Source organism: Stenotrophomonas sp. (genome assembly GCF_032061965.1).
Taxonomy (GTDB): Bacteria; Pseudomonadota; Gammaproteobacteria; order Xanthomonadales; family Xanthomonadaceae; genus Stenotrophomonas.
This window is the reverse complement of the sequence record NZ_DAMBEF010000005.1, coordinates 45796-98380: the sequence shown is the minus strand read 5'-3', so window position 1 is coordinate 98380 and position 52585 is coordinate 45796. Positions and strand designations below refer to the sequence as shown.

52 protein-coding genes and 1 pseudogene are annotated in these 52585 nt (G+C 62.5%); 34 read left to right on the top strand and 19 right to left on the bottom strand.

Annotated elements, in window-relative coordinates; all coding sequences use genetic code 11:
• Window positions 1-238 precede the first annotated feature (238 nt).
• Together RT460_RS04170 and RT460_RS04165 are read right to left on the bottom strand one after the other, a co-directional pair.
• Window positions 239-1426, bottom strand: a complete 1188-nt coding sequence (locus tag RT460_RS04170) for a glutathionylspermidine synthase family protein (protein ID WP_313317340.1) — start codon at window positions 1424-1426, stop codon at window positions 239-241.
• A 4-nt stretch (window positions 1427-1430) separates the two neighbouring features.
• On the bottom strand, window positions 1431-1994 hold the full coding sequence (locus RT460_RS04165) for a DUF1190 domain-containing protein (RefSeq protein WP_313317339.1): 564 nt from the start codon (window positions 1992-1994) through the stop codon (window positions 1431-1433).
• A gap of 553 nt (window positions 1995-2547) precedes the next feature.
• Here RT460_RS04165 and ilvD point away from each other — a divergent pair.
• Window positions 2548-4386, top strand: coding sequence for a dihydroxy-acid dehydratase (gene ilvD / locus RT460_RS04160; protein ID WP_313317337.1), 1839 nt, complete (start codon window positions 2548-2550; stop codon window positions 4384-4386).
• A gap of 30 nt (window positions 4387-4416) precedes the next feature.
• Window positions 4417-5016, top strand: coding sequence for a hypothetical protein (locus RT460_RS04155; RefSeq protein ID WP_313317335.1), 600 nt, complete (start codon window positions 4417-4419; stop codon window positions 5014-5016).
• Here RT460_RS04155 and RT460_RS04150 read toward each other — a convergent pair.
• Entirely contained in the window at window positions 5013-6056 is a 1044-nt protein-coding gene (locus tag RT460_RS04150; RefSeq protein ID WP_313317333.1) for an integron integrase, read from the bottom strand. The genes RT460_RS04155 and RT460_RS04150 overlap by 4 nt on opposite strands.
• 472 nt (window positions 6057-6528) lie before the next feature.
• On the opposite strand from RT460_RS04150, the gene RT460_RS04145 reads away from it, so the two are divergent.
• From RT460_RS04145 to RT460_RS04125, 5 genes are all read left to right on the top strand, one after another.
• A complete protein-coding gene (locus tag RT460_RS04145; protein ID WP_313317332.1) occupies window positions 6529-6945 on the top strand; it encodes a hypothetical protein in 417 nt (138 codons plus the stop codon).
• 1811 nt (window positions 6946-8756) lie between these two features.
• Entirely contained in the window at window positions 8757-9209 is a 453-nt protein-coding gene (locus tag RT460_RS04140; protein WP_313317331.1) for a hypothetical protein, read from the top strand.
• 1449 nt (window positions 9210-10658) lie between these two features.
• Window positions 10659-10934, top strand: coding sequence for a hypothetical protein (locus RT460_RS04135; RefSeq protein WP_313317330.1), 276 nt, complete (start codon window positions 10659-10661; stop codon window positions 10932-10934).
• 871 nt (window positions 10935-11805) lie between these two features.
• Window positions 11806-12246 carry a hypothetical protein gene (locus tag RT460_RS04130; RefSeq protein WP_313317328.1) on the top strand — a complete coding sequence of 147 codons (441 nt, stop codon included), beginning with the start codon at window positions 11806-11808 and terminating at the stop codon, window positions 12244-12246.
• 474 nt (window positions 12247-12720) lie between these two features.
• Window positions 12721-13149 (top strand): SMI1/KNR4 family protein, encoded by a 429-nt coding sequence (locus RT460_RS04125; RefSeq protein ID WP_313317327.1) that lies wholly within the window; start codon window positions 12721-12723, stop codon window positions 13147-13149.
• Between the two features lie 384 nt (window positions 13150-13533).
• Here RT460_RS04125 and RT460_RS04120 read toward each other — a convergent pair.
• Window positions 13534-13722: pseudogene (locus tag RT460_RS04120) on the bottom strand (hypothetical protein); the annotation flags it as partial.
• Window positions 13723-14282: 560 nt separating this feature from the next.
• On the opposite strand from RT460_RS04120, the gene RT460_RS04115 reads away from it, so the two are divergent.
• From RT460_RS04115 to RT460_RS04075, 9 genes are all read left to right on the top strand, one after another.
• Window positions 14283-14603, top strand: a complete 321-nt coding sequence (locus RT460_RS04115) for a hypothetical protein (RefSeq protein WP_313317326.1) — start codon at window positions 14283-14285, stop codon at window positions 14601-14603.
• 174 nt (window positions 14604-14777) lie between these two features.
• Window positions 14778-15215 carry a hypothetical protein gene (locus RT460_RS04110; RefSeq protein ID WP_313317325.1) on the top strand — a complete coding sequence of 146 codons (438 nt, stop codon included), beginning with the start codon at window positions 14778-14780 and terminating at the stop codon, window positions 15213-15215.
• Between the two features lie 85 nt (window positions 15216-15300).
• A complete protein-coding gene (locus RT460_RS04105; protein WP_313317324.1) occupies window positions 15301-15675 on the top strand; it encodes a VOC family protein in 375 nt (124 codons plus the stop codon).
• Between the two features lie 84 nt (window positions 15676-15759).
• Entirely contained in the window at window positions 15760-16044 is a 285-nt protein-coding gene (locus tag RT460_RS04100) for a hypothetical protein (protein ID WP_313317323.1), read from the top strand.
• Window positions 16045-16078: 34 nt separating this feature from the next.
• On the top strand, window positions 16079-16252 hold the full coding sequence (locus RT460_RS04095) for a hypothetical protein (protein ID WP_313317322.1): 174 nt from the start codon (window positions 16079-16081) through the stop codon (window positions 16250-16252).
• 74 nt (window positions 16253-16326) lie between these two features.
• A complete protein-coding gene (locus RT460_RS04090) occupies window positions 16327-16659 on the top strand; it encodes a hypothetical protein (RefSeq protein WP_313317321.1) in 333 nt (110 codons plus the stop codon).
• A gap of 234 nt (window positions 16660-16893) precedes the next feature.
• Window positions 16894-17244: a hypothetical protein gene (locus RT460_RS04085; RefSeq protein ID WP_313317320.1), complete on the top strand. Its 351-nt coding sequence runs from the start codon at window positions 16894-16896 to the stop codon at window positions 17242-17244.
• Between the two features lie 144 nt (window positions 17245-17388).
• Window positions 17389-17733: a GFA family protein gene (locus RT460_RS04080; RefSeq protein ID WP_313317318.1), complete on the top strand. Its 345-nt coding sequence runs from the start codon at window positions 17389-17391 to the stop codon at window positions 17731-17733.
• A gap of 2 nt (window positions 17734-17735) precedes the next feature.
• Window positions 17736-18242 carry an N-acetyltransferase gene (locus RT460_RS04075; RefSeq protein ID WP_313317316.1) on the top strand — a complete coding sequence of 169 codons (507 nt, stop codon included), beginning with the start codon at window positions 17736-17738 and terminating at the stop codon, window positions 18240-18242.
• Between the two features lie 97 nt (window positions 18243-18339).
• On the opposite strand, the gene RT460_RS04070 is transcribed toward RT460_RS04075, so the two are convergent.
• From RT460_RS04070 to RT460_RS04035, 8 genes are all read right to left on the bottom strand, one after another.
• Complete coding sequence (locus RT460_RS04070; RefSeq protein WP_313317315.1) at window positions 18340-19464, bottom strand: CoA transferase; 1125 nt, start codon at window positions 19462-19464, stop codon at window positions 18340-18342.
• A gap of 16 nt (window positions 19465-19480) precedes the next feature.
• Complete coding sequence (locus RT460_RS04065) at window positions 19481-20659, bottom strand: CoA transferase (RefSeq protein ID WP_313317314.1); 1179 nt, start codon at window positions 20657-20659, stop codon at window positions 19481-19483.
• Window positions 20660-21101: 442 nt separating this feature from the next.
• Window positions 21102-22271 carry an acyl-CoA dehydrogenase family protein gene (locus tag RT460_RS04060; RefSeq protein ID WP_313317313.1) on the bottom strand — a complete coding sequence of 390 codons (1170 nt, stop codon included), beginning with the start codon at window positions 22269-22271 and terminating at the stop codon, window positions 21102-21104.
• A 10-nt stretch (window positions 22272-22281) separates the two neighbouring features.
• On the bottom strand, window positions 22282-22800 hold the full coding sequence (locus tag RT460_RS04055) for a MaoC family dehydratase (protein ID WP_313317312.1): 519 nt from the start codon (window positions 22798-22800) through the stop codon (window positions 22282-22284).
• Between the two features lie 90 nt (window positions 22801-22890).
• The gene (locus RT460_RS04050; RefSeq protein ID WP_313317310.1) at window positions 22891-23745 is read right to left on the bottom strand and encodes a CoA ester lyase; all 855 of its coding nucleotides are present in this window, start codon (window positions 23743-23745) and stop codon (window positions 22891-22893) included.
• A complete protein-coding gene (locus RT460_RS04045; protein ID WP_313317309.1) occupies window positions 23742-24608 on the bottom strand; it encodes a polysaccharide deacetylase family protein in 867 nt (288 codons plus the stop codon). Before RT460_RS04045 ends, RT460_RS04050 begins: the two co-directional genes overlap by 4 nt.
• 239 nt (window positions 24609-24847) lie before the next feature.
• On the bottom strand, window positions 24848-25690 hold the full coding sequence (locus tag RT460_RS04040) for an SDR family NAD(P)-dependent oxidoreductase (RefSeq protein WP_313317307.1): 843 nt from the start codon (window positions 25688-25690) through the stop codon (window positions 24848-24850).
• A 20-nt stretch (window positions 25691-25710) separates the two neighbouring features.
• The gene (locus RT460_RS04035; protein ID WP_313317306.1) at window positions 25711-26019 is read right to left on the bottom strand and encodes a hypothetical protein; all 309 of its coding nucleotides are present in this window, start codon (window positions 26017-26019) and stop codon (window positions 25711-25713) included.
• A 138-nt stretch (window positions 26020-26157) separates the two neighbouring features.
• On the opposite strand from RT460_RS04035, the gene RT460_RS04030 reads away from it, so the two are divergent.
• The 7 genes from RT460_RS04030 to RT460_RS04000 all read left to right on the top strand — a co-directional run bounded on the left by RT460_RS04030 (window position 26158) and on the right by RT460_RS04000 (window position 33678).
• Window positions 26158-27396: an MFS transporter gene (locus tag RT460_RS04030; protein ID WP_313317305.1), complete on the top strand. Its 1239-nt coding sequence runs from the start codon at window positions 26158-26160 to the stop codon at window positions 27394-27396.
• A gap of 27 nt (window positions 27397-27423) precedes the next feature.
• Window positions 27424-28098 (top strand): isochorismatase family protein, encoded by a 675-nt coding sequence (locus RT460_RS04025; RefSeq protein ID WP_313317304.1) that lies wholly within the window; start codon window positions 27424-27426, stop codon window positions 28096-28098.
• Window positions 28095-29030 carry a polysaccharide deacetylase family protein gene (locus RT460_RS04020; protein WP_313317303.1) on the top strand — a complete coding sequence of 312 codons (936 nt, stop codon included), beginning with the start codon at window positions 28095-28097 and terminating at the stop codon, window positions 29028-29030. The genes RT460_RS04025 and RT460_RS04020 overlap by 4 nt, the downstream gene beginning before the upstream one ends.
• The gene (locus RT460_RS04015) at window positions 29027-29947 is read left to right on the top strand and encodes a polysaccharide deacetylase family protein (RefSeq protein WP_313317302.1); all 921 of its coding nucleotides are present in this window, start codon (window positions 29027-29029) and stop codon (window positions 29945-29947) included. The genes RT460_RS04020 and RT460_RS04015 overlap by 4 nt, the downstream gene beginning before the upstream one ends.
• Before the next feature lie 63 nt (window positions 29948-30010).
• Window positions 30011-31690, top strand: a complete 1680-nt coding sequence (locus RT460_RS04010; RefSeq protein ID WP_313317301.1) for an electron transfer flavoprotein-ubiquinone oxidoreductase — start codon at window positions 30011-30013, stop codon at window positions 31688-31690.
• 28 nt (window positions 31691-31718) lie between these two features.
• Complete coding sequence (prpB, locus tag RT460_RS04005; protein ID WP_312367970.1) at window positions 31719-32603, top strand: methylisocitrate lyase; 885 nt, start codon at window positions 31719-31721, stop codon at window positions 32601-32603.
• A 679-nt stretch (window positions 32604-33282) separates the two neighbouring features.
• Window positions 33283-33678, top strand: a complete 396-nt coding sequence (locus RT460_RS04000; RefSeq protein WP_313317300.1) for a c-type cytochrome — start codon at window positions 33283-33285, stop codon at window positions 33676-33678.
• 8 nt (window positions 33679-33686) lie between these two features.
• Here the strand turns inward: RT460_RS04000 and RT460_RS03995 are convergent, their stop codons facing one another.
• Both RT460_RS03995 and RT460_RS03990 read right to left on the bottom strand, forming a co-directional pair.
• Complete coding sequence (locus tag RT460_RS03995; RefSeq protein ID WP_313317298.1) at window positions 33687-34463, bottom strand: glucose 1-dehydrogenase; 777 nt, start codon at window positions 34461-34463, stop codon at window positions 33687-33689.
• A gap of 124 nt (window positions 34464-34587) precedes the next feature.
• A complete protein-coding gene (locus RT460_RS03990; RefSeq protein WP_313317297.1) occupies window positions 34588-36480 on the bottom strand; it encodes an alpha/beta fold hydrolase in 1893 nt (630 codons plus the stop codon).
• A gap of 241 nt (window positions 36481-36721) precedes the next feature.
• On the opposite strand from RT460_RS03990, the gene RT460_RS03985 reads away from it, so the two are divergent.
• The 7 genes from RT460_RS03985 to RT460_RS03955 all read left to right on the top strand — a co-directional run bounded on the left by RT460_RS03985 (window position 36722) and on the right by RT460_RS03955 (window position 41775).
• Entirely contained in the window at window positions 36722-37396 is a 675-nt protein-coding gene (locus tag RT460_RS03985; RefSeq protein ID WP_313317296.1) for a hypothetical protein, read from the top strand.
• Between the two features lie 19 nt (window positions 37397-37415).
• Window positions 37416-37883: a c-type cytochrome gene (locus RT460_RS03980; RefSeq protein ID WP_313317295.1), complete on the top strand. Its 468-nt coding sequence runs from the start codon at window positions 37416-37418 to the stop codon at window positions 37881-37883.
• A 70-nt stretch (window positions 37884-37953) separates the two neighbouring features.
• Window positions 37954-38445: a VOC family protein gene (locus RT460_RS03975; protein ID WP_313317294.1), complete on the top strand. Its 492-nt coding sequence runs from the start codon at window positions 37954-37956 to the stop codon at window positions 38443-38445.
• Window positions 38442-39161 (top strand): hypothetical protein, encoded by a 720-nt coding sequence (locus RT460_RS03970; RefSeq protein WP_313317293.1) that lies wholly within the window; start codon window positions 38442-38444, stop codon window positions 39159-39161. The genes RT460_RS03975 and RT460_RS03970 overlap by 4 nt, the downstream gene beginning before the upstream one ends.
• Window position 39162: 1 nt before the next feature.
• Window positions 39163-39825, top strand: coding sequence for a hypothetical protein (locus RT460_RS03965; RefSeq protein WP_313317292.1), 663 nt, complete (start codon window positions 39163-39165; stop codon window positions 39823-39825).
• Entirely contained in the window at window positions 39822-41405 is a 1584-nt protein-coding gene (locus RT460_RS03960) for an FAD-binding oxidoreductase (RefSeq protein ID WP_313317291.1), read from the top strand. The genes RT460_RS03965 and RT460_RS03960 overlap by 4 nt, the downstream gene beginning before the upstream one ends.
• Window positions 41406-41457: 52 nt before the next feature.
• Window positions 41458-41775 (top strand): hypothetical protein, encoded by a 318-nt coding sequence (locus tag RT460_RS03955; RefSeq protein ID WP_313317290.1) that lies wholly within the window; start codon window positions 41458-41460, stop codon window positions 41773-41775.
• A 3-nt stretch (window positions 41776-41778) separates the two neighbouring features.
• On the opposite strand, the gene RT460_RS03950 is transcribed toward RT460_RS03955, so the two are convergent.
• The 4 genes from RT460_RS03950 to RT460_RS03935 are packed head-to-tail and all read right to left on the bottom strand — an operon-like array spanning window position 41779 to window position 45349.
• A complete protein-coding gene (locus RT460_RS03950) occupies window positions 41779-43197 on the bottom strand; it encodes an aldehyde dehydrogenase family protein (RefSeq protein WP_313317288.1) in 1419 nt (472 codons plus the stop codon).
• Window positions 43190-44233 carry a nitrilase-related carbon-nitrogen hydrolase gene (locus RT460_RS03945; RefSeq protein WP_313317286.1) on the bottom strand — a complete coding sequence of 348 codons (1044 nt, stop codon included), beginning with the start codon at window positions 44231-44233 and terminating at the stop codon, window positions 43190-43192. The genes RT460_RS03950 and RT460_RS03945 overlap by 8 nt, the downstream gene beginning before the upstream one ends.
• Complete coding sequence (locus tag RT460_RS03940; protein ID WP_313317285.1) at window positions 44230-44562, bottom strand: DUF1330 domain-containing protein; 333 nt, start codon at window positions 44560-44562, stop codon at window positions 44230-44232. Before RT460_RS03940 ends, RT460_RS03945 begins: the two co-directional genes overlap by 4 nt.
• Before the next feature lie 7 nt (window positions 44563-44569).
• A complete protein-coding gene (locus tag RT460_RS03935; protein WP_313317284.1) occupies window positions 44570-45349 on the bottom strand; it encodes an enoyl-CoA hydratase/isomerase family protein in 780 nt (259 codons plus the stop codon).
• Between the two features lie 57 nt (window positions 45350-45406).
• Here RT460_RS03935 and RT460_RS03930 point away from each other — a divergent pair, with 57 nt between their 5' ends.
• The gene (locus RT460_RS03930; protein WP_313317283.1) at window positions 45407-46195 is read left to right on the top strand and encodes a GntR family transcriptional regulator; all 789 of its coding nucleotides are present in this window, start codon (window positions 45407-45409) and stop codon (window positions 46193-46195) included.
• 181 nt (window positions 46196-46376) lie between these two features.
• Complete coding sequence (locus tag RT460_RS03925) at window positions 46377-47315, top strand: VOC family protein (protein WP_313317282.1); 939 nt, start codon at window positions 46377-46379, stop codon at window positions 47313-47315.
• Between the two features lie 45 nt (window positions 47316-47360).
• Here the strand turns inward: RT460_RS03925 and RT460_RS03920 are convergent, their stop codons facing one another.
• The gene (locus RT460_RS03920; protein WP_313317280.1) at window positions 47361-48962 is read right to left on the bottom strand and encodes an alpha/beta fold hydrolase; all 1602 of its coding nucleotides are present in this window, start codon (window positions 48960-48962) and stop codon (window positions 47361-47363) included.
• A 365-nt stretch (window positions 48963-49327) separates the two neighbouring features.
• Here RT460_RS03920 and RT460_RS03915 point away from each other — a divergent pair, with 365 nt between their 5' ends.
• A complete protein-coding gene (locus RT460_RS03915; RefSeq protein WP_313317279.1) occupies window positions 49328-51442 on the top strand; it encodes a TonB-dependent receptor in 2115 nt (704 codons plus the stop codon).
• Window positions 51443-51503: 61 nt separating this feature from the next.
• The gene (locus tag RT460_RS03910) at window positions 51504-52166 is read left to right on the top strand and encodes a hypothetical protein (RefSeq protein WP_313317278.1); all 663 of its coding nucleotides are present in this window, start codon (window positions 51504-51506) and stop codon (window positions 52164-52166) included.
• The last annotated feature ends 419 nt before the right edge of the window (window positions 52167-52585 follow it).

The window sequence follows — 52585 nt, the reverse complement described above, 5'->3', positions numbered from 1 at the left end:
AAAAAGCCGTGCCATGACATGCTCGGCAGGGGCGTCACCGGTAATGCCAACCTGTAGTGCCGAGCCATGCTCGGCAAAAGCTTCACCGGCAATGCCCGAAAAGCTGCCCTCATCCCACCCCCTCTCCCGCACGCGGGAGAGGGGCACAAACACACGTGCCGAGCATGGCTCGGCTCTACAGGGGCATTTCCGGCATTGCCTGCTTGGCGGCTTGGCGGCTTGGCGGCTTGCGCCGTGCTTACAGATAGATCCGCGTCGTGCCTTGGGGCGCATCATCAATGATGGCGTGCGGCACAAAACGCGCACTGTCGCGGGTGATGCGGCTGTTGTCCTCGCGGATGCCAACACCACAGGCGCGGTCGCCCACCACCCAGCTGCCCACCAGCGGATAGTTGCCTTCGAACACCGGCAAGGCATGGAAGGCCTGGCGGATGCTGGGGCCGGTGTAGGGGCCTTCGCTCTCCTGCCAGCTGCCATCATTCATGTGCATGGCCACGTTGGCGCCTTCGCGCGAATGCAGCGGCTTGCGCACCCAACCGGCTGGCAGCGTGCTGCCGTCGTCAAAGTGCGATTCCAGCAGATTGGGATGGCCACGATGACGCTGCCACAACAACGGCAGGATGCCCTTGTTGCTGAGCACCGCTTTCCAGGCTGGTTCCAGCAACTGCACACCCGAACGCGGCAAGGCCGCGCCGAACTCCTCGCGCATCAGGTCTTCCAGCGGGTACAGCTTGAACAGGCTGCCGATCACCACGTCATCCAGATCGGTGAAACGCCCGTCCGCCGACAAGCCGATATCCTCGATGGCGATGGCGGCCGCACGCAGCCCGGCCTGCGCCGCGCAATCGCGCAGGTAGGCCACCGTGCCCTGGTCTTCCTCGGACTCCCCCACCGCGCTGAAATACAGCGGCGGCGGCAGACGCGACGTCAGCTCTGCAAACCGCTCCACCAGGGTTTCGTGGATGGAGTTGAACTGATCCGCCTGCTGCGGCAAAGCGCCACGGTTGCGCTGGTCTTCCAACCATTGCCACTGGAAAAAGGACGCTTCGTAGAGCGAGGTTGGCGTGTCGTAGTTCAGCTCGTACAGCTTGGCCGGGCCATTGCCGTCATAGGCAAAATCCAGCCGACCGTAGAGGTGCGGTTCGCGGCGACGCCAGCTTTCGGCGATCCAATCGCGGAATGCCTCCGGGATGGCCAACTGCGCCATCAGCGCCTCGCTGGCTACCACCTCGTCAACCAGATCCAGCGCCATGGCATGCAGCTCGGCGCTGGGGTCTTCGATATCGTTCTCGATCTGGCGCAGGGTGAAAGCGTAGTACGCGCTTTCATCCCAGTACGGCGCACCGTCGATGGTGTGGAAACGGAACCCTGCCTCAGCGGCACGGTCCCGCCAGTTGCCACGCTCGGCAATTGCTACACGCTTCACTGCATCAACCGCCGACGCTGCTGCGGCCACCGCTACGCGCACCAAAGCCACCACGGCTGGCGGTGACGGCACGATTGGGCTCGGCGCTGACCGGGGCCAGGCCGGCCTTGCCTGCACCAATGCCGCTGGCCGTGTTCAGGCCACCACTGCCGCCAGGTGCGGGCTTGGCCCAACCATTGGCCTTGTCCTTGAATGCCGGCTGCGCGGCCGGCGGAGCGGCCACGGCACCACGGCTGCCGTTGAGCATCTGCGACATGAAGAAGCCCATCATCATCGGGCCGATGAACGAGGTACCCGCGCTGGTGTGCTGCTGTACGCACTGCTCGGCCGGGTACTCCTTGGCGCACTCTTCCTTGCTGGCGTACTTGGGCGCGGCATCAGCGGCCTGCTGCTGGGCGTTGGCGAAGGCCTCGCGGCAGCTGGACGGGTTGCCAGTGGCCTCGGAGCAGGCTTCCACCGAGGTGTACAGCCCTTCCTGCACCTGCACGGATTCTTCCTTCTGGCAGGCGGTCAGCAGCAGCGGCACGGCGCTCATCAGCACCAGTGCGGTGGCCTTGGATCGCTTCATGGTCGGTTCCCCGTCAATTTGATTGCCCAATGATGCCCGATGAAGGCTGCAAGGCGGAAACCTGATAGCTCCCGAAGCTGAATCGGATTTTCAGCTGATGCGTGGGAACACTTGGTACGGCTGGGTTTTCTGCGTTCCGTTGTTTTCTTCGGGGGTTTCCGTTTGGGTGTTTTGGTGGGAGGTTAGAGCAACATCCAAAGCACCCCTCCCCAACCCTCCCCTGCGCTGCGCGCAAGGGAGGGGTAGAAGCGGCTGCCCCGCAATCCGAACGATCGCAGCAAACAGCCCCCTCCCTTGCGCGCAGCGCAGGGGAGGGTTGGGGAGGGGTGCCTTCGCTTTTTGCTTTTTCTTTTGCTCCCGCCTTTGGCTCCGTCGCTGACTTCAACTCCGCCCTTGCACCCGACGCAACCACACCCCCAAAAGCCAGCCTCCAACACCCAGCCAACCGCCGCACTCCCCCTCCCTTTCCCCACCGGGATGGTTGCAGCTGCAACCGGGAACTTGATGCAGAATCGAAAGCTCTGCACTTCCGCCAGCACGCTCCGCTCGCCCCATGCCTGAATACCGCTCGAAAACCTCCACCGCCGGCCGCAACATGGCCGGCGCCCGCGCCCTGTGGCGTGCCACCGGCATGACCGATGGCGACTTCCACAAGCCCATCGTCGCCGTGGTGAATTCCTTCACCCAGTTCGTGCCCGGCCACGTGCACCTGAAGGACCTCGGCCAGCTCGTGGCGCGCGAGATCGAAGCCGCCGGCGGCGTGGCCAAGGAATTCAATACCATCGCCGTGGATGACGGCATCGCCATGGGCCATGACGGCATGCTGTATTCGCTGCCCAGTCGCGAAATCATCGCCGACTCGGTCGAATACATGGCCAATGCCCACTGCGCCGATGCGCTGGTGTGCATTTCCAACTGCGACAAGATCACCCCGGGCATGTTGATGGCTGCGTTGCGCCTGAACATCCCCGCCGTATTCGTGTCCGGTGGCCCGATGGAAGCCGGCAAGACCAAGCTGGCCGGTCACAAACTCGACCTGATCGATGCGATGGTCGCTGCCGGCGATGACAACATCAGCGACGAGCAGGTAGCGGCGATCGAGCGCAGCGCCTGCCCCACCTGTGGCTCGTGCTCGGGCATGTTCACCGCCAACTCGATGAACTGCCTGACCGAAGCATTGGGCCTGTCGCTGCCCGGCAACGGCACCGTCGTGGCCACCCACAGCGATCGTGAAGCGCTGTTCAAGCGCGCCGGCCGCCTCATCGTCGAACTGTGCCATCGCTGGTACGGCGGCGAAGAAGCCAATGTGCTGCCGCGTGGCATCGCCACTTTCGAAGCCTTCGAAAACGCGATGACGCTGGATATCGCCATGGGCGGATCCACCAACACCATCCTGCACCTGCTCGCGGCCGCACAGGAAGCCGAAGTCGCCTTCGACCAGCGCGACATCGATCGCCTGTCACGGCGCGTGCCGCAGCTGTGCAAAGTGGCGCCGAACACGCAGAAATACCACATCGAAGACGTGCACCGCGCTGGCGGCATCATGGCCATTCTCGGCGAGCTGGCACGCGGCGGCCTGCTGCACACCGATGCATCTACCGTACACAGCCGCACGCTGGGCGCAGCCATCGCGCAATGGGACGTCACCCAGACCCGGGACGAAGCCGTGCACACCTTCTACAAGGCCGGCCCGGCAGGCATCCCGACCCAGGTGGCTTTCAGCCAGTCCACGCGCTGGCCGTCGTTGGATGTGGACCGCGCCGAGGGCTGCATCCGCGATGTTGCCCACGCGTTCTCCAGCGAAGGGGGCCTGGCCGTGCTGTACGGCAACCTTGCCGCTGATGGTTGCGTGGTGAAGACCGCAGGCGTGGACGAATCCATCCATGTATTCGAAGGCAATGCACGCGTCTACGAAAGCCAGGACGCGGCTGTCAAAGGCATCCTCGGCAACGAAGTACAGGCCGGCGACGTGGTGGTGATCCGCTACGAAGGCCCCAAGGGTGGCCCGGGCATGCAGGAAATGCTGTACCCGACCAGCTACCTGAAATCCAAGGGCATGGGCAAAGCCTGCGCCCTGCTCACCGACGGCCGCTTCTCCGGTGGCACCTCCGGCCTGAGCATCGGCCATTGCTCACCGGAAGCCGCCGCCGGCGGCGCCATTGGCCTGGTCCGCGACGGCGACCGCATCCTGATCGACATTCCGCAGCGCGGCATCAACCTGCTGGTGGACGATGCAGAACTCGCCCGTCGCCGCAGCGAGCAGGATGCCAAGGGCTGGAAGCCGGCCGAAGCGCGCCCGCGCAAGGTGACCACGGCACTGAAGGCATACGCCCTGCTCGCCACCAGCGCCGACAAGGGCGCCGTGCGCGACAAGGCGCTGCTCGACGGTTGACCGACAAGCGGGGCGCGGCAAAATGAGGCGATGAACTCGCCCATAGCCTGCCCGCCCCCGCTGCCTGCTGTCGCTACCTGCAGTTGGAACGGCCACCCCTATCGCGTGATCGCTGCCGAACTCGGCGCCTATGTGGATGCGCACCTTCCCGCGTTGCTCTGGGATTTCGACATCCACGCCGAGCGCATCGATCCTGAGGACAGGCTGCTCGACGAAGACGACCTGCCGCCCGACGAACTGCAGCTTCGCATCCACGACTGCCCTGCGTTCAGCAGCGGCCCGGGCGAAGTGCAGCACTGGAACGACATCGCCGGCATGCGTATCGCGTTCACCAACAAGGACGAACCCGAAGTATTGCTCTACACCGGTGAGCACCTTGGTCTCGGTGATGGCGGGTTTGTACTGAGCGAACGGGATGGCCGGCTGTGGATAGCACTCGACGGCCATTGCGATGGGATGCACGGCCCGGCAAGGATCACGCTGTGCGCACCGTTGGACTTCACCACGATTGCCTGTGGCCGCCGCGACCAGACGCAGGCGCGCGAGCATATCGCCACCGCCGTTGACCCGGACCGCTATACCTTCGAATACGACGAGTACGGCGTAGCGCGGTTCCGTCTGATTCCCTAATGCAGATCGTCATCCTCACTGGTCATCCCCAGCGCCGGCAACCTATCCAAAGAAGGACTCAGTACGGCACCGGCGCCACGCCCCAGGACATGGGTGTAGATCTGCGTGGTAGCGATGTCCTTGTGGCCCAGCAGCTCCTGCACGGTGCGGATGTCACAGCCAGCATCGAGTAGATGGGTAGCAAAGCAGTGCCGCAGGGTATGGCAGGTAGCCGGCTGCAGCACCCGCACCTGGAGACGCGCTTGCTTGATTGCCCGTTGCAGCACTTCCTCGCTGACATGATGACGCCCGCGCCGTCCCGTGCGTGGATCACGCGATAGTCTGTTCGACGGAAACAGGTACTGCCAACCAGGCTGCCGGTCAGCTTCGGGGTACTTCCGCGCCAAGGCATGGGGCAGATGCACGCGCCCAGCGCCTGCAGCCAGATCACCTTGGTGCAGTGCCAGCGCCCACTCACGCTGCTGTTGCAGGCGCTCGCGCAGCGACACCGGCAGCGGCACGCGCCTGTCCTTGTTGCCCTTGCCTGCGCGCACGCATGTTTCATGACGCGCAAAGTCCACGTCCTTGATCCGCAAGCGCAGGCATTCCATCAGGCGCATGCCAGTGCCATAGAGCAGGCGAGCCATCAGCGCAGGAACCCCTTCCGGGATTGCGGACAACATCCTCGCAACCTCGTCCACGGAAAGAACGATGGGCAAACGCTTCGGTCGTTTGGCACGCACGACATCCTGTAACCACGGGAGCTCCACCTGCAGCACCTCCCGGTAAAGGAAAAGCAAGGCCGCCAACGCTTGATTCTGGGTAGACGGTGCCACCTTTCCCTCCGTCGCCAACCGGCTGAGAAATTCCGTCACCTCGTCGCCGCCCATCTCCCGCGGATGACGTTTGCCGTTGGCCAGGATGAAGCGCTTTATCCAACCCAGATAGGCCTGCTCGGTGCGGATGCTGTAATGCCGTAGGCGGATTTGCGCACGGACGGCATCCAGAAGCCGAGGTGACTGGCCAGGTGTTACACCGCTAAAAACAGGGTCGTAACTCATATAGCCGTTCCCAACCGGTAGTTTCCAGGGAGCATGGGTGCCGTCAGCACGGCGGCCTATCAGCTAAACTCTTGATTTAATGCGGGATTCCATTGATTTGAAAGTGATGGAAAAACCGCGATACTCTGCGCTACACCGCTGTTAGGCGGTCTAATAGGTGTTAGGCGCAAAATTGCGATGACGGACTCTCCAAAGCAAGGGTACCAAGAGACGGTAACGTGTGAGCCACGCCAAGATGAGGGGCTCATTTTCATCAAGGTCGTAACAATGCCTCATGAAGGTGCAGTGGAGTTCGACGTGGCGCAGGCCCGCTCGTTTGCACAGCAAATACTATCGGCAGTCGATGATGTTGAGGCTGGTTGGGTAGGCAAATCAACGGGGCCACAGGGTGTTTGCGGCGCCTAACAGTTCATTCAAGCCGAACCCGCTGCGCGGGTCGGCTTAATTCCAGAGTTAGGCCCCTAGGAGGGTTATGTCGTACGACCTGATTGTCTATCTGAAGCGAAACGTAATGCCAGCACCAGAGGCTTGGCGTGCCGCCATAGTTGAGGCGGGTTTTCCGGTCGCGCTGGATCCCGATTTTGACGTGGATACATTCTCTGGCTTCCTTCCTTGTCCGGTTCGTGGCGAGATATCCGGCTTTGAGTACTACGCATCAAACGTCACGCCAGAGGATGTAGAGGAGATGGATTTGGCACCGGGCACTGACTTCTCAGTCCAGTTCTGTATCGGCTCACGCCCACTTGAGTTGATGTCAGCACTTGCCGCATCTAGTGTCTTAGCCGCAATGACGGGCGGCACTCTTGATGACCCTCAGGCAGGCGAGTCAGTGCCGGCTGACAGCGCGATTAGTTGGGCAAGAGCTCAGCTAGCACAGGCCGGGGCCTAACAATTCATTCAAGCCGACTGCCACTTCGTGGCAGCTGCTTAACTCAGGCGTTAGGTTGCGCAGATATGACGTCACGCACTGAAAAGGCGAGAAGAATGGAGGTCCGGCGCAAGATCGGATCTCGCTCGCTGCATGACCCTGCAGGTCCCGCGGCCCTCCCGCGCGTTCCACAGTACCTAATGGCGCACGCCTGCTTTCAATGTCGCCTGAGCTTTAAGCGAGTACTCCGCATAGATGGATCACCGTCGCCCTGTCCCACGTGTGGCAAGCCACTCTCGGAGATGGGCCGCGGCTTTAGAGCTCCGCTGCGGCACAATCTTGACGGTTGGAAGGCGGTGGATCTTCTGTACCAGGCCGGTTTTCGCTTTCCGTCAACTACGCGTAGGGCAACGCCCTCTCTTCCGGTCAACAGCCGCGAGGTCGCAAAGTTCATCGCGGACAACCCGTTGCACCCATATCGCGTGGGCGCAACCTAACAATTCATTCAAGCCGAACCCGCTTCGCGGCGCGGCTTGATTCCAGGGTTAGCTGCCATGACGAGGATTGTCGGAGCCGCACTTCTACTATTACCAAGCATCGCGCTTGGGCAGAACTGCTCGTGCAACCCTGTCGAGTCCAAAGCCCAATGGACCAGGGGACTGTTCCAGGGATCTACATACGTTTTCTTTGGTCGTGTCGACTCCGTTGCACCGCCGTTTCTGGGCGCCAACGAGACTCGGGACCAACCCACTGTTACACCCCTTCGCCATTTCAAGGCCACCTTCCCCGGCGGCGAGCTTCGCGGAGCAGACTGCGGGTCAGCTGTACTCCCAGGGGAGACGGCGGTTTTCTTCGTTGACGGTTACAACCGCATCAAGTCATGCTCAATCGGAGTCAGCGGCATTACCCCCCAGGAAATTCAGTCCGGTGTCATCCAGCTCTCCCGGCATGGCACCTAACAATTCATTCAAGCCGAACCCGCTTCGCGGATCGGCTTAATTCCAGAGTTATCCGCTAATGACTTCTTCTGCCTCGAACGTGATAGCTGCACACACCAGTTCCTTCAATCACCGCGGGGAGATCGAGGCAAGTACTCTTTGCGGGTGCTTCTACTGCTTGGAGATCTATGCGCCATCAGCTATTACGGAGTGGGTGGACTGGCCTGCGGGCACGCCAGAGGAGCTTAAGCTCTCCGCCGGAACCACTGCTCTTTGCCCAAGATGTGGCATAGATTCCGTGATCGGCTCCGCGTCTAGTTACCCACTCGATTCAGAGTTCTTGTCAGCAATGCGCAGCTACTGGTTTTCCTAGCGGCGGCTAACAATTCATTCAAGCCGACGCCGCTACGCGGCGCGGCTTAATTCCAGAGTTAGGCCCCAATGCTCAATATCCTCAGACAAGCTTGTTACGACGGAGGCACCCTGCGGCATGTACGCGAGACGCCTCTAGATCCTGGCTCCCCACGCATCGCTGCGATAGAGCTGCAGTTTGACGCTCTCACTATTACGATCGCTGCCGTGAGCGACGATGATACGGTGCAGATCCTGCCCGGACCAATACAGACTGCCTCTTGCCCTGGCTCCGGCCCTTTGTGGCCTCTTTGCGTCGGAAAATCTTTGCAATGGGCATGGCTCATGACCAATCAGCAGGGCTACACAGACGGCGTTAGGCTTGAGTTTGGTGAATCAGACAATCCAGAATCGGTATTGGTAGATTTGGTGGTGGCTGCTTCCGGGCTCGATTCATTCCAAGCCGTCCCGGTTGGGGCCTAACAATTCATTCAAGCCGAACCCGCTGCGCGGGTCGGCTTAATTCCAGAGTTAGGCCCGCATATGGACCGTCGTTATCGAAAGAAGATGAATGCCCACTGGGCGCGTGCCGAGACTAAGGCTCGCCGTACCGTCGATAGCTTGGATCTATCCAGTTGGTTTGATAACTGGCACACGCACGTGGACTGGCATGGAAAGGGCAACTCTTGCCAAGAGAACCGGGCAGATGTCGCAGCAGCGACGGTTCGGTTGCTTCAACACATCGAGCATCGCGCGACTGGACGACGAGAGCCTATCCAACTCTGGGCCACGCTTTTCGGAGACACAAGGTACAACGCTGTCTATGCTCACTCGAAAAACCCAAACGGCACGCCCTTTCCGCACAGCTTTGAGGGCGTGGCCTGGGGAAAGCTCGCTCCAGACTGGATGACAGCCGCGGTTCCTGACGATACTTACGAGATTGGCACGGCCAGCGATGCGGATGAGGTCGTTTACTTCATCCGGCGGCGAGCCTAACACTTCATTCAAGCTGAACCCTCTACGCGGGTCGGCTTAATTCCCGAGTTAGGCCCCGCAAATGACTGACCGCAAGACCCAGGCAAAGGGCATCACTGACGCAATTAGACAGGTGCTAGTCCAACACTGGGACCCAATCGGTGTCATGGATGACCCGGAGTGGCCTCGCGATGAGTACGACTCTTACATTGGCGAGATATATCGGTATCTGGCTCGTGGCGAATCGGCAGCGTTCCTTGCTCGGCACTTGTGCTTTATTGAGGAGACGGCGATGGGGCTGGGGCGCCTGCCGGAGGAAGCCCGCCTACCTGTTGCCGAAAGACTCAAGGCGATTGATGTCACGCTCCATGAGTAGTCACTACGCTAGGCTCCGTCACCTCTCTACCGGGGCCTAACAATTCATTCAAGCCGAACTGGCTTCGCCAGTCGGCTTAACTCAGGCGTTAGGCCTTATGAAGACAAGACGTGATCGGGACGAGTGGCTGGATGAGTATCAAGGGTTCAAGAAGTACTTGAACCAATGTGTCATGTGCCAAAGCACCGGATACGATCCTGTCAAGATTCAGGTGAAAGAAGGGCTGTACTTTAAGGACAAAGCGATGGAGTACTTCCATCCCCTTGCCCTCGATGAAATTGGGCTTTGCTTAGATTGTGCAGAGCGGTTCGAGGCGACTCAGGGGCCAGGCCGTGAGGCCTAACGATTCATTCAAGCCGAACCCGCTTCGCGGGTCGGCTTAATTCCAGAGTTAGGCGGCGGTGTTCTGGATTGGCTGGCCCTTCTCCTTTCGGCAGCAACATCGGCAAGTCACTGGTCGGTTCCGGGTAGCAGTTCCAACTGTTCCTGGCATCGGCAAGCCCGTCACTTCGTCCTACGCTTCACTGCTCTGCCGCAATCATTTCATCGTACTTCGGCGGCAACGCTCGGCAAGGTTTTCAAGGCAAGCTCCATCCTGCAGGCTATGGCATGATCGGCTCGCGTGGGGTTGCACAACAAGGCAGCATTGGTCCGGGGTCGGTAAGTGGCCACAGCCGCCTAACAGTTCATTTCATTCAAGCCGAACCCGCTACGCGGGTCGGCTTAATTCCAGGGTTAGGCCGCGGGAGATAAGGTGCGCGACATTGACGTAATCATTGCTCAGCTGCATCTGACACATCCGAACATATCGGCAGCGCAGCTTACTGTCTTACATCCGGAGGGTGACGATGACGGTTTGTGGTTCTTCCGCCATCCTGCTACTGACATTGAGGTGAAACTTGAGTCCAGTACCGGATCTTGCCCGTTCTTGTTTGAAAGTTCGGGGTCGTCTGATCGGCTCACCGCGAGCAATGTCGAGCAAGCTGTTGCATTCGTGGTCGCTGGACTTGGCCTCCCCGCGCCAGCGGCCTAACAGTTCATTCAAGCCGAACCCGCTTCGCGGGTCGGCTTAATTCCAGAGTTAGGTGCTAAACATGCATCAATCCGAACTTGTATCCAAGCTAATCAGGCCACTCTCAGAGCTTGATGAACATGTTTCCCCAAAGTCCGTAATCATGGCTGCCATCACTTGGCCCAGCCAAGGCTGGATTCAAGAAGCATTGGATTGGATCGATCAGGGCGTACCGATGGACAATGAAATTGCAGATGCTCTTGAATTTTTTGCTGCCGACAAACGCCATGCACAAGCCATTCGACACAGAGCATTTGCAACTTCCAAAAGGTGGCATCGTGAACGGGCTCGCACCTAACAATTCATTCAAGCCGACACCGCTTCGCGGCGCGGCTTAATTCAGAGCATTAGGCCGCTATGGGCAGGATGTCGACACTCGCGGGAGTAGCTCACAACATTGCGCATCATGCGGGCAGTGGGCTTAGCCACATCTCGCCTCATCTCGCTCAGGCGCTTCGCGCTGCTGCAGTTGAGACTACGGAGATTGATCTCCTAGCTCCGGCGCCCTATCCGCTGAAGGCAGCGGAACTTCAAGCGCTGCGTTTGGCGCTAGCTTCCCTCCAGTCCACTGCAAACGCACTTCTTGCAAAACATGGCTTTTCAGCCAGCGACGTATCCTCCATGATTCTTTATGCCACGCCGGCACCTTGGGACAAGGATGGCTATTCTTTGCACACTCGAGCCGTGCTCATTTCAAGTGCTGGCCGCACGTACGATTCTGGCTGGCTGCAATGAGCGGAGCGCGGCCTAACAGTTCATTCAAGCCGACACCGCTTCGCGGCGCGGCTTAGTTCCGGAGTTAGGCCTCATGAGACAGCGCATAGTGTTCGTAGACGTTGATGACACGCTGGTCCGCTCTTTCGGTACCAAGCGCATTCCTATGTCTTCGGCGATAGCTACCGTTCGCGAGTTGCACCAACAGGAAGTTGCGCTATATCTGTGGAGCTCCGGCGGCGCAGACTACGCTCGTTCCTCTGCAGCAGAGTTAGGCATTGAGCATTGCTTCGTAGCCTTCTTGCCTAAGCCGGATGCATACATAGATGATCAGCCGGTACACGAGTGGCGCTACTGTCAGCATGTACTTCCAGGCAATTCGATTGAGGCCTAACAGTTCATTCAAGCCGAACTCGCTTCGCGAGTCGGCTTAATTCCGGAGTTAGGGGGCTTGGATGTCGCAAGGTGTACGAAGTGTTCTCAACATCCTCATTGTTGCTCAGGCGGTACTGCTTCTGGCACCAACCTCTATCATCTGCGCTGTAGGTTTGTTTTTCTCTGCAACGCTACTCGCGCGCAGCCCCGCCAATATCGCTTTGTGGATGCTAGTGGGCTGTGTCGTATTAATGGCCTACTCGCTGTTTTCCCTGTGGTGGCTACTCTTCAAGTACAGCACCATTCATATTTCAAGCATTCCCCGCTCCATCTGGTCCGGACTAACTTTTGGCGTGGTCGCAGCACTAACGCTTAGCTTCCCTCATCTGATCGCAGTAGCTTCTGGGGAAAACTCAATTGGACACAGTGCCAAATATATCTTCGGTTTTGGCATTGGCCCAGTCATTTTCTTGGTGACCGTGCTTGCCACAGTCTGGTACCGTGCCAAGCATGCCCCCTAACATTTCATTCAAGCCGACACCGCTTCGCGGCGCGGCTTAATTCCAGAGTTAGGCCTTCAAATGAACTTCGTGCGCATTGGAGACTTCTTGGCGGTAGCCCGCGAGACCGGGAACCAATGGAACCTACTGATGGTTCGTCTGGAGAATGATTTCGTTGGCCAACCTGTTTGCGAGCGTCTTCCCAGCCACCGGCCCACTCAGGTTCGAGCGTTAGCGGAGGCCAAGCTGATTGATGCTGTTCTTTCGGGGGTGTCTGAAGCGAATGAAAATTTCTGCACGTGTTATAGGGTGTCCCACATAAGATACGTCGAGGACGACAGCCCGCCAGAGAGCATTTACGCCTTCTTGGCAGCTAGCATTGTTGAGCATCTTCACAAGGGGCGGGAATTTCGGCCGGGCCGCGCAGCTCAGGCCTAACAAATCATTCAAGCCGAACCCGCTTCGCGGGTCGGCTTAACTCAGGTGTTAAGTGCCATGGAAGAGACCGCTGAAGTACGTAAGCAATTCGATGGGCCATTTGGCTCCCCGGTTACGCAGCAGCGGATCGAGGCGGCTGAGCGCAGCCTCGGACATGGCCTGCCTATGAACCTAAAGAAGCACTACGCAGAGTACGACGGCTTCAAAGGCCCAACCGATACTGACTTCCTTTATTCGCTAGACGAACTTGTCAAGACAACGTTATGGCTCCGTGGGGAGGGTTATTTCCCCGACTTCATCCAGCGATCGGTTGCGCTCGGAGAGGACGGCACCGGCGCGTATTGGTTAATTTGCGTCGACCAACCTGACAAAGTCATTGATTGGGATGCTGAGATGGAGGGAGAGGAGCATGTTGTCTTGGACGGAGGCTTGGCTGAAGAATGGATCGCCCGCAAGACCAGATATGAAAGCGCAGCTGGCTCCTAACAATTCCGTAAGGAGCTTCCCGTCAACTCCGGGCACATGATGTCCTTGCCTTTCGCGTGAGGCATAAACGCATCCTCTGTTGTTGTAGCGTTACCATCGTTCGCCAGTTCGCCAGGCATTCCAAGCATTGCCAGACTGCACTTCCGTCCCACGGGGATTTTCTTCGGGGCATATTCGGGCTTGTTGGATCGCTGTTGCTGATCCGGACCTGGGTAAAAGCCGCACCCGAAGGCCTCTCTCATTCATCGGGTTCGCCCATGACCGGGGATCAGCCGGGCATGTGGTGGCGCCATCTTGTTGGTCAAGCCCTCTTCGGGGCGGCCTGACCGCTTGTTACCTGCTCGCTCTGGCGTTGATCACGTAAAAGAATGCTGAAGTGATCAATCAAGTCGCGACCGCGAGCTCACTGCGCTTTCGTTGCTGCTGCACCATTGGATGCCTGAGACACGCATCTGCATCGTAGTTCTCATCATGCGCAAGCATTGCCCCTATCTGCCGCGCATGTTTGTTGGCAATAGCAACCAGCACTTTGCCAAACGGCAGGCAGCTGGCCAGATCGCGTATCCATATCTGCTAGGACGTGAGTCGACGCAAGGCCCACACCTTGCCCCGCTGCAGATGACTGCACGCGGTTTTCTGCAGGTTTCAGCGCTGGGGTAGTTTTGACTCTGGCCAAACTGTTCGGGATCATCGCTTGACACCCGGGAAGGAAGTGGAGCGGCGTTTCTCCAGCGCAACCCGCGCGGGCACGCTTTGGAATGACACGCATCGCGACCATGCCGCTGTCACTGCGACTTCCTCCAATCTGTCGCAGCAGAAACAGCTATAAAGCGCGTCACTTCTCCATGGCTGGCTTGCTAGATTCTTGTCCTGGTCCTTACCGCACTCCGCTCAGCAAGATATGACCATCATCAGGCCGACATCTGGCGGTGAGCCCCGACGCTGCGATCAAGGCACCTGCGCATTCCCGGTCAGCCCGGCGCTGATACCCGCGCCCATAGGACGTTCCCATGTCACTTGAGATAACCCGAACACTTCTTCCTTCCCGGATCACCGCCACCGATCTCGATCGGGGGCAATTTTTCAATGCCCAGATGCGCACGGGGGGAATACTCGGACGCCACTGGATCAGCGTGTTGCAGCTGCTTACGGATGACGTGGTCCGGTTCGACATCCAGACCCAGCAGATCGACCCGAACTTCGGTCCGAGGCACGCCATCAAGATCCGGCATGTATGGATAGACGACAAGAATGGCGCATTCACGGTAAAGCTCGACTACCTGCACGACAGCAACGTATCGCCCATCTACGAGGAAAAGGACATCGAGCGCCGTCTCGACTCCGGTAGCGTCAAGTACGAAGGGCAGCCCCACTCCGTGGAAGTGCGTATCAAGGAGGCATCTTTCAGCTCCGACTACTTTTCGATGCTGGGGGATGAGTTCTACCAGGCGTGAGTTCCATGCACTCCTGATCACCGTCGGCGTCGGAAGGTGGGGCCGCACTCCTTGGCCCGCCGGTGCAATCTGGAGCACCGGCCGCCGTGGCGCGTACAGTGGCCAAAGACGGCGGCGCGATGCCGATTGGCATCGCGCCGCCGTCTACCGTCACCAATGGCCCACGGGGTATGCATGAACCGCATAAATGACTTCTTTGCCCGCTACGAGCAGGCCGCCAATAACTTTGACCCTGTCCTGACGGCGTCGTTGTACACCCGGGAATTCCTGGCTGCCGACCCCAACGGCGTCAGCTGCGGGCGCAATGATCCTGCGTTGGCACACGCCATGTCGGCACGTAGAACGCTGTTCGATGCGCTGGGGTTCCAGCAGGCAAAGGTGCTGGATGTGGTTGCCACTACGCTGGATGAGCATTACACGATGGCCAAGGTCCACTGGTTCATGCGCTTTGCCAAGGCCGGTGGCCCGGCTCGGGACTTCCGGTTCTTCATCACCTACTTCCTGTACGACCCTGGCGACGGGCCGAAGGCTGCCTTCTGGATTTCCCATGAGGACGAGCAGCGCGTCATGCGCGAGGCGGGCTTGATCGACGAGGCCGGCAGTCCGCTGTGAAGCCTGATCAGCAGCTTGGCAGGCGGAGCGGCTTGCGCCACTCTTGGCACGTCCCGGCACGCAGCCGGTTAGAACGGAGACGGCGATGAAGCGTGTAACCGGCATTGGCGGCATTTTCTTCAAGGCAGCCGACCCCAAGGCGCTCAGTGCGTGGTATCGGGACCATCTGGGCCTGGATGTCAGCCAATGGGGCGGCGCGATCTTCCCGTGGGGCGGTGAGGGCAGTGCCGAGGGCCTGACCATTTGGAGTCCATTTGCCCAGGATACGGACTACATGGCGCCCAGCAGCGCGCCCTTCATGATCAATTTCCGCGTCGATGACCTGGATGCCCTGCTGGCAGCATTGCGCAGTGAAGGTTGCCAGGTGCTGGACAAGACCGACGCCTCCGAGCAGGGCAAGTTCGGCTGGGTGATCGACCCTGAAGGCAACAAGGTGGAACTGTGGCAGCCGGCCAGCTGAGGACAAGCGGCAACTCCTGACCATTGCCTGCCAGCGCGGGCTCTGGAAGAATCGGCGGCCCATATGGCGGCAGGGAGCCGGACCATGGAATCGACCGATGCCAGACCGCGCAGAGGCAATGACAAGCTTCTGAAAGTCCTGTGCGTGCTGTTTGGCTGCGTGCACATGATCGACTTCCTGTTCTACGGACAGGGCCTGCGCAACCTGCTTGGCGGTATCGGCTTCGCGCTGTTGGCACACTCGATCCATCGGCGACCTGAAGCTGACACTGCGGGCCCGGTGCCAAACCGCGTGGTGAGTACGACGGGGATAGTACTGGTGCTGGCCTCGACCGCGATGCAATTGCTGGGCAGCTTCGGCGGAACCTGACCATCCGCCGTTACACCTTCAAGGAGAGAAGTGCATGGCAACCAAAGATTCGAGCGCAACCGTCACCTTCACCTTCAAGCGCTCCACGCTGTGGCTGTGGGCCGCGATGCTCATGTTTGCCGTTATCTGGCACGAGCGAGCCAACCTGTTTGATCTCTATGATGGCGTCATTGCCGGCTACAACAGCAGCGAGGTCGAACATCGCTGAGCGATGTCGCCTTCTGCGTGGAAGGCGCCGCCAGCAGGTTTCCGTGGCAATGTCTCCGCAGGAGAGAGCGAACAATGATGTTCCTGATCGGCCAAGGCCAACGGGTGGTCGCTATCGGTCCACACGAACAGCGCCATTGCCCACGGTGCGATGCGCAAACTGCATTTGAGCCGCAGCTGAGTTACAAGTTCGGCCAATTCGACCTGTTGTTTGGCTTCGTCTATGACAAGCGCTATCAGCTGGCGTGTACGCAGTGCAATCATGGTTGGATCCTCGATACGCGCGATACAGAGCGCTCGCTGCAGCACAATCCCATCCCCTTTCATTTGCGTTACGGCGCCTGGTTGCTGGCGCTACTGCTGGCAGGTGCAGGCGCCGGAGCTGCGGCTTTGCACGGCCTGCCTTGAGCGCGTTTGCGTCTGCATATACCCCGCCGCCAAGCACTGATGAGGACTGGTCACTTCGGCCATGATGACGCGCTCCCGTATGCTCTCACTCGCCGCGGATGACGTGTCCGTTGCAGCACGTGATTTCATTCGTGTGCTTTCTGTTCGCGCCACGAAGATGCCTGATAGCGGCCGATGGCCGGGTTCATTCCCGCCAGGCTGCTGGTTTCGGCACAGAGTCTGTAGGAGGACTTCATGCAAGTCGGGTTTCCGGCTCGGATTTTTGCCGTGCCCGACTACGCGCGCTTCACCAACCATCGCCTGTGCGAAGCAGCGATACAACGCCGCGAACTGATCCAGCTCCAGTTGCTGCCCAGCGAACTTGGCGGCGGCAACGAGGCAAGCAATCTGGTTTTCGTCCCACCGACAACGGCTGAGCAGAAACGCAGGATCGACCAGCACTCGATCCTGCCGCTGTTCAGCGCGGGCAAGCTGCAGCACTACAACGCGCAGCCGGTGTTTCGCGGTAGCAGCCTGGTGCCGGTGGAAATCACCCTGCACGCCCATGATCCTGCCGGATTCTCCACAACGCTTTGCATCTGGTGACGCGGGCGCGATCCAGTGCGATAGCGCGCCTGTGCGCCTGTCTTGGTGCCGGTGCTCCGGGGGGATTGCGTGGCCCCCCGCGAAAACCGCTTATGATCCACCCGAAGGTTCCTGCGGCAGGAGCCATTGTTGGCGGGGTCCCGGATGCTGACCGGAAGTTGTCATTGCGGCGCGGTGCGTTTCCAGTGTGAGGGCACGCCGCAGCAGGCCTACGAATGCAATTGTTCGCATTGCAGCCGCAAGGGTTTCCTGCTTTGGTTCCTACCGCGCCAGGACCTGCGGATCGAAAGCGGTGAAGAGATGCTGACGACTTACACCTTCAATCGTCACGCAATCCAGCATCAATTCTGCCCCACCTGCGGCTGCCAGCCCTTCGGCCTGGGCACCTCGCCCGATGGCAGCCAGACTGCAGCGATCAACCTGCGTTGCATCGAGGACCTTGATCTGTCCGCCGTTGAACGCGTGGCGGTGGACGGCAGGTCGCGCTGAGCATGCGTATCCGCGATGAAACCGCCGACGATGTCGAGGCTATCAGCGCATTGACGCGCTCGGCGTTCGCTACCGCTGCTCACAGTAGTGGCAACGAGGCCGATATCGTGCTGGCCTTGCGTCGGCGCGGGCGCTTGAGTGCTTCCCTGCTGGCCGAGGAAGATGGGCAACTGTTGGGCCATATCGCGCTGTCGCCGGTGACATTGAGCGATGGCAGCGCTGGCTGGTATGGATTGGGGCCGATCTCGGTGCTGCCCACATCCCAGGGCAAGGGCATTGGCAGTGCGTTGATGCGGGCTGCCATCGCACGCCTGAAACAACTCGGCGCCGCCGGCTGCGTGCTGCTGGGCGAGCCGGCGTACTACCAGCGCTTTGGGTTCCGCTGTTTTTCTCATCTGCAGCTGCCGGGTGTACCCCCGGAGTACTTCATGGCGCTGCCGTTGGGCGGCGATGTACCGGCGGCGGTGGTTTCGTATGACGCGAGCTTTGCTGTGGTCGCCGGGGAGTGAAGCTCGGCTGTTGAAACTCCCGGGTGCGCTTCGCTTACCCGGGCTACTTGGGGCTTTGGCGGTTGCTGCTGTCTTTCACCCCTCAGCGAGAGGCCGCTTACCGGGGCAATAGGCCCAGTTCAGCCAGCAACGTCTGGGTGGATTCGCCGATACCGTCCAGATGCGGGTTGATACGCCCCGGTTCGTTGGCGAACTTGATCGGGATGCCCAGGTGGGTACCGCCCTGCGCATCGGTCCAGACCATCTCTCGCGCACGCGTATGCGGATCGTTGAAGGCCTCGGTAAGCGTCTTCACCGGCGCCCAGCACACATCGATGTCGTGCAGGAACAAGGTCCATTCCACCAGCGTGCGGCGTGAGAAGGTCTCCGCCAGGAATTCCTTTACCGGATCCTGACCGGGGCCAGGCGGCAGATGGCATAGATGGATCAGATCGGCGCGACCCAAAGCGTTGAGCAAGTTCTCGGCGAACTTGTGCTCGGCACCACCCAGTGCAATCCAGCGGTCATCGGCGCAGCGGTACAGCTTGTACAGCGCATTGCCGCCCCAGCTGCGTTCTTCCTTGATCACCGGGTCGCGGCCCAGCGCGAACGGCGGGCCCAGCACATTTGGCAGCCAGGCCATCAGCGCGTCCTGCATCGACAGGTCGATGTAATCGCCCTCGCCGGTGCGCTCGCGGCGGAACAAGGCCATCAGGATGCCGTTGAGCGCCATCAGCGAGCCGGCCATATCGGCCACCGGCATATGTGGCATGGCCGGTGTGCCATCCGGCGCACGGTTGAGGCTGACCACGCCGGTATCGGCCTGCATGGCCAGATCGTGTGCGGGGCGGTTGACCTTGGGGCCGGTCTGGCCGAAGGCACTGATCGCGCAATACACCAGCCTGGGGTTGATCGCCTTGCAGCTGGCGTAGTCGATGCCCAGGCGCTTGGCCACGCCGGGGCGGAAGGCTTCCACCACCACGTCGGCCCATTCCACCAGCTTGGCGAACGCGGCCTTGCCGGCCTCGCTCTTCAGATCGAGCACGATGCAGCGCTTGCCGCGATGGGTGTTGCGGAACCAGGTGCTGACCCCGGCCTGCTTCAGGCCGACCTCGCGCACCGGTTCGCCGCTGGGCGGTTCGATCTTGATCACCTCCGCGCCGTGGTCGGCCATCACCATGGTCAGGTGCGGGCCGGGCAGGAACAGCGACAGGTCCAGTACGCGTACGCCTTCAAGCTTCATCATCAGCTCCGTTGCCTCACGCGCCGAGCAGGCGCGCGCGGTCTGCATCGTTGTAACCGAGCTCGCGCAGCAGGGCGTCGGCATCGGCATTGAGCGGCGGGCAGGCGTTGCCGCTCAGGCGCTGGCCATCGAGCTTGATTGGATTGCGCAGCAGGCGCTGGCTGCCGCTTGCATGCGCCACATCCTGCAACATGTCGACATCGCGCACATAGGGGTTGTCCAACGCCTGGGCGATATCCAGTACCGGTGCGATCGGAATGCGGCCGGCGAACAGCTGCGTCCAGTGCGCGGTTGGCTGTGTGCCGAGGATGGCATCGACCAGCACGGTCAATTCCTCGCGCACCTTGCGGCGCTCGGCGAAATTGGCAAAGCGCGGCTCGGCGGCCCAGGCCGGATTGCCGATGCCTTCGACAAAGGTCTGCCAGAACTTCTCCAGCATGCACATCACCATCACCCAGCCATCGGCAGTGCGGTAGACTTGGCACGGCACGGTGGACGGATGCGCGCTACGTGACAGGCGCTCGGTGCGGTGGCCTTCGTTGAGGTACCAGGTGGCCGGGTAGCTGAGCTGATGCAGGGCCACATCGAACAGGCTGACATCGACATCGCGGCCCTGGCCGGTGCGCATGGCACCGATGATGGCGGCTAACAGGCCCATCGACAGGGTGGTGCCGGTCATGAAATCGACCATGGACAGGCCGAAGCGTGCCGGCGGCGCGTCGGGTTCACCGGTCAACGCCATGAAGCCAGCCTCGGCCTGCATCAGATAGTCATAACCCGGCCACGCCGCGCGCTCGTTGTCGCGGCCATAGGCGGACAGATGGGCGCAGACGATCTTCGGGTTGAGCTTGGACAGCGTGGCGTAATCCAGGCCGAGCTTGCCGGGCTGGTCGCCACGCAGGTTGTTGAGCACGGCGTCGGCGCTGGCGACCAGCTTCTCGAACACTTCGCGACCTTCGGCAGCCTTCAGGTCCAGGCGCAGCGAGCGCTTGTTGAGATTGAAGGTCTGGAAGAACAGGCTGTCGCCTTCGCCCAGGAAATACGGACCAGTGGCGCGCGAGACATCGCCGCCGGGCGGGGATTCGATCTTGATGACTTCGGCGCCGAGGTCGGCCAGGTGCATCGAACCATAGGGGCCGGCACCGTACTGTTCGACGGCAAGGATGCGTAGTCCCTGCAGGGGAAGGTCTTTCATGTGTGGCCTCTGGTTTGTAAAAAGCACCGCGGCTGGTTGAGGACCGCGGCGAAAGAGATGCTGTTTCCCTTCTCCCTTCGGGAGAAGGTGCCCCGACGGGGCGGATGAGGGGTGGATCTGCTGTTGCTGCTGGTGCTTTGGCTTTTGGCTTTGGCTTTGGCTTTGGCTGTTGGCTTTTGGCTTTGGCTGTTGCTTTGGCTGTTGCTTTGGCTTTTGGCTTTGGCTTTGGCTTTGTGCCGTCCCTTCTCCCGCGTGCGGGAGAAGGTGCCCAAAGGGCGGATGAGGAGAGCTTTTAAAGCTTTGGCTCTGCTTGCTAGAAGCTTGCCCTCACCCCAACCCCTCTCCCGCAAGCGGGAGAGGGGCTACCAGGTTTCTGGCATTGCTCGTAAAGCTGCCCTCACCCCAACCCCTCTCCCGCAGGCGGGAGAGGGGCTTCAAGCTTTTAGATCTTGTTTCTTGCCACCAACTGCTTGGCAATGATGATGCGCTGCATTTCGTTGGTGCCTTCGCCAATGCACATCAGCATGGCGTCGCGGTAGAAGCGTTCGATGTCGTATTCCACCGAGTAGCTGTAACCACCAAAGATGCGCATGCCTTCCTGCGCGCAATACGCGCCGGTTTCGGTGGCGAAGTACTTGGCCATGCCCGCTTCCATGTCGCAGCGCAGGCCCTTGTCATAGGCATTGGCGGCGCTCTCGATCAGCAGCTTGGAGGCTTCGACCTTGGCCGCCATCTCGCCCAGTTTCAGCTGGATGGCCTGGTGCTCGGCGATCGGCTTGCCGAAGGTCATGCGCTCCTGCGCATAACGCACCGACAAACGCAGCGCGCCCTCGGCAATACCGCAGCCGCGTGCGGCCACGTTGATGCGGCCCAGCTCAAGGCCACCCACCGCGTGCTGGAAACCCTGTCCTTCCACACCGCCGAGCAGGCAGTCGGCCGGCACCTTGTAGTCCTGGAATACCAGCTCGCAGGTGTCGATGGCGCGGTAGCCGGACTTCTTCAGTTTCTTGGCGACGATGAAGCCCTCGCCCTTCTCGGCGATGAACATGGTCATGCCCTTGTGGCGCGGCTGCGCCTCCGGGTCGGTCTTGACCAGCAACAACACCATGTCGCCATACATGGAATTGGTGATCCAGGTCTTGGCGCCATTGATGACGTAATGGTCACCCTCGCGCTTGGCAACACTGCGGATCGCCTGCAGGTCGGTACCAGCATTGGGCTCGGTCAGGCCCAACGAGCCACGCAGCTCGCCGGTGGCCATGCGCGGGAGGTACTTGCGCTTCTGCTCTTCGGTGCCGCAACGCTCGATGGCCGCGGCCATGATCAGGTGCGAGTTGAAGATGCCGGTCGGCGCCATCCATACCGCCGACACCTTGATCACGATCTTGGCGTAGATGCGTGCCGGCAGGCCAAGACCACCGTACTCGGGCGAAATGGTGGCACCAAACAGGCCCAGGTCCTTCATCTCCTCGACGAGGTGATGCGGGTACTTGTCTTCCTGGTCGTACTCCTGCGCGATCGGGGCAACGGATTTCTCGACCCAGTTGTCGATCGAATCCAGCAACGCCTGCTCTTCGTCAGGGCCCCACAGCTGTTCCTGTTCAGTGCTCATCATCGCGTCCTCAGTAGTTGACCTTGTCTTCCACCGAGTGACCCTGCTTGGCGATCAGCATGGTGCGGCTGAAGCTGCAGATCAGCTTGCCGTCCTGGTTGAAGCCATCGGTCTGCACGGTGACGATGCCGGCGCCCGGACGCGACTTGGACTCGCGCTTGCCCAGCACCTTGGACTCGGCCACCAGGGTGTCGCCGACAAACAGCGGGTGGGTCATCTTGATGTCGCTCCAGCCCAGGTTGGCCACGGCCTTCTGGCTGACATCGGTGACGCTCATGCCGACCATCAACGCCACGGTGAACGGCGAGCAGACGATGACCTTGCCGAATTCCGAGGCCTTGGCGTATTCCTTGTCGAAGTGCATCGGATGGGTGTTCATCGTCAGCAGGGTGAACCAGGTGTTGTCAGTTTCGGTGATGGAGCGGCCGGGGCGGTGCTCGTAGATGTCGCCGACATTGAACTCTTCGTAGTAACGGCCAAAGGTTTCGCGGAAGCGGTTTTCGGAGATCTGCTTGACGTTCTGAACCATGACAATGTCCTTTTGGAGCGGGTTGGGCTGGCGCTGGGCGCAGCTTGGTCAAAGAGGGGCGTGAATCAGGCGTTCAATGAAGCGGTGAAGTCAGCCAGTGCGCACGCCAAGCGCACCCAGTGCGATAGCGCGTTCGGCGGCGATTTCGATGGGGCGGTCCACCAGCTTGCCGTCCAGCTGGATGGCTTCGCCGCCGCTGGCAGCCAGTGCCGCGACCACGCGTTGGGCGCGGTCATACTCGGCAGCGGTGGGCAGGTAACGGGCCTGGATGGGGTCGACCTGTGCCGGATGGATGGCGGCCTTGGAAGTGAAACCCAGGTCGATGACGCGATCGGTTTCGCTGACCAGGCCGGCCTCATCCTTGATGTCCAGGTAGGGCACGTCCATGCAGGCGACGCCGGCTTCGGCGGCGATCGTTGCCAGCTGCACGCGCGGATGGAAGAAACTCTCCCAGCTGGCGCGGCCACGCAATGCAACGATGTAGTCGAAGCCACCAAACATCAGCGCCTGCAGGCGTGGAATGGCGGTGGCCAGCGCGCGTGCATCCAGCAAACCCTTCGGCGTTTCGATCTGCGCGATGAAGGCGGTATCGATTGCGGCCAGCGCGGCATCGGCCTGCTGCAGCTCGGCCACGGTTTCGACCTTGGGCAGCATGACGAAGGCCGGCTTCAGGCCCGAAGCGGCGAGCGCCTTCAGGTCTGCCTGGCCCAGTTCGGTGGACAACGGGTTGATACGCAGGCCGATCTCGCTGCGGCTCTGCGGCAGTTCGGCGAGGAAGGCGAACAACGAGGCACGCGCGCTTTCCTTGTCGCCTGGGGCAACCGCATCTTCCAGATCAATGCAGACCTGGTCGGCACCGGTGGCCACGGCCTTGGCGTAACGCTCCGGGCGCGAGCCCGGCACGAACAGCAGGCAGCGGCGCGGATTGTTGATCGCAGCGCTCACGGCGCACCGACCTGGGAGGCGAAGTGTTCGGCGATCTGGCGGCGCGTTGCGTACCAGGTACCCGGCTTCTGCGCAACGTACTGCAGGAATTTCTCGAACGCGCCGATGCGACCCGGGCGGCCGATGATGCGCAGATGCAGGCCCAGCGACATCACCTTGGGGCTGTGCTCGCCTTCGGCGTACAGCGTGTCGAAGCTGTCGATGGCGTAGTCCAGCCAGTCCTTGGGCAGGTAGGACGGGGCCACCCACATCTTCATGTCATTGGTATCCAGCTGGTACGGCACCACGATCATGGGCTTGTCGCTGCCGTCGACATCGCCCCAGAACGGCGCATCGGCCGAGTAGTCATCCATGTGGTACAGGAAGCCTTCTTCCTGCAGCAGGCGACGGGTGGAAGCGGTATGCAGGTAGCGCGACAGCCAACCCACCGGGCGCACGCCGCTGGTCTTCTCGATGCTGTCGGCAGCATCGCGGATGAACTGGCGTTCCTGTTCTTCATTGAAGCGGAACTGGTGGATCCATCGGTGGCCGTGCGAGCAGACCTCGTGGCGGCTGCCGCGCAGGTAGTCGGCGATTTCCGGCGCGCGCTCCAGCGATACCGCGGCGGCGGTATACGTGCTGGTCACGTTGTACTTGTCCAGCAGCGCGGCGACGCGCGCATGGCCTTCGTTGACGCCGTAACGGTAATTGGACTCGTTGCCGTAGTTGCGCACCGGCTTGGACAGGGTCACATGCAGCTCGTCCACCGGCTCGGTGATCTTGTCACCCTGGCCGACGTTGTACTCGGACAGCTCTTCGACATTGACGACCACCGACAAGGCCAGGCGTGCGTTGTTGGGCCACTGGTAGACGGGTTTGGACATGGTGATCTCAGTGCGTTTGTTGGTGGTGGGGGACCGCTGCTTTTGCTTTGCTGCTTGTGCTTCTGCTTTTCTGTTTTGCTAATGCTTTTTATGCCGTCATTCCCGCAAAGGCGGGAATCGCTCTTCGCTCTTCGCTCTTCGCCTTTGCCCTTTCGCCTTTGCCGTGGAAGTCAAAGGCCAGAGCGATTCCCGCCTGCGCGGGAATGACGATCTGTCAGGGAATCGCGAAGACGCCTATCTCAATGGTTCTCCTCACCACCGGAGACATTGATCGCCTCACCGGTGATGTAGACCGCATCGTCCGAGCACAGGAAGGCCGTCGCTGCCGCCGTATCCGAGGGCAGGCCCGGGCGACCGGCGGGAATGCGCGCGCGCATGTCGGCCAGGTACTGCTCGACGGTCTTGCCCTGCTTCTCGGCGAAATATTCGTTCTGCCAGGCGCCCAGGCCGGTGGTGACGTGGTTGGGGCAGACCGCATTGACGTTGATGCCATGGGCCGCCAGTTCCAGCGCGGCAACGCGGGTCAGGCCAACCAGGCCGTGCTTGGACGAGCAGTAGGCCGCCGCATGCGGGAACGCCGACTTGGCAGCCTGCGAGGCGATGTTGACGATGCGGCCGCCGCCCTGGGCAATCATCTGCCGGCCGGCGTGCTTGATGGTCAGGAAGGCGCCGCGCAGGTTCACGCCCAGCACCGCGTCCCATTCCTTGGCATCGATGTCGACCAGCGACTTCATCAGGTAACCAATGCCGGCGTTGTTGACCAGGATGTCCAGGCTGCCAAAGCGTTCCACCGTGGCCTTGACCACCGCTTCCACCTGCGCTTCTTCCAGCACGTCCAATGCCATGGCCACGCACTGACCACCGGTGCTGGCGGCCAGCTCGGCGGCAACCTGGGCCATTTCCTCGTCGGTGCCCACGGCAGTGACCGGCATCTCGGCGCCGCGCACCTGGCCAATGTCGGTCAGCACCACCTTGCAGCCTTCCTGCAGCAGGCGGCGTGCAATGCCCTCGCCTAGCCCGGCACGACGACCGGCGCCGGTGATAAGTGCGACCTTGCCCTGCAATTCGGGGAAACGAGCCATGACCAATGTTCCTTGTGCGCTTACAGCGCGCTGGTGAGGATGAACAACGGATTGTCAGCGTATTGCTGGAACTGTGCTGCACCGGCTTGAACCGCCGGGTCGGCCAGGTCGGCGCCAAACGCCGCCATGTCCGGGATGCGCATCAGCTCGATGTATTCGTACGGGGAGCTGCCCTCACCGATCAACAGACCACTGGCCTTGAGTACCTCGAACTTCTCCACCGACGGCAGCGCATTGACCACCGGCAGGTCGCTGGCACGGGCCCAGGCCTCGTATTCCTCACGGCTGACGCCGGGCTTGAGGTTGAACAGGACGATGACGGTTTGCATGGCTTCCTCCCAGGTAAAAGACTGTGGCACACTTTGTCCGGACAAAGTGTAGGCATGCCCTTCGCCCCCGGTCAACGCCGGCGGCGGAAATCCCCCACAGGCGTATCTACCTGCCGTAACCCACTTTTGAGGTGCTTGATGAAGATGAAGCGTTATTACCCGTGGTTGATGGCGGTGATGGGGATGTTGGTGCTGCTGGTCTCCAATGGCCTGACCGTGACCGGCCTGACCGCCTTTGACGAATCCCTGCTCAAGGATTTCGGCTGGACCCGCAGCGAGCTCAAGCTGCGCGACCTGATCACCCTGGTGCTGGCCGGCTGGATGGCGCCGTTCCTGGGCGCGCTGATCGACAAGGTCGGCCCGCGCAAGCTGATCCTGGGCGGCATCGCCCTGCTGGCCGCGCTGTATGCGGCCTATGCGCATATCCATTCGCTGGCCCACCTGTACTGGATCCACGTCGGCTTTGCCGCGGTGCTGGTCGCCGCCGGCCTGAATGTGGCGGTGATCTTCGTCTCGCAATGGTTTGCCACCCACCGCGGCACCGCCATCGGTATTGCCCTGGTCGGCACCAGCCTGGGCGGCATGGTGTTCCCCAAGCTCGGCGTGCAGCTGATGCAGACCATGGACTGGCGCGCCGCGCTGCTGTGGGAAACCGCCATTCCGCTGGCCTTCCTGATCCTCGCCTTCCTGCTGGTGCGCAGCCCGCGCCCGGGCGGCATCCAGCCCTGGGGTGCCGACACGCTGGCCGCCAAGGCGGCAGCAGGCAAGCCGGCTGCGTCCTCGCTGCCGGACCTGAGCTACCAGCAGGCCATGCGCACGCGCACTTTCTGGGTGCTGGCGTTCGTGGCGATGACCACCTTCTTCTCGATCATGGCGGTGGCCTCCAACCTGTTCCTGCACATGCGCGATTTGGGCTTTGAACCGGCCACCGCCGGCAATGGCCTGGGCCTGATGTTCGGCCTGGCGATGGTGGGCAAGTTCGTGTTCGGCTTCCTTGCCGACGTGCTGCCGCCCAAGCGCGTGTTCCTGGTCAACCTGGCCATCATGGCCGCCGGTGCGGTGATCCTGGCGACCCTGCGCGCCGACCTGATCTGGTATTCGCTGGCCCTGTTCGGGCTGGGCTGGGGCGGCCTGTACACGATGATCCAGCTGCTGGCGGTCAATGCCTTCGGGCTGAGCTCGGCCGGCAAGATCCTCGGCACCATCACCTTGCTGGATGCCACCACCGCCGGCCTGGGCATCTGGGTGACGGCCAAGATCTTCGACCTCACCAAGAGCTACCACGTTGCCTTCAGCCTGATCTGCGGGCTGATCGTGCTGGCCCTGCTCGCCGCCACGCTGGTGCGCGACGAACGCGCGCGTGCCCCCCAGGCCTGACCCCCACTGCTGCAACGGAGAGACCCCATGCCCGTGATGGAAACGTCCAACCTCACTGCCCGCCAGTACTGGGAGCAGGTCAAGGCCAACCCGAACCGCGCCAAGTTCGGCTTCGGCGCACGCCCGGCCATCGTCAACATCGATGTGCAACGCGCCTATACCGACCTGGCCGCGTTCAAGACCGCCTATGAAACCGACCCGCGCCAGATCGAGCACATCAATGCGCTGTCGGCGCAGGTGCGCGCGCTCGGCCTGCCAGTGGTGTGGACCTATGTGGCCTACCTGGAATCGGGCGAGGACGCCGGCACCTGGGGCACCCGCACCAATACCCCGGACTCGCTGCAGAACATCAAGCACGGCTCCGAGCGCGCCCAGTTCGACCCGCGTGCCGACGTGCAGCCGGGCGACATCGTCATGCACAAGCGCATGGCCAGCCCGTTCTTTGAAACCAACCTGTGGTCGCTGCTGACCTTCCACAAGATCGACACGCTGATCATCACCGGCGGCTCCACCTCCGGCTGCATCCGCGCCTGCGTGATCGACAGCCTGTCGCGCGGCTACCGCAGCATCGTTCCGGAAGAATGCGTGGCCGACAAGCACGAGATCCCGCACTTCGCCAACCTCAGCGACATCATGCTCAAGTACGGCGACGTGGAATCGGTGGATCACGTCGCCGCGCAGCTGCAGGCGCTACGCGCATGAACGGCGCGCCGAAGTCCGACCCGGGCCTGTTTGATTACTGGCCCTACGACAGCCGGCCGAAGATCCAGTGGCCGGGCGGTGCCCGCGTCGCCTTGTGGATCGCGCCCAACATCGAGTTCTACGAGTACGCGCCGCCGGCCAACCCGCAGCGCAAGCCGTGGCCGCGTCCGCTGCCCGACATCCAGGGCTACGGCACCCGCGACTACGGCAACCGCGTCGGCCACCAGCGGATGATGCGGGTGATGGACCAGTACGGCCTGCGTGGCTCGGTGTCACTGTCCACGGCCATGCTTGAGCACCATCCGGAAGTGATCCAGATGGCGGCCGAGCGCGACTGGGAGTTCTTCAGCCACGGCATCTACAACACCCGCTACACCTACGGCCTGGACGAGGCGCAGGAGCGGGAGATGATCGAGCATTCGATGGCGCTGATTGCCGAGCACACCGGCCAGCACTGCGATGGCTACCTGGCGCCTGCGCTGTCGCATTCCGATGCCACCATCGACCTGTTTGCCGAAGCCGGCGGCCTGTATACCTGCGACCTGTTCCATGACGACCAGCCGACGCCGGTGAAGACCCGCTCGGGCAAGCGCTTCGTGTCGGTGCCGTACTCGCTGGAGCTCAACGACACCATCGTCTACGTCACCAACAAGATCGAACCGCGCCGCTACGGGCAGATGATCAAGGACGCCTTCGACCGCCTGTATGCCGAAGGCGAGAACTCCGGCACGGTGATGTGCGTGCCGCTGCATGCCTACCAGGTCAGCCACCCTCACCGGCTGGCGGCGTTCCAGGACGCGATGGACTACATCTGCAGCCACGACAAGGTGTGGAAGGCCACCGGCCGCGAGATCGCCCAGCATTACCTGGACAACCACTACGACGAAGCGCTGGCCTCGATGGCGGCGATCAACGCGGAGGACGCGGCATGAGCCTGGATCGCAGCTTCCTGGAGTACCCGCACCTGCGCTACGGCATGGACCATGACCGCTACAGCTGGTCGATGCTGGCCGAGCGCCCCTCCGTGCGCTGGCCGGACGACAAGCCGCTGGCGGTATGGATCAACCTGAGCCTGGAGCACTTCCCGCTCAACCCCAAGGGCGAGGGCTTCAAGCCGCACGGTTCGATGGTCATGCCCTACCCGGACCTGCGCCATTACACCCTCCGCGACTACGGCAACCGGGTGGGCGTTTTCCGCGTACTGGATGCGCTGGAAAAGTACGGTCTGCGCGCCAGCACCGCGGTCAACGGCGAGCTGGCCGAGCGCTACCCGGCGCTGCTGCGCCGGCTCAAGGCGCGCAGCGCCGAGCTGGTGGCACATGGCTGGAGCATGGACAGCGTGCACTACGGCGGGCTGGACCCGGCGCGCGAAACTGAATACATCCAGCGCAGTTTGGCCGCGCTGGCCCCTTATGCGGACGGTCCCATCCAGGGCTGGCTGTCACCGGCCCGATCGCAGTCGCAGAACACCCCGGAACTGCTGCAACAGGCCGGTCTGCAATGGTTTGGCGACTGGATCAACGACGAGCTGCCGTACCCGTTCCAGACCGCCAATGGCCCGCTGACCGCCCTGCCCTTGTCACTGGAATTGGAAGATCGCTTCATCGTCGGCGAAAATCTGCATGCCGAGGCCGAGTATGCGGACCAGATGGTCGATGCCTGCGATTTCCTGCTTGAGGAAGCGCAGCGCAGCGGACAGGGTCGCCTGCTCGCGCTCAACATCCATCCGTGGGTGATGGGCCAGCCGCACCGCATCAAGCACCTGGAACGCGTGTTCGCCCATCTGGCCGACCGCGCAGGGCTGATCTGGAACGCTGCGCCTTCGCAGATCATCGCCGCCTCACGTTGAGGCGGCGGTTCCAGGCAACCGTCGTCGCCACAACCGCGCCGGCCTTTACCCAAGAGCCCTTGCATGAACACTGAAGCCAACACCGCCCTGCCGCCGCGCGAAGCGATGGAATTTGACGTCGTCATCGTCGGCGCCGGCCCTGCCGGCCTGGCCACCGCCATCCGCCTGCGCCAGCTGGCCGTGGAGAAGGGCCAGGAGCTGTCGGTGTGCGTACTGGAGAAAGGCTCCGAGCCGGGCGCGCACATCCTGTCCGGCGCGATCATGGACCCGCGCGCGCTCAATGAACTGTTCCCGGACTGGAAGGAACGCGGTGCGCCGCTGAAGCAGGCCGTCACCCGCGACGAGTTCCTGTTCCTGGACGAAACCAAGGCCAAGGCCACCCCGCACGTGCTGCTGCCGGAGTGCTTCCACAACGATGGCAACTACATCGTCAGCCTGGGCGAAGTGAGCCGTTGGCTGGCGCAGCAGGCCGAGGCGATGGAAGTGTCGATCTTCCCGGGCTTTGCCGCTGCCGAAGTGCTGTACGACGAGGCCGGCGCGGTGATGGGCGTGGCCACCGGCGACATGGGCATCCACAAGGACGGCACGCCGGGACCGAACTACGAGCGCGGCATGGAACTGCATGCCAAGTACACGATCTTCGCCGAAGGCTCGCGCGGCCATCTGGGCCGCCAGCTGATCAGCAAGTTCAAGCTCGATGCCGGCAAGGACCCGCAGTCCTACGGCATCGGCATCAAGGAGCTGTGGCAGATCGACCCGGCCAAGCACGAGCCGGGCCTGGTGGTGCACGCCGCTGGCTGGCCGCTGGACAGCGATACCTACGGCGGTGCCTTCCTGTACCACGCCGATGGCGGCAAGGTTTCGATCGGCTATGTGGTCGGCCTGGACTACAAGAACCCGTGGCTGAGCCCGTTCGAGGAGTTCCAGCGCTTCAAGACCCACCCGGCCATCCGCAAGCACCTGGAAGGCGGCAAGCGCATCGCCTACGGTGCACGCGCGATCACCGCCGGCGGCATCCTGTCGCTGCCCAAGACGGTGTTCCCGGGCGGCGCACTGGTCGGCTGCGAAGCCGGCTACCTCAACGTCAGCCGCATCAAGGGCAGCCACGCCGCGATCAAGACCGGCATGCTGGCCGCCGAGGCCGCGTTCGACGCACTGGCCGCCGGTCGCTCGCGCGATGAGCTGAGCGCCTATCCGGAAGCGTTCGAGAACAGCTGGCTGAAGACCGAGCTGCTGCAGTCCAAGAACTTCAAGCAGTGGTTCAAGAAGGGCCGCACCCTGGCCACGCTGATGACCGGCATCGAGCAGTGGCTGCTGCCCAAGCTGGGCATCCGCAATGCGCCGTGGACCATCCACCGCACCAAGGCCGACCACGAGTGCCTGGAACCGGCCGCCAGCCAGCCGAAGATCGTCTATCCCAAGCCGGACAACGTGCTGACGTTCGATCGTCTGAGCTCGGTGTTCCTGTCCTCGACCAACCACGAGGAAGACCAGCCCAGCCATCTGACGCTGAAGGACCCCAGCATTCCGGTCAAGGTCAACCTAGCCACCTATGCCGGCCCGGAAGCCCGTTACTGCCCGGCTGGCGTATACGAATTCGTCGGCGAAGGCAGCGACACCCGCCTGCAGATCAACGCGCAGAACTGCGTGCACTGCAAGACCTGCGACATCAAGGACCCGACCCAGAACATCGTGTGGGTAACCCCACAGGGCGGCGGCGGTCCGAACTACCCGGCGATGTAAGCATCGCCAACCAACCACAGGAGTTTCGATGAGCATTGTCAGTCCAGGTGCCCGCTTCCGCGCGGCGCTGAAGGAAGAGAGCCCGCTGCAGATCCCGGGCGCCATCAACGCCAACCACGCGTTGCTGGCCAAGCGGGCGGGTTTCCGTGCGGTCTACCTGTCCGGTGGCGGCGTCGCCGCCGGCTCGCTGGGCCTGCCGGACCTGGGCATCAACACCATGGACGACGTGCTCACCGACATCCGCCGCATCACCGACGTCTGCGACCTGCCGCTGCTGTCGGACATCGACACCGGCTTCGGCCCGAGCGCGTTCAACATCGCGCGCACGGTGAAGTCGCTGATCAAGGCCGGTGCGGCCGCCTGCCATATCGAAGACCAGGTGGGTGCCAAGCGTTGCGGCCACCGCCCGAACAAGGAAATCGTGTCGCTGGGCGAGATGGTGGACCGGGTAAAGGCCGCGGCCGATGCCAAGACCGACCCGGATTTCTTCCTGATCGCGCGTACCGATGCCATCCAGATGGAAGGCGTGGATGCAGCCATCGAGCGCTCGCTGGCCTGCGTGGAAGCCGGCGCTGACGGCATCTTTGCCGAGGCTTCGTATGACCTTGAAACCTACAAGCGCTTTGTCGACGCGGTGAAGGTGCCGGTGCTGGCCAACCTGACCGAGTTCGGGCAGACGCCGCTGTTCTCCACCGAGGAGCTGGGTTCGGTGGGCGTGGCAATGTGCATCTACCCGCTGTCGGCGTTCCGCGCGATGAACAAGGCCGCGGAGAACGTGTACACCGCGATCCGCCGTGATGGCCATCAGCGCAACGTGGTGGAGACCATGCAAACCCGTGAGGAGCTGTATGAGCGGATCGGCTATCACACGTTCGAGCAGAGTCTGGACAAGACGTTTGCTGCGAAGAAGTGAGGTTGTTGGGGCTTGGTGCGTTGAAGCTGAAGGCTTTAAGGCTTTAAGGCTTTAAGGCTTTAAGGCTTTAAGGCTTTAAGGCTGAAAATCCTGACCGACAAAGGCTTAAAAGCTGCCCTCACCCCTACCCCCGCTCCGCGCCCCGGCACTTGCGTTGACGCAAGTGCGTTCAACGGGCAACGAACCAGTGGTTCGTGAGCTGCCCCTCTCACCCCGTAAACGGGAGAGGGGACTACTTCGGCATGGAGTTGCATGGGCCGGCATTGCCGACTTCGGCGCACTCTGCGAATTTGTCCGGAGCCAAAGACCGATAGCTCGATCAACGCTTTGAAGCATTCCAGCCCCTGAACGCCAGAAGCTCAACTAGCAGATGAGGAGCTTTTGCTTCTGGCTTTTGCTTCTGGCTTTTGCTTCTGGCCTTTGCTTCTGGCTTTTGCTTCTGGCTTTTTTTCGACAGACCGGAAAATGCCTGAAGTCTCCCTTCTCCCGCATGCGGGAGAAGGTGCCCGAAGGGCGGATGAGGGGGCCTTTGCTCCGGCTTCCGCTCCTGCTCCAGCCTTGGCACCAAGCCTCTTCAAAAGCTCAGCCTGCACCAAAGCCCCCCTTTGCTTTCCCCTCCCAGCACCATCCATCATTGCCAACGCCGTACAACCCCGGCCGCCATCGCAATGAGCCAGCAATGACCCGTCTTCCCCTGATCGCCCTCGCCTGCCTGGCACTCACCGCCTGCGGCCAGCGCGACGCCTTCAACCACAACCCCAACGCCGATCCGCACCAACGCGAACTCGAACGCGCCTTCGCCATCTGCGCCGGCTGCCACGATACCCGCGCCGACCTCGGCCACCGCGTCGGTCCCAACCTGCACGGCGTGATCGGCCGCAAGGCCGGCACCGCATCGGGCTACAACTATTCCGATGCGATGAAAGCCAGCGGCATTGTCTGGGATGCGCAGACCCTGGACGCCTTCATCAAATCACCTGCCAAGCAGGTGCCCGGCAGCAAGATGGTCAATGCCACCTCCGACCCGGCACGCCGCCAGGCCGTGATCGAATACCTGTCCTCGCTGCCGGACTAAGCCGCCGATCAATCCAGCGTCTGCACGCCACCGCCATTGACGAACAGGGTCTGGCCGCTGACCCAGTTCGATATCGGCGCGGCGAAGTACAGCACCGCACCGGCGATATCGTCTGCTTCACCCAGGCGCTTGATCGGCGTATGCGACAACATGCGCTGCTCGATCTCCGGCGTGAGCACGGTCGCCAGCGCATCGGTACGCACCGCACCTGGCCCCACTGCATTGACGCGGATTCCGGCCGGACCATAGTCATGCGCCAGGTTCGCGGTCATGTGATTGATCGCTGCCTTGGATGCGGCATAAGCGCTGATTGCTGGGCTCTTGTTGATCGAACTCATCGACGACATGTTGATGATCGAACCGTAGCCGCCCTTCTCCATGTGCGGCGCGCACAGCTGCGACAAGCGCCAGGCGCTGAACACATTGATCTGGAAGGGCCGCTCGAACTGCTCCAGGCTGATCTTGTACGGGCTCTCGCGGCCGGCACCACCGCCACCGGCGTTGTTCACCAGGATGTGGATGCCACCCAGTTCGCTGGCGGTGCGTTCCACCACGCGCACCAGATCCTCGTCCTTGAGCACATTGCATTCCAGCGCCAAGGCCTTGCCACCGGCAGCGGTGATTTCCGCCGCCACTTTTTCAGCGGCAGCCAACTTCAGGTCGGCGATGGCCACGGCCGCACCATAGGCGGCCAACATCAGGGAGCTGGCGCGGCCAATGCCATTGCCACCACCGGTAACGATGGCCACTTTGCCAGCAAGGTCGAAATGGGCTTGGGGAATCATGGTTGTGTGCTCCGATCCGGGCGGTTCATTCGCCCGGATACGATACCTACAAGCCGTCAGGGCAAGGTTATCTTCCTGTGTTTTTGCGATGCGCCCCGGAACTTTCGCAGCTACATCGCATCGCTTACTCGCCGATGTTCTCTTTCAGGAAGTCTTCCAGCGCGCGATAGAACGCCGCACTATTGTCATCGTTGTAGAAGCCATGTCCTTCGCCGGCTACGGACATCCATTGCGGCGGCCGGCCTGCAGCGACCAAGGCAGCACGCATCGCATTGGCCTGGGCGATGGGCGTGCGCTCGTCACGCTCGCCATGGGCCAGGAACACCGGCGCCTTGATGCTGGCGGCCAGCATCGTGGGAGAGTTGGCCGCCAGTTCTTCATCGCTGCGACCAATCACGCGCTGCAGATAATTGCGGCCGTAGGCGTCGTCTTTGATGTCACCCTTTTTGTACATCATCTTCAGGTCATAGACGCCAGCCAAACCTACCGCACAACGAATACGCTGCGGTTGGCGCGCTGCCAGCATCAGCGCTGAGTACGCGCCAAAACTGGCACCGTAGCTGCAGACACGTCCCGCATCCGCCAGACCCAGCCCGATCGCATGGTCCAGACCATCGATGATGTCCTGCTGGATGCGCGTGCCCCACTGCAGGTAACCGGCTTCTTCGAAGGCGCGCCCACGGCCACCGCTGCCACGGTAGTTGACCTGCACCACCAGATAGCCTCGATTGGCCAGGAACTGGGCATCGGTGTCGTAGAACCAGTCGTCGCTGACGCCGTGTGGACCGCCATGTGGCAGCAGCACGGTGGGTAGCGCCTTGCCTTCGCTGCCGCGCGGGAGGGTCAGCAGCGCCTCCAGTTCCATGCCATCGCTGGCCTTGAAACGCACAGAGCGACGTTCGGCCATCTGCTGTGCATCGATTCCCTCGCGGGCTACCAATACCTTTTCCAGCTTGTTGCTGGAGCGACGGAACACATACCAGCCACCCGGGTCCCGATCACTGTTCACGTACACCAGCAGGATCTGGCCATCATGGCTACTGTCGACAAAGCTGACATGTTCCTGCGGCAACAGCGCGGCCAAGGCCTGGTGCAGCTGCGCGTCTGGACGGCCAGGATCGAAATAGATCATGCCCGGGCGCCCTGCCTGCGGCGCGGCCGCAAAGGGAACCGCCGGCGCATGTGTCCATTGCACCCGACCCACGCTACTGAAAGCATCCGCCGCCAATACATCGGGGTTGCTCCCATCCAGCGCACTGGCGACCAGTTGTGACGGCCCGTCATTACGCGAGATATAACCGTACACGCGCTGATCGTCCGCCGAGAACGCCACCGGTGTCCACTTGTAAGGCAGCTGCAACGGCTGCCATTGGCGGCCGTCCTGCGAGGCATACAGCAGGTACTTGTCCTGCTTGTCCACGCCCCAGGCATAACGTGCCACGCCACTACGGTCGATGACGAACTCCAGGTCCGGCACGTTGATGCTGGCAATCAGCTTGAAGGTGGGGCGCTGGGTATCCACCACGTAGAGCATCGATGAGGTGGGATTGCGCTGCAGCTGACGCATGTAGAAGCGGCCGTCATTGCTCTCGGCAACACCCTCGATGTAGCCGAAACCACGGTCCAATCCGGCGGCAGCGTTCTGCTGCTCATAACCGTAGATGTAGCGCTGGTTCTGCCCGTCAAAGTCGGTGGCCAGCAATTCCCCCAATGGGACCGGCTTCTCCAGCGAGCCCAACTTGCGCCCCTTTGCCACGACCAGTCGTTTGTCGCTTACCCACTCCAGCTGAAAGGGACTCTGGTAGCGTGGCAGGCGCAACACGGCGGTGCGCTGCATGCCGCTCACTTGCAGGATCTGGACCGCGTGGTTGCCTTCACCGAAGTCGGTGGCCACCGCCAGGTATTCGCCGGTGGGCGACAAGCGGGGCATCGAGAACGGACTGGCCTTGGCAAAGGCCTCTACCGGCACGGGTGCCGGTTGCGCGGCAGCCACTGGCCAGGCGAACGGCGACAGCAACAGAAGTGATCGGAAAATCCATTTTCCTGCACAACCCATGACACGTCCCCACGGTCGGTTTGATGGGGCTGAGCCTAAGCCATCCCGGTGCGGGACAAAAGCACCCCCACAACGATTTCAGGCCTCGTCCTGCCCCCCAAGCGCACGCTATGTACATGGGCCGCTTTTAATCCCCGGCCCATTCTGATATTTGTTTGTCCGGACAAATACCGATGCCCGTTCGGCGGGCGAAGGAAGGGACGTGGCTGCATTGCAGTATCCAATCCTGGTGTATGCGCACCTGCTGCTGTTCGTGCTGTGGCTGGGCGCCGATGTCGGGGTGTTCCTGCTGGGGCAGCATTTCCGGCGCCGCCATGCCTATTCACTTGAGCAACGCATCGCACTGCTGAAGCTGCTGGTGGAGGTGGACATGGTGCCGCGCAGCGCGTGGGCGCTGATGGTGCCGGTCAGCCTGAGCGTGGTGCATGTCGGTGGCTACTGGACGCTGCCAGGTTGGGCACTCCTGCTGGCCTGGCTGATCGGTGGGTTCTGGCTGTGGTTGGTGTGGGATGCACATCGCCACGACCAGACCCCACGCGCCGCGCGCAATCGCCGCATTGAATCGGTACTGCGCTGGCTGCTGGCACTGTTCTACCTGTGGCTGGGGCTGGCCTCGCTGTTGCAGGGCGCGCCGCTGGCGCCGGTGTGGTTGGCCACCAAGGCCTTGATGTTCGGCGTGATATTCGCCGCCGCCATCATGATCGACGTCACCTTCAAGCCGGTCGGCGTGCAGCTGGGGGCCTTGCTCGAACAAGGCAGCAGCGATGTCACCGAACTGCCGTTGCTGCGCACCATGAACCGCACCCGCGTCTGGGTGTGGGTGGTCTACCTCATGTTGCTGGCCACCGCCTTCCTCGGCGTGGTCAAGCCTTTCTGATACCCAGCCAGGACTCGTCATGCGCTCTTTGTTGATCATCGCCGCCTCCCTTCTGGTCGCTGGCTGCAGCCAGCAGGCCGCGCCGGCCCCTGCGACTGCCGCTGCAACTGCCGCTGCGACCGCGGCGGCCACCGAAGCCACCGCGACGACCGCTCCAACAGCGGCGGCGCCGCAAGCCCCCCCTGCTGCGCCCACGATCAGCGGTGAACAGGCTTTCGCCATGTGCGCGGCCTGCCACAGCCGCGATGCCAACGCGCCACAGCGCATGGGCCCCAACCTGCACAACCTGGTCGGGCGCAAGGCCGGCAGCAATCCGGGCTTCGACTATTCGCCAGCGCTGAAGGCCAGCGACATCACCTGGGATGCCAAGCAACTGGATGCCTATCTCAGCGCGCCATCGAAGCGGGTGCCCGGCACGCGCATGGTCATCGCGGTGCCGGACCCGGCACGTCGGCAGGCATTGATCGAGTATCTGTCGGCCCCCTGATTTTCTCTCCGTGGCAGTGCGGCTGCGGATACCGCTGCCGTTGCTGCCCTGCGCAGCAACGAGGAGTGGCATGAAACTTCAGTTCGAACGCTTCACCCTGTTCTGCCGTGACCTGGAGGCATCGCTCGGGTTCTATCGCGATGCACTGGGCCTGGTAGTTGTCGAGGAAAAGACTCTGGAAGGCGCAATGGCAGGCGGCCTGCTGCAACTGCCGGCCTGCCGCATGCGCATTGCCCTGCTGGCGGCCGACGCGGATGCGCCGGTCATCGTCGGCCTGTTCGAAATCAGCCAGACACCGCTTGCGACGCTCAGCCCGCCATTGGGCAAACCGGCCCATGGGCAGAGCGCCTTGGTGCTGTCCACCGATGAATTCGATGCCCTGTACGCCGCGCTCAGCGCCGCCGGACATCGTTTCCTGACACCACCGCTGGCCTATCCCAAGCGTGTAGCCAGCACGCGTTCGCCGGCTGGCCTGTACCGCGAAATGATCGTCTACGACCCGGACAACGTGCCGGTGAGCATCCTGCAGATCGACCCGCTTCCCGAGGAGACCACGGCATGACCGGCATCGCCCGTTCCATCAGCGGCACCATCCAGTACACCAGCAACCAGAGTCATCGCCAGGGCGCCGAGCGCGGTCGCGAGAATTTCCAGCTCGACGTGCACCGCGATGGTTCACGGGTGCTGGCCGCACATTGCGAGATCGACGATGCGCCGCCGGTGGTACGCGACGTCAACCTGCGCGTGGATGCGGACAACCTCCCGCGCGAGTGCTTCGTGCGCATTGCCGTGGGCGGCCAGTTCCGTGGCTCGGGCTGGTTCAGCTTCAGCCCCACCGAAGCGCAGTGCGAATCCAACACCACGGTCGAAGGCCGGGTCTCGCAGCGCTTTCCGTTGCAGTCACCGCTGCTGGCCTTCGGCAACCACGCCATCATCAATGATGCCTATGCGATGTCCTTGTATGACCTGTCGCAGGGGCCGGGCAAGCAGAGCTTCTTCATGCTGCTGTCCTCGCCGGATCACCGCGGCGCCACCGGGCCGATGATCTTCCCGGTGCAGCTGGCCATCGAGTACGTGGGCGAGGAAGAGATCGAGGTGATCGCCGGTCGTTTCAAGGCCCGTCACTTCCGCATCCTTGATGTCGGCATGCCGGAAGAGCACCCCGACTACGATCTGTGGGTGACCGCCGACGAGCACTACATCATGCTGCGCGCCACTGTCACCGGCTACATGCAGACCGCCTACGAACTGAGCAGCTACACCGTGGTGGAGCACTGAGATGCTGCTGCAGATCCTGCTGGTGGCGCATATCGCCGTGCTCGGCTATTGGCTGGGCTCGGAGCTGGTGATCAACAGCACCTACCGCTATGTCTCCTACGGCAGCCACATCCCTTTCGCCGAGCGCAACCGGTTGATGGAACATGTCATGCACGTGGACCAGCACGTGCGCTACGCGCTGGTACTGCAGGCAGGCTTGGGCTTCTCGCTGGCCGCGCTGTACGGGCTGATCCCCGGCGCCGAAACCACGGCCAGCATCGCCGGCCTGCTGTGCGTGCTGTGGCTGGGGTTTGTCGAAGCGGTACATCGGCTGCGTCACAGTCGCATCGGCGCCACCCTGGGGGCGATTGATCGCGGCTCGCGCTACGTCTTCATGGCCCTGCTGGTCGCGCTGGCTACGGGCTTGCTCGGCGGCAGTTGGGAGATGCCGCTGTGGCTGCGCTTGAAGCTGGCGCTGTATGCCGGCGTGATGGCCTCAGGCGTCGGCATCCGCCTGGCCCTGATCAGCCACTTCCGCACCTGGAAAGTGATGGCGCAGGAAGGCCCGACCGAAGCCACCAACGCCATCATCCGCCGCACTTATGTGAAGGCAACTTCGGTGCTGGGCGTGCTGTGGCTGTTCATTGCCGCGATCGTGGTTGTCAGCGTGTTCAAGCCTGCATGAGCGTCGGTGATCACAGCACGCTGCTGACCGATCTGCGCGCCGCGCTGGGTGAGGACGCCGTGCTGTGCGATGCCGCCACCCTGCAGTTGATGGCAGGTGATCTGTACAGCAGCGGCCCGCTGCCATTGGCGGTGATCCGCCCCGGCGACAGCGCATCGCTGGCGCAGGCGGTCGGGCAGATCACCGCTGCCGGCCTTTCCGTGGTTCCACGCGGCGGTGGGCTGAGTTATACCGGCGGCTATCGATGCGAGGAAAGCGGCAGCGTGCTGGTCGATCTTTCCGCGTTGAACCACATCGAGCACATCAGCGCCGAAGACATGTACGTGGTGGCGCAGGCGGGCGTGAGCTGGAAGCAGCTGTACGACGCACTGACGCCGCTGGGCCTGCGCCTGCCCTACTTCGGCACCTTCTCCGGTGCCGGCGCCAGCATCGGCGGTGGGCTCAGCCATGGCGCGCTGTTCTTCGGCAGCGCGCGTTACGGATCCGCCGCCGACAACGTGCTCGGCGTTGAAGTCGTCACCGCCGATGGCACCTTGCTGCGCACCGGGCAGTGGGCGCTGAAGACGGACGCAGAGCCGGTATTCCGCAACTTCGGCCCCGATACCACTGGCTTGTTCATGCACGACGGTGGTGCCTTTGGCATCAAGACCCGCGCTGCATTCCGTCTGATTCCGCTACCCGCGCACAGTGGCTATGCCTCGTTCGCTTTCGCCGATTTTGAAAGCGCCGGCCTGGCGCTGTCGGCAATTGCGCGTGCAGGGCTGGCCGAAGAAGCTTATGTATTGGATGCCGGCGCCGTGGCCGCCAATGTCGAACGTGACCGCAGCCTTCGCGCAGCAACACGCGCAGTGCGCCAGGTGCTGCACACCGCAAGCGGCGTGGCCGGAAAATGCGGCGCGTTGCTCGCGATGGCGCGCGCAGGACGCCGGGTGGTGCCGGCCAATGCCTACACCTTGCATCTGGTGGCCGCTGGCAGCAGCCGTGCCGCGGTCGATCACGATGTGGCGACCGCGCATCTGCTTGCACGCCAGTTTGGTGGCATTTCCATCGCCGCGACGGTGCCGCGCATCGCCCGTGCCGATCCGTTCCCCGGACTCAACGCGGTGCTCGGTGCGAACGGCAGCCGCTGGGCCGCCCTCAATGTGAAGATTGCCCATTCACGCGCCTCCGCGCTGATCCGCGCGCACCAGGCATTGATCGCTGCCGAACAGGCAGCAATGTCACGCTGCGGCGTACGCGTTACGTATTTATGTTCCGCGCTCTGCAATTACAGCTTCAGTTTTGAAGCGGTGTTCCACTGGCAGGACAGCTGGCAGCCATTGCATGAAGCAAAGGTCGCCTCGGCGGTGCTGGCCAGCTTCAACCGCAGCCCTGACAACCCGGAAGCACGGATGCTGGTGGCCCGATTGCGTGAACAAACCTGCGTGCTGTTCACGCAGATGGGCGGTGCATCCAACCAGATCGGTCGCACCTACCCGTTTATGTCCGTGCTGGATGAGGCGCCCGCAGCGCTGCTGCGGAACCTGAAACGACAGATTGACCCGGCGAACCGCATGAATCCCGGCGTGTTGGGGTTTTGACACGAAAGTTGTGGCAGGATTTGCGTGACGTCTCTTGGGGAGACCCGTCCCAATGCCGCACCCTTCATCCAATCAGGGCCGGTGGACACTTGCCGCCGCGCTTTTCGTGCTGTCGCCGTCCGCACTGGCCATGACCCAGTGCCCGGCGGAGTTCGAGCCCAAATCCATGGCTTTCTGGGCCGTCGGTTGGGCGGTGTTTGCTGCATTCGTCGCCGCCGGCGCCGTGCTGTCGCTGCTGATGTTCCGCATCACCCGCTTCGCCGCGCGCGGCCCACGTTGGGCGCTGCGCATCGCCAGCATTCCGGCGATGCTGGCGATGTGGTTGCTGGGCGCAGGCATCTTCCTGGGCCAGTTCGTACTGGCCTGCTAGGCCTCAGGCCGCCGGGAACCACCACGGCGATGCGCTGCCGGTATTGATCAGCAAAGCCCGCGCGCGCACGAAGCGACGAATCGAGGCGGTGCCCATGCGCGAACCGCCCATGCCGGACAGCTTGAAGCTCTGCTTTTCCGCCGTCTGCACCATGCCGGTCAAACACGCATCGTTGATCGAGATGCCACCGGCCTGAAGCTGACGCGCAACACGCTGCGCGCGCTCCGGGCTCTGCGTGAACACCGCAGCCGACAGGCCGAACTCGGTATTGTTGGCACGGGCAATAGCCTCGGCCTCGTCGGCCACCACCATCACCGGCAACACGCTGGCAAAGCTTTCATCGGCGACCACGGCCATCTCGTCGGTGACATCCACCAGCACCGTCGGCGGACACCAGACACCGCCATGGTCGATCAGCTCGCCACCGGTCAGCGCACGTGCGCCCTTGGCCTTGGCATCGGCCAACTGGCCACGCACCAGCTCCACCTGCGAAGCGGCGATCACTGGACCGATCTGGCCCTGCTTCGGGTCGGGCCACGCCAGTTCCAGTGCGGCGGCTTCTTTCACCAATGCAGCGATGAAGGCATCGGCCACCGGCGCTTCCACATAGACGCGCTCGATCGACATGCAGCTCTGCCCGCCATTGACGAAGCTGCCCCACGCCAAAGCACGTGCGGCATCCGCGATATTGGCATCGGACAACACCAGCGCCGGGTCCTTGCCGCCCAGTTCCAGCGAGGCAGGAATGAAGCGGCGTGCACAGGCTTCGCCGACCTTGCGGCCGGTGGCGACCGAACCGGTGAAGCAGATCTGGTCACTGGCCTCGATCACCGCCTGGCCGGTGGCACCGGCGCCGGTGACCAGCTTGAATACCTCGCCCAGCCCCGCTTCTTCCAGCGCATCACGCAGCAAGGGCACGAAGCGCGAGGTGACTTCGCTGGGCTTGGCCAGGATGCTGCAACCGGCTGCCAATGCCGGCACCGCATCGATCAAGGTCAGCATCAGCGGGAAATTCCACGGGCTGATTACCCCGACCACGGCGTAAGGCACCCACGTCTGCTGGCTCTGGATGAAAGGAATGGCTTCCTGTTGCGCGGGCTTTTCCAGCAGGCAGGCGGCAGCCTGCTGCGCCCAGCGGCGGATCGCGCCCACCGTGCCATCCACTTCGATCTGCGATTCGTGCCAGCGGCCGGTATCGGCCAGCAAGGCGTCAAGAAAGCCGTCGCGGCGGGCAACCAGCGCATCAGCCAGGGCATTCAGACGCGCACAGCGCTCCTCGATGCTGCGTTCAGCCCAGGCCAGCTGTGCCTTGCGCAGGCCCACGCCCAGCGCGGCGACGTCAGCGGCTGCGGTGATCGGCAGCTCGCCGTCGGATTGGCCGGTACGCGGATTGCGCAGCGGCAGCGTGGTGGCTTCAGTCATTGCCCAGAACTCCGGCGCTCAGCAGTGCATCAAGGGTGGCTTTCTGGCGGGCGGCGAAATCCGCCCGCTGCGGAATCTTCAGCGTCTCGCCGTCCATCAGCGCATTGGGTTTCAACGCGGTGCTGGCCAGGCCGGCATTGATCGCGGCCTGCGGCAAACGCGACAGGAAATTGCCCATGCCCGGGCGCAGGCGACGACGGCGCAGCCCAGCGATATCCAGATCGGCATAGGCCGCCATCGATTCCCCGGTGCCCGCTGCCGACAGCACGCGGCCCTGGTCGTCGACGATCTTGCTCATGCCGTCCGCACTGCCCAGGGGAATGTCGACGCCACTGATACCGGCCGTATTGGCCGAGACCACATAGGCCATGTTTTCCAGCGCACGGGCGCGCTTGGCGATGTCCTTCGGGGTCAGTTCCGGGCTGCCGACTTCGCTGGTGGAATGCAGGAATACTTCGGCGCCACGCACGCCCATCGCACGCGCGACTTCCGGATAGAGGATTTCTTCGGAGGCGATGCAGGACAGGCGACCGATCGGCGTGCGTGCCACCGGAAACACGCCATCCACGCCGTAGATATCCAGGTACTTGTCCCAGACATCGTGCGGACTGGGCGCGTACAGGGAAATCAACCGGCGATAGCGCAGGATCTGGTTGCCGCTGTCATCCAGGATCACCGAGGACTGGAAGTACAGCTCCGGAAAATTCGGGTCGCGCTCATAGGCGTTCGAGCACAGGTAGACACCATTGTCCTGGGCGATGCGGCCCAGCTGTTCGTACTCGGCGCCGTCCATCGCAAAGCAGCCCTTGGCTGCCCAACCTGGAATGGTGTCGCCCAGTGGATAGCTGGTGGCGAAATACTCGGGCAGTACCACCAACTTCAGGTCGGCACCGATGAAGGCCTTGGAGGCGCGGATCTGCCGGCCGACGCGGACGATGTTGTCGGCCACGGCCGTGGCGGCGTCTTCCGGCGTGGAGCAGCTGTTGATGGCGCGGCAGGTGGTCTGCAGCGCCAACGCGCGGTAGGCGTCGATCATGCGGCGTTACCTTCGGTAGCGGTGTCGGGGAGGATCCGGATCTGCGCACCGTCCGCCAGCAGCACGCGGAACGTGCCGGTGCCAGCGCGCAGCGGTTTGATCGCGGCATATTCCGGGCTATGCCAGAACGCCAGCGCGGCGGCACGGTCCGGCCAATGCGAGACCACGGTGCGGGCCGGGGCATGCTCGCCTTCCAGGCTCTGCTGCTCGCCGCCCATCACCAGGTACTGGCCGCCGTAGCGGGCGGCGACTTCCGGGGTGGCACGGGCATAGGCGGCAAAGCCCTGCGGGTCGGTGATATGCGCTTCGATGATCAAGTAGGCGGACATGGCGGTCTCAGCTGAAGCGCGGGGCGCGCTTTTCCAGGAAGGCGGCGGCGCCTTCGACAAAGTCGGTGCTGCTGAAGGCGGCATTGAATGCGGCATCGGCCTGCGCCAGGCCGATGCTGGCATCGCCGCCCAGATGGCCAAGCACGGTCTTGATCGCGCGGCGGGCCTGGCCCGAGGTCGCCAGCAACTGCTGCACCTGTGCCTGCTCCAGCGCTTCGATGCCCTCTTCGCCGGCCAGCAGGCTGACCAGCCCCCAGGCCGAGGCGGTGGCGGCATCCAGCAAGCGTCCCGTCAGCAGCATTTCGCGGGCACGGGCCATGCCCACGGTGTTGACCAGCCGGCGGCTGTCATCGGGGCTGTAAACTAGGCCGAGCTTCGCTGGGGTGATGGCAAACCGGCTGCGGGCACTGGCAAGGCGCAGATCGCAGGCCAGCGCCAGGCCAAGGCCACCACCGACGCAGGCACCGTCGATGACGGCCAAGGTGGTCTGCGGCAGGCGTTGCAGCTTGAGCTGGGTGCGCTGGACCTGGGCGTTGTTGGCGGCAAAAGCGTCGGGCGCGGTGAGCAGTTGGCCCAGCTCGTCGATGTCGGCACCGGCGCTGAAGGCACCCGGTACGCCGGAGATCACCACAATCTGGGCGTCACTGGCAGCAATTTCGTCCAGTGCGGCCTCGATCGCAGCCCAATGGCGGGTGGCCAGGGCGTTGCGCTTGTCCGGTCGGTGAATGCCGATGCGAGCGAGCGCCCCGTCACGGCTCCAGCAAATCACAGTGTCTTCAGTGATCATGATCTACCCTATTTGTCATATCGTTATAGCATTAAGCCAAAGGAGGGTGAAGCGACGATGTCCCAGGAGACGCTGGCCGCATTGCTGAGTTCAAACGCGCAGAAGCTGCTGCGCAACGACTTGCCGACGCCGCTTTACCACCAGATGTTCAGCCTGCTGCGCGACCGTATCCTCAACGGTGAGATCCCGCGCGGCGCCCGCATCCCCACCGAATTCGACCTGGCCGAAGGCTTTGGCGTGTCGCGCATCACCGCCAAGCGGGCGCTGGACGAGCTGGCCGCCGAGGGCCTGGTCGAGCGCCGCCGCGGCAAGGGCACGCACGTCATCCACCGCTCCCGCCCCAAGCCCATGCACAGCCCGCTGACCGGCTTGCTGGAAAGCCTGGAGGTGCTGGCCGAGCACACCAAGGTGCAGCTGCTGCAGTTCCGCCGCGCGGTGCCGCCGGAGCCGATCCGTGCGCTGTTCGATACCGGCCCGCGGGACGTGCTGGTGCATGCCATCCGTTTGCGCCTGCGTGGCGATATCCCGTTCGGCTACTACAACAGCTGGACCCGGACCGAGCACCCGGACTTCAACGAAGCCAAGCTCGCCAACAGCTCGCGCCTGAAGCTGTTCCAGGCCGCCGGCATCCAGATCAAGCAGGTGGAGCAGGTGTTGTCGGCAGTCAATGCCGATGCCATTGCCGCCATGCATCTGAAGGTGGAGCCGGGCACCGCCCTGCTCGCCCTGGAGCGCCGCTCCTATGACGGCGACGGCAACATGGTCGACCTGTTGAGCGTGCAGTACCGGCCGGATCAGTTCACCTACCAGATGACGCTGGACGTGGACGCCGGCGGGCACGACTGAAGGGCAGTCCATGTAGTGCCGAGCCATGCTCGGCATGGGGCCTTCCCTGGTAAAGCCTCTGCCGAGCATGGCTCGGCACTACAGTTGCGTGCACCACTAATCGCACTGGACAATTTGTCCGGACATATTGCAGGATCGGGCCAGGTATGACCTTTCCACGTTCCTGTAACAGGAGTCCGGCATGTTGTCCGAAGTGAAGGCAGTCACCCTTGGCGTAAGCGATCTGCAGCAAGCCTGCGCCTTCTATGAGAACGCTCTTGGTTACCGCGTGCAGGCACGCGGCGCGCTGCCCGCCGAGCTGGCACCGCTGTGGCGCTTTGATCCGTCCCTGCAAGGCGAGTACGCCGTCATCGCGCCGGATGATTCTGGCCTTGGAAGGATCCGCCTGGTTGCCTTCGACGCGCCCGGCCAGCGCCTGTGGAATGCCGACAATCTGTACAACGGCAGTGGCTACTATGCGCTCAACTTCCGCTGCCGCGACGCCTTGGCGACCATGCAGGCCATCAAGGCGGCCGGTGGCAGCAGCGCGCACGAACCCAGCTACTGGGAAGTCAGTGAGCAGGTCGCGGTGCGCGACTCGATCAATGACGACCCCGATGGCATCCGCCTGGACGTGTTCTCCTACGAGAAAGGCGGCGACCTGCGCGGCCCGCTCGACACCGACGTCAGCGTTGTGCAGACCATTGCCCTGGCCACGCGCGACGTGGCGCGCTCGGTCGCCTTCTACAAGGCGCTGGGCTTCGAGGTGTTGTTCGACCGCGTGCTCGATTTCCCCGAACTGCAGACCCTGCTGGGTACCGATCGGCCGGTACGCATCCACAACGTCAACCTGATCAAGGACGGGCACATCGTCCCGGGCCGCGTGGAAATGTTTGCCTACCTGGACATGGAGCATCTACCCGATGCACCGCTGCGCGACATCGCGGTGCCGCCGAATATCGGCATTCTGTCGGCAACCCTGCTCAGCGATGCGCTGGATGCCGATGCAGCCAGGCTGCAACAGCTGGGCGCGCAGTTGATCGCGCGTGCCGAACTGGACGTGCCCGGCTTTGGGCATTGCAGCATCGCGACGCTGCTTGGCCCGGATGGCGAACAGTTGGAACTGCTACAACCCGCGTGAGGCCACTGCACCGCAGCCGCTGCAAGGCGACTGCGGTGTGTTTGATCAACGCCTTGCCAGTCGCGCCGCCAATGCCGCGGTGCGCCCCTGGTAGTCGTCCTGCGGCTGGGCGTGCAGCGACACCGGCACCTTCAGCGCGAGCAGGTGCTGGTCACCATCGGCGACCGCGACACCCTTGAACAACACCGGCAGCTGCGTGCCGATGCGCAACAGCTCGACCACGTTGGCATGCACCTGGATGGCATCCGGTGCAGCCACCAAACGACGCGCGGCCGCACTGGGCTGCAACCATGGCCATAGCAGATGGCGTTCGCGCTCCCATTGCCAGGCTTCGGCCATGTGCCCACCGGCAGGATGGATAGCGGGATGCGGCAGGCGTGCCAACAATGTTTCGCACTCATCGCCCTGCAGCAGCCACGGCTTGTGCAGCACGACCTCGGTCAAACGGCCATCCAACCACTCAGCTAGCGCAGGAACATAGGACGCTGCGGCTTCATGCGCGTGCACCGCGATCGCATGACCTGCAGCAAGATCGTCAATCACCGCGCGCAAGGCCGACTGCATGGTCTGCGCTGTCAGTGGAGCCGCTATCTCCGCCGAGCCGGCGTGCCCAGGAAGCTCGATGGCGATCTGCGTGCGTGCATCCACCGCCAGCGCTGCCACCGGCAACGGCGATTGGCCCGGCGCATGGATATGTACCACCGCCGCGCCACTGCCTGGCCGCAACCAGGCAGCAATTTCGCCCACTGGCGTATCGACGATGCGCCGTGACCAACCGGTCACCTCGCGTGCAGCCAGCACCACCGGTGTTGTCGGCACCGAGGTGGTCTGCTGCAGAATGATATCCATGCGCCGATGCAGTCCCTCCACGCCATCGGGCTCTTCGACGCTGATGACGTTGTCCGGCAATACCGGCAGGCGCTGCCGATGGCTCAGCAATACATCGTCGTGCCGATAGATCAGCCAGCTTGGGCAACGCAACTCAGCCACGCGCTGCCGTTCGGTGTAGCGGAACGCCGCGCCATAGCCGCTGCGGTAGTTGTCTCCGACGTCGAGGATATCCATCGCCGCATCGTGCGTGCCTTGCGCGTCGTACGGCTGCAATGCAATGGCGCACTCGGCCGACGGATCGCACCACGGGAAGAAGTACAGCTGCTCACGCATGCGCGACCACAACCAACGCAGATGCCCGCCATCCCAGCTCGGGACGAACGGCGGCAGGTAGCGATCGGTGTAGCGCGCACGCTCGGCATCGTTGAACAAGGCGTAGCCATCGATGACCAGGCAATGCAGGCGTTCGGGCGCGATCCAGGCCAGGTGCATGCCGATCAGGCCGCCGGTATGCATGCCGAACAAGGCAAACCGCTCGATGCCCAGCGCATCGGCGAACTCCAGCGTCGCCTCGGCAAAGCGATCGATGCCCGGCGCAGCATCGGCCAACGCATCGGAATAGCCAAAGCCCGGCGTGTCCGGTGCGATCACGGTATAGCGATCAGCAAACCGCTCGATCATCTGCAACCACATACGCGAGTTCTGCGGTGATTGATGCAACAGCATCAGCACCGGGCCCTGCCCTGCGTAGCGGTAGTGGACGGTGCGATCACCGATGCGGATGAACTGACGGCGGCTTGTGGTTGCGGTCTGCATGATCTCGTCACGGCGGCTGGAATGATTATTGTTATATCAATAAATCAATTAAGCCCGTGTTCGACGCACGTCCCAATTGCTGCTGCAAGTTTATGTGCTGCACCCGCAGCAATATCAGATCAAATGACCTAGCGACAACACCTATAGGACAAACCAAACTGCGCATTCATAGTTTTAATATCGTTATTTTTCAAATAGATATGCCAGATCTGGCATGCATCAGCCAAATGTAAAAAACGTGCAATAGTCCGGTTGATTGTCCGGACAAATGGCGGAATACTCATTAGGAAGCATTGATATATCTATATATCGATGCTTACCCCCACCCGAACGAGCTTTTCCTTCATCACGCTACGAGGCGAGTCATGAAAGATGTTCTGTACCGGAGTGCTTTGACTGTTGCGATCATGACGGCCATTGGCAGCGGCGATGCCTACGCCCAGTCGTCTGACAAGGAAGCCGTGCAGCTGGACCAGGTCAGCGTGACCGCCCAGCGTCGCGAAGAACAGATCCAGAAAACACCGCTCAGCATGAGCGTGATCAGCGGGCCGGCACTGGACCGCATGCAGATCCAGCGCGTGGATGACGTCAAGTTCACCACGCCCAATATCATCATCGAACAGAACACCGGCACCAGTTCCGGCGCCAAGATCATCATGCGCGGCGTGGGTGCCGACGAATCGATGTTCACCAATGACCCCGCCGTGGCGCTGTACATCGACGATGTCTACATTGCCCGCCAGAACGGCGCCATGCTCGACCTCTACGACGTGGACCGCATCGAAGTATTGCGCGGCCCGCAGGGCACGCTGTACGGCCGCAATGCCACCGGCGGCGCGATCCGCTACATCTCCAAGAAGCCCACCGGCGAAGACAAGCTGGCTTTCGACGCCAGCGTCGGCAACCTGGGCCGGCTGGATGGCCGCGCCATGTTCGCCACCCGTATCGGCGAGACACTCGACGTATCGGCGGCGGTACTGAGCCGCAACCGCGACGGCATCATGAAGGACCTCACCCACGATCGCATGGTCAACGACCAGAAGGTGTTGGCCGGACGCGTGTCGTTCGCCAGCACCTGGGGCGAGTCGTCGTATGCCACGTTGAGCATCGATCGCCTGAGCGAGCGCTCCACGCCGGCATGGGGTACTCCGGTTGCACGCGATGCGGACACCGACACCGTGTGGCCGAAGCTGGGCAGTTACTACAAGACCCACACCGATACGCTGGGCATCAGCGACCTGGACCAGTTCGGCGTGGCCTTGACCAACGAAACCGACTTCGGCGCGTTCTCCTGGCGCAGCATCCTGCACTACCGCACGCTGGACCATCACTTCTACATGGACGTGGATGGCACTGACCAGATGCGTTACCACCTGGAGCAGGACCAGCACCAGAACCAGCGCGGCTACGAAGCACAGTTCACCTCGCAAACCGAGGGCCCCTTCAGTTGGGTGGCCGGCGTGTTCGCGTTCAAGGAACACAACGATCAGCCCACCCGCAACGACATCTTCACCCGTGGCGGCACCAATTTCGTCAAGCAGGACACCACCGCCTACGCAATCTACGCGCAGGGCGACTATAAGTTCACCGACAAGCTGACCATGACCCTCGGTGGCCGCTACAGCTATGAGAACAAGGACTTCTCGGTGCGCGCGGTCAAGGCCAACGGCGATCCCAACTTCTCTACACGACAGGAGAAGAGCTGGAACCGCCCCGACTGGAAGGCGTTGCTGTCCTACAACTTCAGCGACAACGTCATGGGCTACGCCAGCGTCACCACCGGCTTCAAGAGCGGCGGCTTCAATGGCCGCGGTACCACGCTTGCCACCGTCACCCCGGTGGATGCCGAAACGCTGCGCGCCTACGAAGTTGGCGTGAAGTCCACCCTATGGGACAACCGCCTGCGTTTGAACGCCGACTACTACCGCCTGGACTACGCGGGCATCCAGCTGACGGCGGTGAACTCCGAAGGCGTGTTCGTGATGACCAACGCCACCGGTGCGTTGATCCAGGGCTTTGAGATCGATGCGCAGGCGCAGCTGACCAGCAAGCTGCGCGTGGACGCCAGCCTCGGCACCATCGATGGCGAGTACAAGGACTATGCGGCGGTCAATGCGGCCTACTTCAACGGACGCTCGATGAAGAGCTCGCCGGACATGCAGTGGACCTTGGCCGGCACCTACGTGCAGCCGGTCGGCGATGCCGACCTGGTGTTCAGTGCGCAGGCCCGCCACACCGATGAGTACTACCAGAACCAGGACACCTCGCGCCTGATCATGACCCGCGCCAACACCGAGTACAACGCACGCATCTCCTATGAACCGCGCGACGCCAACTGGTCGGTAGCGGCCTGGGGCAAGAACCTGAGCAACGAGTTCTCTTCCACCGGCGGCTTCGATATCGCCGGCCTCGGCATCGGCGTGATCTACCCGAACGTGCCGCGCACCTACGGCATCGAGTTCAAGTACCGCTTCTGGTAAGCCCGGCCACTTTGCTGCACACATCGCTCCCGCCAGGGAGCGATGTCTTTTGGAGACCACGATGGATTACCAATTGCTGTTGTTGTTGCACCTGTTGATCGGTGGCTACTGGCTGGGCGGCGACCTGGGCGTGTTTTACATCGCCGGCAAGATCGCCGACCCGGCGCAGCCGCTGCCGGTTCGCCTGTTTTCAGCCAAGGCGATGATGTTGCTGGACATGATCCCGCGCACCTGCCTGATCATGGCGCTGGGCACGGGCCTGACCATCGCCACCAAGGCAGGCCTGGTACCGCTGGATGGCTGGCTGTGGCTGGTATGGCTGGGCACCCTGGGCTGGCTGGGCCTGGCCTGGGCGGCCTTCATCAAGGAACACTCGGCCGCGGGCCTGCGCATCGCCCGCGTCGATTTCTACCTGCGCCTGTTGGTACTGGCAGGCTGCGTCGCGGCGGGCATCGATGCCTTGAGTGACGGTGGCTTCATCGCGCAGAGCCGCTGGCTGGGCGCCAAGCTGATCCTGTTTGCCGGCATCATCAGCATGGGCTTGCTGGTACGCATTCAACTGCGTCCGTTCGGCCCCTTGTTCGGCAAGGTAGTGACCGGCACGGCGAGTGATGCCGACCAGCAGTCGCTCAAGCAACTGGTGGCACGGGTGAAGATCCCAGTGCTATGCATCTGGATGATCATCCTGGCGATCATGGTACTGGGCAAGCTCAAGCCGTTCTGAGTTGGACCGCATGCTGTGAAAGACAAAGGCCCGCGCAAGCGGGCCTTTGTCGTTGTGCGGCCCGACCCGCAACCACAACGTCCGTAGCCCGGGTAAGCGCAGCGCACCCGGGGAAACATCGAAAGCGCGAAACCTGATTCCTGCTGGTGGCGCGGCGTAAGCCGCGAAACATGCACATCATCCGATGACGTGACCATCCGTAATTTCAGCAATATTGGCTTCGCGGATTACACCAGCCTTGCAGTCGCCTCCCATTTCCCGGGTGCGCTGCGCTTACCCGGGCTACATTGCTGCATGCTGTGAACGAAAATGGCCCGTGCAAGCGGGGCTTTGTCGTTGTGCGGCCCAACCCGCAACCACAACCTCCGTAGCCCGGGTAAGCGCAGCGCACCCGGGGAAACATCGAAAGCGCGAAACCT

What these genes read in the sequence shown, in the direction of transcription:
- RT460_RS04165 (WP_313317339.1), bottom strand. Translation starts at nt 1,994, where the DNA reads ATGAAGCGATCCAAGGCCACCGCACTGGTGCTGATGAGCGCCGTGCCG.
- ilvD (WP_313317337.1), top strand. Translation starts at nt 2,548, where the DNA reads ATGCCTGAATACCGCTCGAAAACCTCCACCGCCGGCCGCAACATGGCC.
- RT460_RS04155 (WP_313317335.1), top strand. Translation starts at nt 4,417, where the DNA reads ATGAACTCGCCCATAGCCTGCCCGCCCCCGCTGCCTGCTGTCGCTACC.
- RT460_RS04150 (WP_313317333.1), bottom strand. Translation starts at nt 6,056, where the DNA reads ATGAGTTACGACCCTGTTTTTAGCGGTGTAACACCTGGCCAGTCACCT.
- RT460_RS04145 (WP_313317332.1), top strand. Translation starts at nt 6,529, where the DNA reads ATGTCGTACGACCTGATTGTCTATCTGAAGCGAAACGTAATGCCAGCA.
- RT460_RS04140 (WP_313317331.1), top strand. Translation starts at nt 8,757, where the DNA reads ATGGACCGTCGTTATCGAAAGAAGATGAATGCCCACTGGGCGCGTGCC.
- RT460_RS04135 (WP_313317330.1), top strand. Translation starts at nt 10,659, where the DNA reads ATGCATCAATCCGAACTTGTATCCAAGCTAATCAGGCCACTCTCAGAG.
- RT460_RS04130 (WP_313317328.1), top strand. Translation starts at nt 11,806, where the DNA reads ATGTCGCAAGGTGTACGAAGTGTTCTCAACATCCTCATTGTTGCTCAG.
- RT460_RS04125 (WP_313317327.1), top strand. Translation starts at nt 12,721, where the DNA reads ATGGAAGAGACCGCTGAAGTACGTAAGCAATTCGATGGGCCATTTGGC.
- RT460_RS04110 (WP_313317325.1), top strand. Translation starts at nt 14,778, where the DNA reads ATGAACCGCATAAATGACTTCTTTGCCCGCTACGAGCAGGCCGCCAAT.
- RT460_RS04105 (WP_313317324.1), top strand. Translation starts at nt 15,301, where the DNA reads ATGAAGCGTGTAACCGGCATTGGCGGCATTTTCTTCAAGGCAGCCGAC.
- RT460_RS04100 (WP_313317323.1), top strand. Translation starts at nt 15,760, where the DNA reads ATGGAATCGACCGATGCCAGACCGCGCAGAGGCAATGACAAGCTTCTG.
- RT460_RS04095 (WP_313317322.1), top strand. Translation starts at nt 16,079, where the DNA reads ATGGCAACCAAAGATTCGAGCGCAACCGTCACCTTCACCTTCAAGCGC.
- RT460_RS04090 (WP_313317321.1), top strand. Translation starts at nt 16,327, where the DNA reads ATGATGTTCCTGATCGGCCAAGGCCAACGGGTGGTCGCTATCGGTCCA.
- RT460_RS04085 (WP_313317320.1), top strand. Translation starts at nt 16,894, where the DNA reads ATGCAAGTCGGGTTTCCGGCTCGGATTTTTGCCGTGCCCGACTACGCG.
- RT460_RS04080 (WP_313317318.1), top strand. Translation starts at nt 17,389, where the DNA reads ATGCTGACCGGAAGTTGTCATTGCGGCGCGGTGCGTTTCCAGTGTGAG.
- RT460_RS04075 (WP_313317316.1), top strand. Translation starts at nt 17,736, where the DNA reads ATGCGTATCCGCGATGAAACCGCCGACGATGTCGAGGCTATCAGCGCA.
- RT460_RS04070 (WP_313317315.1), bottom strand. Translation starts at nt 19,464, where the DNA reads ATGAAGCTTGAAGGCGTACGCGTACTGGACCTGTCGCTGTTCCTGCCC.
- RT460_RS04065 (WP_313317314.1), bottom strand. Translation starts at nt 20,659, where the DNA reads ATGAAAGACCTTCCCCTGCAGGGACTACGCATCCTTGCCGTCGAACAG.
- RT460_RS04060 (WP_313317313.1), bottom strand. Translation starts at nt 22,271, where the DNA reads ATGAGCACTGAACAGGAACAGCTGTGGGGCCCTGACGAAGAGCAGGCG.
- RT460_RS04055 (WP_313317312.1), bottom strand. Translation starts at nt 22,800, where the DNA reads ATGGTTCAGAACGTCAAGCAGATCTCCGAAAACCGCTTCCGCGAAACC.
- RT460_RS04045 (WP_313317309.1), bottom strand. Translation starts at nt 24,608, where the DNA reads ATGTCCAAACCCGTCTACCAGTGGCCCAACAACGCACGCCTGGCCTTG.
- RT460_RS04040 (WP_313317307.1), bottom strand. Translation starts at nt 25,690, where the DNA reads ATGGCTCGTTTCCCCGAATTGCAGGGCAAGGTCGCACTTATCACCGGC.
- RT460_RS04035 (WP_313317306.1), bottom strand. Translation starts at nt 26,019, where the DNA reads ATGCAAACCGTCATCGTCCTGTTCAACCTCAAGCCCGGCGTCAGCCGT.
- RT460_RS04030 (WP_313317305.1), top strand. Translation starts at nt 26,158, where the DNA reads ATGAAGATGAAGCGTTATTACCCGTGGTTGATGGCGGTGATGGGGATG.
- RT460_RS04025 (WP_313317304.1), top strand. Translation starts at nt 27,424, where the DNA reads ATGCCCGTGATGGAAACGTCCAACCTCACTGCCCGCCAGTACTGGGAG.
- RT460_RS04020 (WP_313317303.1), top strand. Translation starts at nt 28,095, where the DNA reads ATGAACGGCGCGCCGAAGTCCGACCCGGGCCTGTTTGATTACTGGCCC.
- RT460_RS04015 (WP_313317302.1), top strand. Translation starts at nt 29,027, where the DNA reads ATGAGCCTGGATCGCAGCTTCCTGGAGTACCCGCACCTGCGCTACGGC.
- RT460_RS04010 (WP_313317301.1), top strand. Translation starts at nt 30,011, where the DNA reads ATGAACACTGAAGCCAACACCGCCCTGCCGCCGCGCGAAGCGATGGAA.
- prpB (WP_312367970.1), top strand. Translation starts at nt 31,719, where the DNA reads ATGAGCATTGTCAGTCCAGGTGCCCGCTTCCGCGCGGCGCTGAAGGAA.
- RT460_RS04000 (WP_313317300.1), top strand. Translation starts at nt 33,283, where the DNA reads ATGACCCGTCTTCCCCTGATCGCCCTCGCCTGCCTGGCACTCACCGCC.
- RT460_RS03995 (WP_313317298.1), bottom strand. Translation starts at nt 34,463, where the DNA reads ATGATTCCCCAAGCCCATTTCGACCTTGCTGGCAAAGTGGCCATCGTT.
- RT460_RS03980 (WP_313317295.1), top strand. Translation starts at nt 37,416, where the DNA reads ATGCGCTCTTTGTTGATCATCGCCGCCTCCCTTCTGGTCGCTGGCTGC.
- RT460_RS03975 (WP_313317294.1), top strand. Translation starts at nt 37,954, where the DNA reads ATGAAACTTCAGTTCGAACGCTTCACCCTGTTCTGCCGTGACCTGGAG.
- RT460_RS03970 (WP_313317293.1), top strand. Translation starts at nt 38,442, where the DNA reads ATGACCGGCATCGCCCGTTCCATCAGCGGCACCATCCAGTACACCAGC.
- RT460_RS03965 (WP_313317292.1), top strand. Translation starts at nt 39,163, where the DNA reads ATGCTGCTGCAGATCCTGCTGGTGGCGCATATCGCCGTGCTCGGCTAT.
- RT460_RS03960 (WP_313317291.1), top strand. Translation starts at nt 39,822, where the DNA reads ATGAGCGTCGGTGATCACAGCACGCTGCTGACCGATCTGCGCGCCGCG.
- RT460_RS03955 (WP_313317290.1), top strand. Translation starts at nt 41,458, where the DNA reads ATGCCGCACCCTTCATCCAATCAGGGCCGGTGGACACTTGCCGCCGCG.
- RT460_RS03950 (WP_313317288.1), bottom strand. Translation starts at nt 43,197, where the DNA reads ATGACTGAAGCCACCACGCTGCCGCTGCGCAATCCGCGTACCGGCCAA.
- RT460_RS03945 (WP_313317286.1), bottom strand. Translation starts at nt 44,233, where the DNA reads ATGATCGACGCCTACCGCGCGTTGGCGCTGCAGACCACCTGCCGCGCC.
- RT460_RS03940 (WP_313317285.1), bottom strand. Translation starts at nt 44,562, where the DNA reads ATGTCCGCCTACTTGATCATCGAAGCGCATATCACCGACCCGCAGGGC.
- RT460_RS03935 (WP_313317284.1), bottom strand. Translation starts at nt 45,349, where the DNA reads ATGATCACTGAAGACACTGTGATTTGCTGGAGCCGTGACGGGGCGCTC.
- RT460_RS03930 (WP_313317283.1), top strand. Translation starts at nt 45,407, where the DNA reads ATGTCCCAGGAGACGCTGGCCGCATTGCTGAGTTCAAACGCGCAGAAG.
- RT460_RS03925 (WP_313317282.1), top strand. Translation starts at nt 46,377, where the DNA reads ATGTTGTCCGAAGTGAAGGCAGTCACCCTTGGCGTAAGCGATCTGCAG.
- RT460_RS03920 (WP_313317280.1), bottom strand. Translation starts at nt 48,962, where the DNA reads ATGCAGACCGCAACCACAAGCCGCCGTCAGTTCATCCGCATCGGTGAT.
- RT460_RS03915 (WP_313317279.1), top strand. Translation starts at nt 49,328, where the DNA reads ATGAAAGATGTTCTGTACCGGAGTGCTTTGACTGTTGCGATCATGACG.
- RT460_RS03910 (WP_313317278.1), top strand. Translation starts at nt 51,504, where the DNA reads ATGGATTACCAATTGCTGTTGTTGTTGCACCTGTTGATCGGTGGCTAC.